The organism is Variovorax sp. 679, from assembly GCF_003952185.1.
Lineage (GTDB): Bacteria > Pseudomonadota > Gammaproteobacteria > Burkholderiales > Burkholderiaceae_C > Variovorax.
Genome location: NZ_RXFS01000006.1, coordinates 223368 through 278858, shown reverse-complemented (window position 1 = coordinate 278858; position 55491 = coordinate 223368). Strand labels below are relative to the sequence as shown.

The 55491-nt window shown below is 67.6% G+C and carries 57 protein-coding genes (2 of these 57 running past the window's edge); 33 read left to right on the top strand and 24 right to left on the bottom strand.

The features are described 5' to 3' along the window. The 8 genes from EJO71_RS17180 to EJO71_RS17145 form a co-directional block, all read left to right on the top strand. On the top strand, positions 1-235 hold the end of the coding sequence (locus tag EJO71_RS17180; protein WP_125949870.1) for an amidohydrolase family protein. The gene continues 794 nt to the left of window position 1, outside the view; 235 of the gene's 1029 nt are visible here — the last part of the coding sequence; the start codon falls outside the window, past its left edge; its stop codon occupies positions 233-235. 4 nt (positions 236-239) lie between these two features. Then, complete coding sequence (gene ligK, locus EJO71_RS17175; RefSeq protein ID WP_125949871.1) at positions 240-941, top strand: 4-carboxy-4-hydroxy-2-oxoadipate aldolase/oxaloacetate decarboxylase; 702 nt, start codon at positions 240-242, stop codon at positions 939-941. A 41-nt stretch (positions 942-982) separates the two neighbouring features. Next, the gene (locus EJO71_RS17170) at positions 983-2338 is read left to right on the top strand and encodes an MFS transporter (RefSeq protein WP_125949872.1); all 1356 of its coding nucleotides are present in this window, start codon (positions 983-985) and stop codon (positions 2336-2338) included. Positions 2339-2410: 72 nt separating this feature from the next. Further along, on the top strand, positions 2411-3715 hold the full coding sequence (locus tag EJO71_RS17165) for a gallate dioxygenase (protein WP_125949873.1): 1305 nt from the start codon (positions 2411-2413) through the stop codon (positions 3713-3715). 34 nt (positions 3716-3749) lie between these two features. Continuing rightward, entirely contained in the window at positions 3750-4730 is a 981-nt protein-coding gene (locus tag EJO71_RS17160; protein WP_125949874.1) for a tripartite tricarboxylate transporter substrate binding protein, read from the top strand. 5 nt (positions 4731-4735) lie between these two features. Continuing rightward, entirely contained in the window at positions 4736-5734 is a 999-nt protein-coding gene (locus EJO71_RS17155; RefSeq protein WP_125949875.1) for a tripartite tricarboxylate transporter substrate binding protein, read from the top strand. Positions 5735-5755: 21 nt separating this feature from the next. Then, the gene (locus tag EJO71_RS17150; protein WP_125949876.1) at positions 5756-6646 is read left to right on the top strand and encodes an NAD(P)-dependent oxidoreductase; all 891 of its coding nucleotides are present in this window, start codon (positions 5756-5758) and stop codon (positions 6644-6646) included. A 2-nt stretch (positions 6647-6648) separates the two neighbouring features. After that, positions 6649-7338, top strand: coding sequence for a substrate-binding domain-containing protein (locus tag EJO71_RS17145; protein ID WP_171022485.1), 690 nt, complete (start codon positions 6649-6651; stop codon positions 7336-7338). On the opposite strand, the gene EJO71_RS17140 is transcribed toward EJO71_RS17145, so the two are convergent. Further along, positions 7335-8240: a LysR substrate-binding domain-containing protein gene (locus EJO71_RS17140; protein ID WP_125949877.1), complete on the bottom strand. Its 906-nt coding sequence runs from the start codon at positions 8238-8240 to the stop codon at positions 7335-7337. The two genes, EJO71_RS17145 and EJO71_RS17140, sit on opposite strands and share 4 nt — an antisense overlap. Positions 8241-8317: 77 nt before the next feature. On the opposite strand from EJO71_RS17140, the gene EJO71_RS17135 reads away from it, so the two are divergent. From EJO71_RS17135 to EJO71_RS34365, 7 genes are all read left to right on the top strand, one after another. Further along, entirely contained in the window at positions 8318-9187 is an 870-nt protein-coding gene (locus EJO71_RS17135; protein WP_125949878.1) for a CoA ester lyase, read from the top strand. An 84-nt stretch (positions 9188-9271) separates the two neighbouring features. Next, entirely contained in the window at positions 9272-10252 is a 981-nt protein-coding gene (locus tag EJO71_RS17130; RefSeq protein WP_125949879.1) for a tripartite tricarboxylate transporter substrate binding protein, read from the top strand. Between the two features lie 18 nt (positions 10253-10270). Next, on the top strand, positions 10271-11455 hold the full coding sequence (locus EJO71_RS17125) for a CoA transferase (protein ID WP_125949880.1): 1185 nt from the start codon (positions 10271-10273) through the stop codon (positions 11453-11455). A 3-nt stretch (positions 11456-11458) separates the two neighbouring features. Beyond that, positions 11459-12334 (top strand): amidohydrolase family protein, encoded by an 876-nt coding sequence (locus tag EJO71_RS17120; protein ID WP_125949881.1) that lies wholly within the window; start codon positions 11459-11461, stop codon positions 12332-12334. Between the two features lie 23 nt (positions 12335-12357). Continuing rightward, complete coding sequence (locus tag EJO71_RS17115) at positions 12358-13320, top strand: tripartite tricarboxylate transporter substrate binding protein (protein WP_125949882.1); 963 nt, start codon at positions 12358-12360, stop codon at positions 13318-13320. A 160-nt stretch (positions 13321-13480) separates the two neighbouring features. After that, positions 13481-14050, top strand: coding sequence for a thioredoxin family protein (locus EJO71_RS17110; RefSeq protein WP_125949883.1), 570 nt, complete (start codon positions 13481-13483; stop codon positions 14048-14050). Between the two features lie 48 nt (positions 14051-14098). Then, positions 14099-14236 (top strand): hypothetical protein, encoded by a 138-nt coding sequence (locus EJO71_RS34365; protein ID WP_164546844.1) that lies wholly within the window; start codon positions 14099-14101, stop codon positions 14234-14236. 5 nt (positions 14237-14241) lie between these two features. Here the strand turns inward: EJO71_RS34365 and EJO71_RS17105 are convergent, their stop codons facing one another. Both EJO71_RS17105 and EJO71_RS17100 read right to left on the bottom strand, forming a co-directional pair. Continuing rightward, positions 14242-14475, bottom strand: coding sequence for a DUF333 domain-containing protein (locus tag EJO71_RS17105; protein WP_125949884.1), 234 nt, complete (start codon positions 14473-14475; stop codon positions 14242-14244). A 16-nt stretch (positions 14476-14491) separates the two neighbouring features. Then, positions 14492-15235 carry a response regulator gene (locus EJO71_RS17100; RefSeq protein WP_125949885.1) on the bottom strand — a complete coding sequence of 248 codons (744 nt, stop codon included), beginning with the start codon at positions 15233-15235 and terminating at the stop codon, positions 14492-14494. 266 nt (positions 15236-15501) lie between these two features. On the opposite strand from EJO71_RS17100, the gene EJO71_RS17095 reads away from it, so the two are divergent. Beyond that, positions 15502-16878: an ATP-binding protein gene (locus EJO71_RS17095; protein WP_125949886.1), complete on the top strand. Its 1377-nt coding sequence runs from the start codon at positions 15502-15504 to the stop codon at positions 16876-16878. A gap of 129 nt (positions 16879-17007) precedes the next feature. Next, positions 17008-18789 carry a cytochrome c biogenesis protein DipZ gene (locus EJO71_RS17090; RefSeq protein WP_125949887.1) on the top strand — a complete coding sequence of 594 codons (1782 nt, stop codon included), beginning with the start codon at positions 17008-17010 and terminating at the stop codon, positions 18787-18789. A 24-nt stretch (positions 18790-18813) separates the two neighbouring features. Here the strand turns inward: EJO71_RS17090 and EJO71_RS17085 are convergent, their stop codons facing one another. From EJO71_RS17085 to EJO71_RS17075, 3 genes are all read right to left on the bottom strand, one after another. Next, positions 18814-20265, bottom strand: coding sequence for an HD domain-containing phosphohydrolase (locus EJO71_RS17085; RefSeq protein ID WP_125949888.1), 1452 nt, complete (start codon positions 20263-20265; stop codon positions 18814-18816). Positions 20266-20339: 74 nt separating this feature from the next. Continuing rightward, positions 20340-21125, bottom strand: a complete 786-nt coding sequence (locus EJO71_RS17080; RefSeq protein ID WP_125949889.1) for an alpha/beta hydrolase — start codon at positions 21123-21125, stop codon at positions 20340-20342. Positions 21126-21447: 322 nt separating this feature from the next. After that, positions 21448-21696 (bottom strand): hypothetical protein, encoded by a 249-nt coding sequence (locus tag EJO71_RS17075; RefSeq protein ID WP_240651427.1) that lies wholly within the window; start codon positions 21694-21696, stop codon positions 21448-21450. 414 nt (positions 21697-22110) lie between these two features. Between EJO71_RS17075 and EJO71_RS17070 the strand changes: the two genes are divergently transcribed. From EJO71_RS17070 to EJO71_RS17060, 3 genes are all read left to right on the top strand, one after another. Then, the gene (locus EJO71_RS17070) at positions 22111-22533 is read left to right on the top strand and encodes a hypothetical protein (RefSeq protein WP_125949891.1); all 423 of its coding nucleotides are present in this window, start codon (positions 22111-22113) and stop codon (positions 22531-22533) included. Between the two features lie 188 nt (positions 22534-22721). After that, positions 22722-23738, top strand: coding sequence for a hypothetical protein (locus EJO71_RS17065; RefSeq protein WP_240651428.1), 1017 nt, complete (start codon positions 22722-22724; stop codon positions 23736-23738). A 44-nt stretch (positions 23739-23782) separates the two neighbouring features. Continuing rightward, entirely contained in the window at positions 23783-24778 is a 996-nt protein-coding gene (locus EJO71_RS17060) for a hypothetical protein (protein WP_240651429.1), read from the top strand. A gap of 350 nt (positions 24779-25128) precedes the next feature. Here the strand turns inward: EJO71_RS17060 and EJO71_RS17055 are convergent, their stop codons facing one another. Next, positions 25129-25941, bottom strand: a complete 813-nt coding sequence (locus tag EJO71_RS17055; protein ID WP_125949893.1) for a sulfite exporter TauE/SafE family protein — start codon at positions 25939-25941, stop codon at positions 25129-25131. A gap of 102 nt (positions 25942-26043) precedes the next feature. On the opposite strand from EJO71_RS17055, the gene EJO71_RS17050 reads away from it, so the two are divergent. Together EJO71_RS17050 and EJO71_RS34360 are read left to right on the top strand one after the other, a co-directional pair. After that, positions 26044-26817: a helix-turn-helix transcriptional regulator gene (locus EJO71_RS17050; protein ID WP_125949894.1), complete on the top strand. Its 774-nt coding sequence runs from the start codon at positions 26044-26046 to the stop codon at positions 26815-26817. Positions 26818-26820: 3 nt separating this feature from the next. Then, a complete protein-coding gene (locus EJO71_RS34360; RefSeq protein ID WP_164546845.1) occupies positions 26821-26991 on the top strand; it encodes a hypothetical protein in 171 nt (56 codons plus the stop codon). On the opposite strand, the gene EJO71_RS17045 is transcribed toward EJO71_RS34360, so the two are convergent. The 14 genes from EJO71_RS17045 to EJO71_RS16980 all read right to left on the bottom strand — a co-directional run bounded on the left by EJO71_RS17045 (position 26984) and on the right by EJO71_RS16980 (position 41764). Beyond that, positions 26984-27727 carry a GntR family transcriptional regulator gene (locus EJO71_RS17045; RefSeq protein WP_125949895.1) on the bottom strand — a complete coding sequence of 248 codons (744 nt, stop codon included), beginning with the start codon at positions 27725-27727 and terminating at the stop codon, positions 26984-26986. The two genes, EJO71_RS34360 and EJO71_RS17045, sit on opposite strands and share 8 nt — an antisense overlap. 58 nt (positions 27728-27785) lie before the next feature. Continuing rightward, positions 27786-28547, bottom strand: a complete 762-nt coding sequence (locus EJO71_RS17040) for an aspartate/glutamate racemase family protein (RefSeq protein ID WP_125949896.1) — start codon at positions 28545-28547, stop codon at positions 27786-27788. Between the two features lie 16 nt (positions 28548-28563). Then, positions 28564-29991 (bottom strand): dihydropyrimidinase, encoded by a 1428-nt coding sequence (gene hydA, locus EJO71_RS17035; protein WP_125949897.1) that lies wholly within the window; start codon positions 29989-29991, stop codon positions 28564-28566. Between the two features lie 44 nt (positions 29992-30035). After that, a complete protein-coding gene (locus EJO71_RS17030) occupies positions 30036-30764 on the bottom strand; it encodes an aspartate/glutamate racemase family protein (RefSeq protein ID WP_125949898.1) in 729 nt (242 codons plus the stop codon). A 5-nt stretch (positions 30765-30769) separates the two neighbouring features. Beyond that, positions 30770-31954 (bottom strand): serine hydrolase, encoded by a 1185-nt coding sequence (locus EJO71_RS17025; RefSeq protein ID WP_125949899.1) that lies wholly within the window; start codon positions 31952-31954, stop codon positions 30770-30772. A 31-nt stretch (positions 31955-31985) separates the two neighbouring features. Next, complete coding sequence (locus tag EJO71_RS17020) at positions 31986-33299, bottom strand: MFS transporter (RefSeq protein WP_095747614.1); 1314 nt, start codon at positions 33297-33299, stop codon at positions 31986-31988. Positions 33300-33529: 230 nt separating this feature from the next. Beyond that, a complete protein-coding gene (locus EJO71_RS17015) occupies positions 33530-34756 on the bottom strand; it encodes an aminotransferase class V-fold PLP-dependent enzyme (RefSeq protein ID WP_125949900.1) in 1227 nt (408 codons plus the stop codon). A gap of 38 nt (positions 34757-34794) precedes the next feature. After that, the gene (locus EJO71_RS17010; protein WP_125949901.1) at positions 34795-35565 is read right to left on the bottom strand and encodes a fumarylacetoacetate hydrolase family protein; all 771 of its coding nucleotides are present in this window, start codon (positions 35563-35565) and stop codon (positions 34795-34797) included. Positions 35566-35598: 33 nt separating this feature from the next. Further along, the gene (locus EJO71_RS17005; protein WP_240651430.1) at positions 35599-36393 is read right to left on the bottom strand and encodes a fumarylacetoacetate hydrolase family protein; all 795 of its coding nucleotides are present in this window, start codon (positions 36391-36393) and stop codon (positions 35599-35601) included. Continuing rightward, a complete protein-coding gene (locus tag EJO71_RS17000; protein WP_125949902.1) occupies positions 36369-37754 on the bottom strand; it encodes an amidase in 1386 nt (461 codons plus the stop codon). The genes EJO71_RS17005 and EJO71_RS17000 overlap by 25 nt, the downstream gene beginning before the upstream one ends. A gap of 11 nt (positions 37755-37765) precedes the next feature. Continuing rightward, positions 37766-39058 (bottom strand): TRAP transporter large permease, encoded by a 1293-nt coding sequence (locus tag EJO71_RS16995; protein ID WP_125949903.1) that lies wholly within the window; start codon positions 39056-39058, stop codon positions 37766-37768. Next, a complete protein-coding gene (locus EJO71_RS16990) occupies positions 39055-39696 on the bottom strand; it encodes a TRAP transporter small permease (RefSeq protein WP_125949904.1) in 642 nt (213 codons plus the stop codon). Before EJO71_RS16990 ends, EJO71_RS16995 begins: the two co-directional genes overlap by 4 nt. An 11-nt stretch (positions 39697-39707) precedes the next feature. Then, positions 39708-40763 carry a TRAP transporter substrate-binding protein gene (locus EJO71_RS16985; protein ID WP_125949905.1) on the bottom strand — a complete coding sequence of 352 codons (1056 nt, stop codon included), beginning with the start codon at positions 40761-40763 and terminating at the stop codon, positions 39708-39710. 179 nt (positions 40764-40942) lie between these two features. Beyond that, entirely contained in the window at positions 40943-41764 is an 822-nt protein-coding gene (locus EJO71_RS16980; RefSeq protein WP_125949906.1) for an IclR family transcriptional regulator, read from the bottom strand. A gap of 492 nt (positions 41765-42256) precedes the next feature. On the opposite strand from EJO71_RS16980, the gene EJO71_RS16975 reads away from it, so the two are divergent. The 8 genes from EJO71_RS16975 (at position 42257) to EJO71_RS16940 (ending at position 48706) form a co-directional block, all read left to right on the top strand. Continuing rightward, the gene (locus tag EJO71_RS16975; RefSeq protein ID WP_125949907.1) at positions 42257-42913 is read left to right on the top strand and encodes a glutathione S-transferase family protein; all 657 of its coding nucleotides are present in this window, start codon (positions 42257-42259) and stop codon (positions 42911-42913) included. Further along, positions 42913-43254, top strand: a complete 342-nt coding sequence (locus EJO71_RS16970) for a metalloregulator ArsR/SmtB family transcription factor (protein WP_125949908.1) — start codon at positions 42913-42915, stop codon at positions 43252-43254. The genes EJO71_RS16975 and EJO71_RS16970 overlap by 1 nt, the downstream gene beginning before the upstream one ends. Further along, positions 43251-43730 carry an SRPBCC family protein gene (locus EJO71_RS16965; protein ID WP_206169023.1) on the top strand — a complete coding sequence of 160 codons (480 nt, stop codon included), beginning with the start codon at positions 43251-43253 and terminating at the stop codon, positions 43728-43730. Before EJO71_RS16970 ends, EJO71_RS16965 begins: the two co-directional genes overlap by 4 nt. A gap of 249 nt (positions 43731-43979) precedes the next feature. Beyond that, positions 43980-44204 (top strand): hypothetical protein, encoded by a 225-nt coding sequence (locus tag EJO71_RS16960; RefSeq protein WP_240651431.1) that lies wholly within the window; start codon positions 43980-43982, stop codon positions 44202-44204. 21 nt (positions 44205-44225) lie between these two features. Further along, a complete protein-coding gene (locus EJO71_RS16955) occupies positions 44226-44684 on the top strand; it encodes a hypothetical protein (RefSeq protein ID WP_137860718.1) in 459 nt (152 codons plus the stop codon). A 1009-nt stretch (positions 44685-45693) separates the two neighbouring features. Then, entirely contained in the window at positions 45694-46173 is a 480-nt protein-coding gene (locus tag EJO71_RS16950; RefSeq protein WP_125949911.1) for a (2Fe-2S)-binding protein, read from the top strand. Beyond that, positions 46170-48353 carry a molybdopterin cofactor-binding domain-containing protein gene (locus tag EJO71_RS16945; RefSeq protein WP_125949912.1) on the top strand — a complete coding sequence of 728 codons (2184 nt, stop codon included), beginning with the start codon at positions 46170-46172 and terminating at the stop codon, positions 48351-48353. The genes EJO71_RS16950 and EJO71_RS16945 overlap by 4 nt, the downstream gene beginning before the upstream one ends. Before the next feature lie 38 nt (positions 48354-48391). After that, the gene (locus EJO71_RS16940) at positions 48392-48706 is read left to right on the top strand and encodes a c-type cytochrome (protein WP_240651432.1); all 315 of its coding nucleotides are present in this window, start codon (positions 48392-48394) and stop codon (positions 48704-48706) included. 9 nt (positions 48707-48715) lie between these two features. Here EJO71_RS16940 and EJO71_RS16935 read toward each other — a convergent pair whose 3' ends face one another. Then, complete coding sequence (locus EJO71_RS16935) at positions 48716-50395, bottom strand: phospholipase D family protein (RefSeq protein WP_125949913.1); 1680 nt, start codon at positions 50393-50395, stop codon at positions 48716-48718. Between the two features lie 98 nt (positions 50396-50493). Next, complete coding sequence (locus EJO71_RS16930) at positions 50494-51291, bottom strand: alpha/beta hydrolase (RefSeq protein WP_206169024.1); 798 nt, start codon at positions 51289-51291, stop codon at positions 50494-50496. A gap of 299 nt (positions 51292-51590) precedes the next feature. On the opposite strand from EJO71_RS16930, the gene EJO71_RS16925 reads away from it, so the two are divergent. Both EJO71_RS16925 and EJO71_RS16920 read left to right on the top strand, forming a co-directional pair. Further along, positions 51591-52634: a tripartite tricarboxylate transporter substrate binding protein gene (locus EJO71_RS16925; RefSeq protein WP_164546846.1), complete on the top strand. Its 1044-nt coding sequence runs from the start codon at positions 51591-51593 to the stop codon at positions 52632-52634. Between the two features lie 40 nt (positions 52635-52674). Continuing rightward, positions 52675-54525, top strand: coding sequence for a tannase/feruloyl esterase family alpha/beta hydrolase (locus EJO71_RS16920; RefSeq protein WP_125949915.1), 1851 nt, complete (start codon positions 52675-52677; stop codon positions 54523-54525). Positions 54526-54557: 32 nt separating this feature from the next. Here the strand turns inward: EJO71_RS16920 and EJO71_RS16915 are convergent, their stop codons facing one another. Next, positions 54558-55193: a TetR/AcrR family transcriptional regulator gene (locus tag EJO71_RS16915; protein ID WP_125949916.1), complete on the bottom strand. Its 636-nt coding sequence runs from the start codon at positions 55191-55193 to the stop codon at positions 54558-54560. A 204-nt stretch (positions 55194-55397) separates the two neighbouring features. Here EJO71_RS16915 and EJO71_RS16910 point away from each other — a divergent pair, with 204 nt between their 5' ends. Continuing rightward, a protein-coding gene (locus EJO71_RS16910; protein ID WP_125949917.1) for a tannase/feruloyl esterase family alpha/beta hydrolase crosses the window boundary here: on the top strand, positions 55398-55491 show its 5' portion. The gene runs 1547 nt beyond the window's last position; only the first 94 of its 1641 coding nucleotides appear in the window; it begins with the start codon at positions 55398-55400; its stop codon lies off the right edge, out of view.

Sequence of the window (55491 nt, the reverse complement as noted above, 5' to 3'; positions counted from 1 at the left end):
GGGCATCGACCTGCTCGCGCGCGTGATACCGGTCGACAACGTGCTCTTCGCGAGCGAAATGATCGGCGCGGTGCGCGGCATCGATCCCGAGACCGGCTTCAACTACGACGACACGCGCCGCTACATCGACGCCACGCCGATGCTCGACGACAAGGCGCGCCACCAGATCTACGAAGGCAATGCGCGCCGCGTGTATCCGCGGCTGGACCGCGCACTCAAGCAGAAAGGACTCTGACGACATGTCGACCGCTCCCCTTCTTCAGGAACTCGGCGTCGTGCACCGCAACGTCGCTCGCGCCGACGCGGCCGCCGTCGAGAAGCTCTCGCGCTTCGGCGTCTCCACCGTGCACGAGGCGCTGGGCCGCCTCGGCCTGATGGCTCCGCGCATCCGCCCGATTCACCCCGAGGCACGCATGTGCGGCACCGCCGTCACCGTGCTGCTGCAGCCCGGCGACAACTGGATGCTGCACGTGGCGGCCGAGCAGATACAGCCCGGCGACGTGGTGGTGGCCGCCTGCACCGCCGACAGCACCGACGGCTTCTTCGGCGACCTGCTCGCTACCTCGTTCAAGGCGCGCGGCTGCAAGGGCCTCGTGATCGACGGCGGCGTGCGCGACGTGCGCGACCTCATCGCCATGGACTTCCCGGTGTTCAGCCGCGCCATCCACTCCAAGGGGACGATCAAGGCCACGCTGGGCTCGGTCAACGTGCCAGTGGTGTGCGCCGGCGCGCTGGTGCAGCCGGGCGACGTGGTGGTGGCGGACATCGACGGCGTGGTGGTCGTGCCAGCGCAGCTTGTGGCACGCGTGGCCGACGCCGCCGAGGCGCGCGAAGCCAACGAGACCGGCAAGCGCGCGCGCTTCGCGGCCGGCGAACTCGGCCTGGACATGTACGGCATGCGCGAGCCGCTGGCCAAGGCCGGCCTGCGCTACCTGGACTAGGTCCGGATCGCCCCGCTCAGAACAACGAGAGACAACAACGAATGAACAACCCGGCCCGTATCGACGTCAAGGCGTTCATCGACGAACGTCCCATGAGTGCCATGCAGTGGCTGCTGCTGGTGCTGTGCTTCCTCGTGGTCGCGGCCGACGGCATGGACGTCGCGATCATGGGCTTCCTCGCGCCTTCCATCCTGCAGGAATGGGGCGTGTCGCGCGCCGCCTTCGGCCTCGTGATGAGCGCCGCGCCCATCGGGCTGGTTTTCGGCGCGCTCGTGGCCGGCCCCGCCTCGGACCGGCTGGGCCGCAAGACGGTGCTGACGGCGTCGGTGTTCCTGTTCGGCGTGTTCACGGTCGCCACCGCGTTCTCGCAGGACCTGACGCAGATGGCGGCACTGCGCTTCCTGACCGGCCTGGGTCTCGGCGCGGCGATGCCCAACACCACCACGCTGCTGTCGGAATACGTGCCGCAGCGTTCCCGCTCGCTGCTGATCGCGGCGATGTTCACCGGCTTCAACCTGGGTTCGGGCGTGGTGGGCTTCGCGGCGGCATGGCTCATCCCCCATTTCGGCTGGCGCTCCGTGCTGGTGTTGGGGGGCGCGCTTCCACTGGCGCTCGTGCCCCTGCTGCTCGCGCTGCTGCCCGAGTCGGCCCGCTTCATGGTCGTACGCCGGCAGCCGGCCGAACGCATCGCCGCGGTGCTGGGCCGCATCTGCCGCACGGTGTTCCCGGCCGGTACCACCTTTGTCGCGTCGGAGCCGCCGGTCTCCGCGAAGAAGCCCATCGGCGTGCTTTTCTCGCGCGGCTACGGGCTGATGACGCTGGCGCTGTGGGTCACCTACTTCATGGGCCTGCTCGTCATCTACCTGCTGACCGGCTGGCTGCCCACGCTCATCAAGGACGCGGGCCTCCCGATCGAGACCGCCGCGACCGTCACCGCGATGTTCCAGATCGGCGGCACGGCCGGCGCCATCCTCGTCGGCTGGACCATGGACCGCGTCGCGCCGACGCGCGTCATCGCCGCGGCCTATGCGGCCGGCGCGGTCTGCATCCTCTGCCTCGGCACGGCGGGCGCGTTGTCGGCATCGCTTGCGCTGCTGGTGGCGCTGGCCGGCTTCTTCATGAGCGGTGCGCAGACGGGCCTCAATGCCTTCGCTCCCGGCTGCTATCCCACCATGGCGCGCGCCACCGGCGTGAGCTGGATGCTGGGCATGGGCCGCTTCGGCAGCATCGTCGGCTCGATGTTCGGCGGCGTGCTGCTCACCATGGGCTGGGGCTTCGGCGCCATCGTCTCGCTGCTGGCCCTGCCCGCGCTGCTGGCGGCGGGCGCGGTGCTCGGCGCCCGGGCCGCCGAAGCCGACGACGACTCCGCCGACAGGCCCGAACTGGCGCGGGGCTGAAACCGCATGCCAGCTCCTTTCTTCTCACTTTCTCCCTTCATCGCGTCGCACCGGACGCAGGAGTAACCCAACATGGCCCAGATCATCGGCGCCGTCGCCTGCTCCCACACGCCCACCATCGGCTTCGCCTTCGACAAGAACAAGCAGAACGATCCGGTGTGGGCGCCCATCTTCGAAGCCTTCGCGCCGGTGCAGCAGTGGCTGGCCGAGAAGAAGCCCGACGCGCTCTTCTTCATCTACAACGACCACGTCAGCTCCTTCTTCTTCGACCACTACTCGGCCTTCTCGCTGGGCGTGGGCGAGCGGCACGAGGTGGCCGACGAAGGCGGCGGCGCGCGCGACCTGCCACCGCTGGCCGGCCACCCGGCACTGGCGCGGCACATCGGCCGCTCGCTGGTGGCCGACGAGTTCGACATGTCCTTCTTCCAGGACCGCGCGCTGGACCACGGCGTGTTCTCGCCGATGTCGCTGCTGTGCCCGCACAAGCCGGCGTGGCCGATCCCGGTGATTCCGCTGCAGGTCGGTGTGCTGCAGTCGCCCGTGCCCTCGGCGCGGCGCTGCTACCGGCTCGGACAGGCGCTGCGGCGCGCGATCGAGAGCTACCCGGACGACATCAAGGTGGCGATCGTTGCCACCGGCGGCCTCTCGCACCAGGTGCACGGCGAGCGCGCGGGCTTCAACAACACGGCGTGGGACGCGCAGTTTCTTGAACTCATCGAGAACGACCCCGTACGACTGACCGAGATGACGCAGGCCGAACTTGCAACGCTGGGCGGCATGGAAGGCGCAGAAGTCATCATGTGGCTGGTGATGCGCGGCGCGCTGTCGTCCAACGTGCGCAAGACGCACCAGAGCTACTACCTGCCTTCGATGACGGGCATCGCCACCGCCATCTACGAGAACCTCGCGAGCCCGCCAGTCGCCGGCGAAGTCGAGCGGCACCGCCGGCACATGGCGGAGGAACTGACGGGCGCGGAAGCGCTGCACGGCACCTATCCGTTCACGCTGGAGACCAGCGTGCGTGCCTACCGCCTCAACAAGTTCCTGCACGGCATGACGCGTCCTGCGCATCGCGCAGCCTTTCTCGCCGACGAGGAAGCCGCGTTCGCGGCCGCCGGGCTGACGGACACGGAGCGCGACCTCGTGCGACACCGCGACTGGCGTGGCCTCATCCACTACGGCGTGATCTTCTTCATGCTGGAGAAGCTGGGCGCGGTGGTGGGCGTGTCGAACCTGCACATCTACGCGGCCATGCGCGGCCAGTCGCTGGAGGAATTCCAGCTGACCCGCAATGCGCCCGGCGCGCTGTATTCGGTGGCCGGCAAGGATGCCGCGCCGCAGGCCTGGGACAACGGCACTACGCCAAAGCGCCACTGACCCCCGCCCGATTTCGATTCCGGAGACAACACACATGAGACCTCTTTCCCGACGCCTCGCCATCGGCGCGGCGGCATTGGCCGCATTCGGCCACTTCGGCATTGCCTGCGCGGCCGACGCCTTTCCGTCCAAGCCCCTGAAGATCCTCGTGGGCTACAGCGCCGGCGGCGCGGTCGATGCGATCGCTCGCTCGGTCGGCCTGCGCATGTCGGCCATCCTCGGCCAGCCGGTCGTCGTCGAGAACAAACCCGGCGCGGGCACGAACATCGCCGTGAAGTCCGTCATCGCCAGCCCGCCCGACGGCTACACCCTGCTGCTGGCCGCGAATGCGCTGGCGGTGAATCCGTCGCTGTTCCAGCCTGCCCCCTACGACCTCGAGCGTGAACTCACGCCGGTGGCCTCGGTCGGCCGGGTGCCGGTGGTGTTCACGGTGCGCGAAGGCTCGGCCATCAGGACGCTGCCCGAACTGGTCGCAGCGGCCAAGGCGAAGCCGGGCGGCGTGACGGTTGCCACGCCGGGCAACGGCTCGACGCCGCATCTGGCGATGGAGCTGTTCCAGCACACCGCCGGCCTGCAGCTTCGGCATGTGCCGTACAAGGGCGGCGCGCAGGCGCTCACCGACGTGCTCGGCGGCCATGTGGAGGTGGTAGCGGTCAACGCCCTCGAAGCGCTGCCGCTCGCCAAGGCCGGCAAGCTGCGCGTGCTGGCGGTGATGAGCGCCGAGCGCTCGGCCGTGCTGCCGGGCGTGCCGACCGTCGCGGAGTCGGGCTACCCGGGCTTCGAGGCCAGCGTCTGGTACGGCTTCGTCGGTCCGGCCGGGCTGCCGAAGCCTATCGTCGACAAGCTGCACGACGCGGTGCAGAAGGCCATCGACTCGCCCGAAGTGCGCGCCCAGCTCGCCGCGGCGGGCGGGGTTCCGCTGCCGGGGTCGACCGGGCAGTTCGACAGGCTGCTCAAGACCGACGTGGCGCGCTACGGCAAGCTGATCCGCGAAGCCGGCATCAAGCCCGATTGACGGCCATGACCGCAGGCATCACCCGTCGCCACGCCCTCCTTGCTGCAGCATCGGCCGTGCTCATGCCGGCGAGCCGCATGGCCAGGGCGCAGCAGGCGTATCCATCCAGGCCGATCCGGATGGTCATTCCCTTCACGCCCGGCGGCTCCACCGACGTGCTCGGGCGGGCCATCGGCATCGAGCTGGGCCGTGCGTGGCACCAGCCGGTGGTGGTCGACAACCTCCCCGGCGCAGGCGGCTCCATCGGTGTCGACAAGGTCGCGAAGTCGCCCGCCGACGGCTACACGCTGCTGATGGGGCATATCGGCACGCTGGCCATCAACCCCTCGCTGTATCCCAGGCTCGACTACGACCCGGTGCGCAGCTTCGCACCCGTGGCCTGGGTGGCGCGCGTGCCGAACGTGCTCGTCGTGCATGCATCCGTTGCGGCGCGCTCGCTCGCCGAGCTGGTTGCGCTAGCGAAGGCGCGTCCGGGCGAGCTGGCATTCGGCTCGGGGGGCAACGGGAGCGCCGCGCACATCGCCACCGAATATCTCAAGCTCCAGACGGGCGCCTCCTTCATGCACGTGCCCTACAGGGGCACGGCGCCGGCCGTCACCGACCTGCTGGCGGGGCAGCTGCAGCTGCTGTTCACCGGTGCGCCCGCGCTGCTGCCGCACATCAAGGCCGGCAAGCTGCGCGCGCTGGCGGTGTCGAGCCCGAAACGCATCGCTCTGCTGCCCGACGTGCCGACGGTGGCGGAAAGCGGCGTTCCCGGAACGAAAGACTTCGAGGCCGACCAGTGGTACGGCGTGGTCGCTCCGGCAGGCACTCCGGCGGACATCGTCGCCATGCTCAACAGGCAGATCAACCAGTCGCTCAACGCGACGGAAGTGCATGCGCGGCTGGCGGCCGAGGGCGCCGAACCCACGCCCACGACGCCGCAGGCCTTCGGCGAACTGATCGCCAGCGAGATGAAGCGCTGGGGTCGCGTGATCAAGAGCGCGCGCATCACTGTCGACTGAACTTCGGAGAGACACACGATCATGGGAATCACACTGGGCCTCATCGGCCATGGCGAGGTGGGCGGCATCTTCGGGCGCGGCCTGCGCCAAAGGGACGGCGTGGATGCCGTCTGGGCCTGGGACAAGCGCTTCGCCGACCCGGCAACCGGCGCAGCCGCACGCGCCGCGGCGGAGGCCGACGGGGTTCACGTGGCGGGCGGCATGCAGGAACTCTGCAACCATGCCGACCTGCTCGTCTCGGCCGTCACGGCCTCCAACACGCTGGCGGTGGCCGAGGAAGCAGCGCGCCATGCGCGCACCGGCAGCCGCTTTCTCGACCTCAATTCGGCGTCGCCCGGCACCAAGCAGCGCGCCGCGGCGGCGCTGGAACCGGCAGGCGTCGCCTACGTCGAGGCCGGCGTCATGACCTCGGTGCCGCCCTACGGCATCCGCGTGCCCATGCTGCTGGGCGGCGCGCAAGCCGGGGCGCTCGCAACCACGCTGGCGGGCTGGGGCATGGACGTTCGCGTCGTGAGCGACCGGCTCGGCATCGCCTCGGCGATCAAGATGAGTCGCAGCATCATGATCAAGGGGCTGGAGGCGCTGGTCATCGAGAGCTACGCCACCGCCAGGCGCTACGGCGTGGAAGCGCATGTGCTGCCGACGCTGAAGGAAACCTTTCCGCAGATCGACTGGGAAAAGCAAGGCGCCTATTTCTTCAGCCGCGTCGTGCAGCACGGCAAGCGCCGCGCCGAGGAAATGCGCGAGGCGGCCCAGACAGTGCGCGAAGCCGGCTTCGAGCCCCTGATGACGGCGGCCATCGCCGAGAAGCAGGACTGGGTGGCCACGCAGGCTCGCGATGGCCTGTTCGAGGGGCTGGACGCGGGAAGCGACTGGCAGGCCTATGCCGATCGCTTCATCGGACGCAAATGACCATGGCCGAACCGATCAGGGGCATCTGCTCCATGGCCACCAAGGGCCTGCTGCTGGAGCTGGCCGCGGCCTACACGCGCGCGAGCGGTGTGCCGGTCGCCTTCGAGGCGGTGGGCGGCGTGGATGCCGCGCGGCGCGTTTCGGCGGGAGAGCCCTTCGACGTGGTGGTTCTCGCCTCGGATGCCATCGACAGGCTGGCGGCCGCCGGCAAGGTGGACGCATCGGACAAGACCGATGTGGTGCGCTCCGGCGTGGCGGTGGCCGTTGCAGCGAACGCCGCGCGGGTCGACATCTCCACCGAAGAAGCAGTGAGGCGCGCCGTGCTGGATGCGTCCCGCATCGCGTACTCGACCGGTCCCAGCGGCGTCGCCCTGGTCGCGCTGTTCGAGCGTTGGGGCATCGCCGATGCGATCAAGAGCCGATTGGTGCAGGCACCGCCCGGCGTGCCGGTGGGTTCGCTGATCGCACGTGGAGAGGCTTCATTGGGTTTTCAGCAATTCAGTGAGCTGATCGGCGTCGAGGGCGTCACGTTGCTGGGGCCGTTGCCGCCGGAGATCCAGATCACCACGATCTTCAGTGCGGCGCCGGGCTCGCTCGCTTCGCAGCCGGAAGCCACGCGCGGGCTGCTCGCATACCTGGCCTCGGGCGACAGCGCAGAAGCGAAGCGCCGACATGGCATGGAGCCGGCCTAGCGGGCAGCCGCCTTGCGGGAGCCATTGCCCTTTCCGGCAACGACAAGCCCGGCGCTCTCGACGAATCCGTGGATCAGCCTGAGCCGTGGCGACGCCCTCGGCCACAGGATGCCGAAGCGCCGCTTCTCCGAAGGCAGCGGCAGCGCAATCTTGGCAACGCGCTGCCCGTCGAGCAGCGGCGATGCGATGTCGGGCATGACCGAGACGCCGAGGCCCCGGTCCACCATCATCGCGATGGCCAGCAGCGAGCTGAGCTCGAAGCGCTCCTGCGGCACGATGCCCGCCGCGCGCAGATAGCGGTCGGCCTGCTTGCCGCCTCCGAGATTGCGGTCGTAGCGGATGAGCGGCGAGGTGCGCAGCAGCTCGTGGGGATCGCGCCGCGCGAGACGGCTGGGCGCGAGCAGCACCAGCGGCTCCTCGCGCAGCAGGGCCCAGTCGAAGGTCTTGGCCAGGGCGAACGGCGGGTACTGGCACACGGCCGCATCGAGCTCGCCCTGCTGCATTGCCTTGTAGAGCGTGGCGGTGGTGCCCGACTTGAGGAACACCTTGACGTCGGGGTGCGCCTTCACGAAGCGCGCGAGGATGTCCGGCAGCAGGCTGTGCAACGCCGTGTTGATAGTGCCGATGACCAGCTCGCCACTGGCAGCCTCGCTGCCCACCAGCGCCTTGATGTCGCTCACTTCGCGCAGCAGCGTGCGGGCCCGCTGCACCAGCCGGTGCCCGGCCTCGGTCGGCTGCACCGTTCGGCCGGCACGCGCGAGCAGCGGCGCATTGAGTTCGCGCTCCAGCGCGCGGATCTGCTGCGCCACCGCGCCGGGCGTCAGGTCGAGCCGGCGCGCGGCCTCCGACATCGAGCCCGATTCCACAACCAGAAGAAAGCTTTGCAGGTATGCCGTTTCCATGAAGATAGATTTTCTGCGATCTGATCGCAGCGAAGAGCTGTTTTTCTCTTCTCATGAACTGCGGACACTGCCTTCCCATGAGAAGCAAACTCTTCGTTCCCGGCACCCGCCCCGAGCTGTTCGCCAAGGCGCTGGCCAGCGCGGCGGACGCCATCTGCCTCGATCTCGAAGATGCGGTGTCCGAACCGCGCAAGGACGAGGCGCGCGAAACCGTGCGCCGGCTGCTGGCCGATACCGACCTCGCCTCGTCGCGCAAGACCTTGATCGTTCGCGTCAACGCCATGGACACGCCGCACTTCGAGCGCGACGTGGCGGCGGTGGCGCAAGCCGGCGTGCACCTGATCAACCTGCCCAAGCCGCAGAGCCCGGCGCACGTGCGCACGGCCGCCGAGGCCATCGGGCAGGCGGAACGGGCCAACGGCGTGCAGGCGCCCATCGGGCTGCTGCTGAACATCGAGACGCCCAACGCGCTGCGCACGGCCGCCGAACTTGCACTGGCGCACCCACGCGTTGCGGGCCTGCAGCTGGGGCTGGGCGACCTGTTCGAGCCCCTGGGTATCGCCCGGCGCGAGCCTTCCGCCATCCGGCAGGCGATGTTCGCGGTGCGCATCGCGGCAGGCGAAGCGGGCCTGTACGCCTACGACAGCGCATTCGCCGACATCCGCGACGCCGAAGGCTTCCGCGCGGAAGCGATGCTGGCGCGCAACCTGGGCTTCCTGGGCAAGACCTGCATCCACCCGAGCCAGGTCGCCATCGCCAACGAGGTGTTCCGCCCCACCGACGAAGAGATCGCGCATGCCTGCAAGGTGGTCGAGGCGGCGCGCGAGGCCGATGCAAAGGGCATCGGGGCCTACGTGGTGGACGGAAAGATGATCGACATCCCCTTCGTGATCCGCGCGCGCGCCATCGTCGAAAGCGCACGCAGCCTAGGGCTGCTTATGAGTTGAGCCTGGGGCTGCTCATGAGTTGAGCCTGGGGCTGCTTCCGAGCTGAGCTGCCTTCCATCAATAAAAGAAATCGGAGACAAGAAAATGCATTTCCCATCCTTCCTTCGTCCGCGCGCGCTCGCCGTTGTCGCGATTGCCACGCTCGCCGGCGCGGCGCTCGCCCAGGGCGCCTTTCCCAACAAGACCATCACGATCGTCGTGCCCTACCCGGCCGGCGGCTCGAACGACACCTTCGCGCGCCAGGTGGCCAAGGAGCTTGGCGACCAGCTCAAGCAGCCCGTGATCATCGACAACCGCCCCGGCGCGAGCGGCAACACCGGCACGGCACAGGTGGCGCGCGCCGCACCCGACGGCTACACGCTGGTGGCCGTGTCGTCGAGCATGACGACCAACGCGGCGGTGCAGTCGAAGCTGCCCTTCGATCCGGTCAAGGGCCTCGCGCCGGTGGCGATGTTCGCCAAGGGACCGTTCATCGTCGCGGTCAACAACGAGTTTCCCGCGAAGACGCCGGCCGAGCTGATCGCCGCCATCAAGGCCAAGCCGGGCCAGTACAACTACGCGTCCTCCGGCTCCGGCAGCGTGAACCAGTTCGGCACCGAACTGCTCAAGGCCAAGGTAGGCGACCTGCAGATCGCGCATATCCCCTACAAGGGCATGGGCCCGGCCGTGACCGACCTGATCGGCAACCAGACGCAGCTGCTGATCTCGAGCGGCCCCTCGCTGCTGCCGATGGTGCGCGCCGGCAAGCTGCGCGCCGTCGGCATCACCAGCCTGAAGCCCAGCCCGATCGCGCCCGACCTCACGCCGCTCGCCACCGCCGTGCCCGGCTACGAGTTCGAACTCTGGTGGGGCCTGCTGGCCCCGGCGGGTACGCCTGCCGACGTGGTGGCGAAGCTCAACGGTGCCGTCAACCACATCCTGGCGAAGCCGGAGATCACGGCCAACTTCCTGCGCGAAGGCGCCATCGCCACGCCGCTCACGCCGGCGCAGTTCGGCACCGTCATCTCCGACGACGTGGAGCGCTGGAAGAAGCTGGCCAAACAGCAGAACATCACCGCCGACTGAGGCAAGAAAGAAGCATCCATGAGCGTTTCCGCCGCCCCCGACAACACCGGTCCGAGGGTCCGCCAGGGCCCCGCCGGGCCGCTGAGCGGCCTGCGCGTGCTCGACCTGAGCGCGTACATCGCGGGCCCCTACGGCTGCTCGCTGCTGGCCGACCAGGGCGCGGAAGTCATCAAGATCGAGCCGCCGGCCGGCGACAACCTGCGCAAGTACCCCTCGACGCTGGAGGCCGAGAGCCGTGCCTTCATCGGCGTGAACCGCAGCAAGCTGGGCGTGGTGCTCGACCTCAAGAATCCGCAGGACCTCGCAGCGCTGATGGAGTTGGTGCGCACGGCCGACGTGCTGGTGCACAACTTCCGCCCCAGCGTGCCGCCACGGCTGGGCATTGCCTACGAGCAGCTCAAGATGGTGAACCTGCGGCTCGTCTACTGCGCCGTCACCGGCTACGGCGAGACCGGGCCACTGCGCGAGAAGGCAGGCTACGACCAGGTGCTGCAGACCATGACCGGCATGTGCGCGCTGCAGGGCAAGCGCGGTGAGCCGCCCGAGATCATCTACGGCTCGGTGGTCGACTACTACGCGGCCGCGCTGGTGGCCGCCGGCGTCGCGTCGGCGCTGTACGAGCGGGAGAAGAGCGGCGAAGGCCAGTTCGTCGGCGTCTCGCTGCTGCGCTCCGCGCTCACGATGCAGTCGGCGCGCATGGTCTGGGCGGAGGGCGAGCCGAAAGACGTGGGGCGCGACATGCGCTCGGGTGGCATCACCGGCATCCACCCGACCCGCGAAGGCCACATCTACATCTCGGCCAATACGCCGCATTTCTGGCAGGCACTGTGCGCGAAGGTCGGCCTGCCCGAACTGGCGGCCGACGAGCGCTACGACTCGGTGCGCAAGCGCGCGCAGCATGCCGCCGAGATCGTTCCGAAACTGCGCGCCGCGCTGGCCGCGCGTACCGCGCTCGAGTGGGAAGAGCTCTTCGGCGAGGAAGTGCCCTGCTCCGCCGCCCGCACGGTGGAAGACATGTTCGACAACGAGCAGGTTCTGGCCGAGGACATGGTGGCGAACTTCGCGCATCCCACGCTGGGCTCGTACCGGGGCTTCACCCGGCCGGTGCGCTTCGGGCGCACGCCCGGCCCCGAGCCCTTCGCGGCGCCGACGCTGGGGCAGCACACGGCGGCCGTACTGGCCTCGCGGCGCGCGGACGACTGAGCCATGCGCGACGAACACGCCGTGCCTCACAGCAGCGGCACGCGCAAGCCGGCCGTCGCAGCGCCCGAAGGTGCATGCGACGCGCACATCCACGTGTACGACCGCCGCTTCCCGCTGCACGGCTCGCCCGATGCCATGCTGGACAACGCCACCGCCGACGACTACCGCCTGCTGCAGCAGCGCATCGGCACGCAGCGCACGGTGGTCGTGCAGCCGCGCGTGCATGGCACCGACAACAGCGTGACGCTCGCGGCCATCCAGGCGCTGGGCGCGGAGCGCACGCGCGGCGTGGCGGTGGTGCGGCCCGAGGTGAGCGATGCCGAGCTCGAGCGCCTGCACGCAGGTGGCATCCGCGGCATCCGCTTCACGCTGTACACGCCCGCCAATGCGGCAACGGACTTCGCCATGGTCGAGCCGCTGGCGCACCGCGTGCATGCGTTCGGCTGGCACGTACAGCTGCACTGGAGCGCAGCGCAGATCGTCGAGCACTCGGCGCTGCTCGCCCGCCTGCCTTGCACGATCGTGCTCGATCACCTTGCCCGCATGCCCCTGCCCGACGCACAGGCACATCCGGCCTTCGACGTGGTGAGCCGGCTGCTCGACAGCGGCTCCACCTGGATCAAGCTGTCGGGGGCCTACCTCGACTCGCAGGTGGGCGCGCAAGGAGGCTACGCCGACACGACCGGCATCGCGCAAGCGTGGGTACGGCAGGCGCCCGAACGCATGGTGTGGGGCAGCGATTGGCCGCACCCGACCGAGCGCGAAGCCAGGCCCGACGACGCACAGCTCTTCGACCTGCTGGGCCAGTGGGTTCCCGACGAGGCCGAACGCCACCGCGTGCTGGTCGACAACCCGGCGCGACTCTACGACTTTTCCTGAACTACAAGACCGGAGACATCGAAATGAACAAGCGACTCCTGAAGTCCGTCGCAGCCCTCGCCGCCTGCGCGGTTCCGCTGCTCGGCTGGGCCGCCTGGCCCGACAAGCCGATCCGCATGGTGGTGCCCTACGCGGCGGGCGGCGGCGCCGACAACACGGCGCGCATCGTCGCGCAGCAGATGAGCGCCGCGCTGGGCCAGCAGATCGTGATCGACAACAAGCCGGGCGCGGGCGGCGTGATCGGCGCCGACAACGTGGCGAAGGCGGCCGCCGATGGCTACACCGTGCTCTACGACGCCTCGGCGTTCTCGGTGAACCCGTCGCTGCGCAAGCTGCCCTTCGACGCGGCGAAGGACTTCATCCCGGTGTCGCTGGTGGCCACCGCGCCGCAGATCCTCGTGGTGCCTGCGACCGCGCCCTACAAGACGGTGGCGGAGTTCATCGACTTCGCGCGCAGGAACCCGGGCAAGCTGAGCTTCGCCTCTGCAGGCGGCGGCACCGGCTCGCACCTTGCGGGCGAAGCGCTGAACGAACAGGCGAAGATCAGCCTGATGCATGTGCCCTACAAGGGCGGCGCACCGGCGCTGACCGACGTGATGGGCGAGCAGGTGTCGGCCTACTTCGGCAACGTGGCTTCGACGCTGAGCTATGTGAAGAGCGGCAGGCTGCGCGCGCTGGGCGTGAGTTCCCTCAAGCGCGTGCCGGGGCTGCCCGACACGCCGACGCTCGCCGAATCGGGCCTGCCGGGCTACAACGTGGTCGAGTGGAACGGCGTGTTCCTGCCCAAGGGCACCCCGGCCGACATCGTGGAGAAGCTCGGCAAGGCGGTGCAGGCGGCGGTCAACGACCCGGCGGTGCGGCAGAAGCTGCTGCAGCTGGGCCTTGAGCCGGCCGGCACCACGCCGGAGGCGTTCGCGAAGTTCGTGCAAGACGAGACGGCAAGAGTGAGTGCCCTGGTGCGCTCGCGCAATATCAGGGTCGACTGAGCGCTCGCTCCGGCGAATGCCGCGGGCGAGTGAAACGTAGTGTGTGGGGTTCTCCCCGCGGATACAGAGGCATACGCGATCCGCTCCACAGGCGGGTGGCCCGGCGAAGAATCGGCTCCGTTCAAAGACGAACGCCCGTCACTCTTCCGAAGGAACCGCCATGCGCTTTCGCTCTCCCGCCCTCTTCTTCGCCGTCGCCGTTGCGGCCTCGGCTGCAGCCATCACCATGACTTTTGCCGCGCCGTCGCCGCTCGGCGGCGACATTCCCGCGGCGGAAGCCGCTCAGGCGCCCGAATTCCAGAACATCGACAACTGGCTCAACTCACAGCCGCTCAAGCTGAGCGAGCTGCGGGGCAAGGTCGTGCTGGTCGATTTCTGGACCTACACCTGCATCAACTGCCTCAATCACCTTCCCTACGTGAAGGACTGGAACCAGAAGTACAAGGACAAGGGCCTGGTGGTCGTCGGCGTTCACACGCCGGAGTTCGCGTACGAGAAGTCGACGAAGAACGTGAAGGACGCCATCGAGCGGCTGCAGATCAGGCATGCGGTAGCGCAGGACAACAGCTACGGCACCTGGAAGGCCTTCAGGAACCAGTACTGGCCCGCCGTGTACCTGATCGACAAGCAGGGAAAGATCGTCTACTCGCACTTCGGCGAGGGCAGCTACGGGACGACCGAGAAGAAGATCCAGGCGCTGCTGGCTGAGCCTGCGCCTGCGGGGACCTGAGCCCTGACAGGAACATGCACTTCACCAAGGCAAGGCAAGGCAATCGAAATGAAGAAACTCTGGCTGGCCCTGATCTTCTTCGCAGGCGGCATCGCGCACGAGATACAGAACCCGGTGAGCTGCCAGTGCATCTCGTCCAGAAAGGAAGACGGCTCCCGCACCCGCTCGCGGAAGCCGTCGAGCTGAAGCCCCTACTTCGCCGGATGATCCCGGCGATAGAGCTCCCACTCCTCGATCTGCTTGCCATCCGGAAGCTGGCAGATGCCGTACTGCCCCTTGTCGTTCGACCGGATGAGCGTCTTGCCCCCGAGGCTCTGGCAGTAAACCGATGCCGGGTTCGCCATGCCGACGCGTGGCGGTGGCTCGGGCTGGGCGCAGGCGGCGATGAAGAAAGCACTCAGCGGCAACAGCAGGACTTTGGTCATTCCGCGAGTGTAGACCTCAGTCCAGCGCCTCCACGGCCGAAGAAAAGACGTACCCCTCGCTGCGCACCGTCTTGAGATAGCGCGGCTCGCGCGCATCGTCGCGCAGGCGCTGGCGCAGGCGGCTCACGAGCAGGTCGATGGAGCGCTCGAAGAGCTCGGCCTCGCGGCCCTGCGTGAGGCTCAGCAGCTGGTCACGGCTCAGCACCTTCTGCGGATGGTCGAGAAACACCCGCAGCAGCCGGTACTCCGCGCCGCTGAGCGCCACCATCACGCCGCTGTCGTCTATCAGGTGGCGCGCTGTGGTGTCGACCTGCCACTCGCCGAACGCCAGCTTCGAGGCCGACTCGGTCGAGCGCATGTTCGGCGGCAGCATGCGCGTGCGGCGCAGCACCGAGCGGATGCGCGCCAGCAGTTCGCGGGCGGAGAAAGGCTTGGCCAGGTAGTCGTCGGCGCCCATCTCCAGCCCGAGGATGCGGTCGGCCTCCTCGCTGCGCGCGGTGAGCATCAGGATGGGCGTGGCCTTGTACTTGCCCGTGCGCAGGTCGCGGCACAGCGTGAGGCCGTCTTCGCCCGGCAGCATCAGGTCGAGGATGATGAGATCGAACGGCCCCGATTCCTCCAGCGCCGCGCGCATGTGCCGCCCGGTGGGCACCGCGACCACGCGCAGGCCGTTCTTGACCAGGTAGGTGGTGAGCAGTTCGCGGATTTCCCTGTCGTCGTCGACGATGAGGATATGGTCTGAAGTCTTCGGAATGTTCATGGCTATGCGGTGGTCCGCCGGAGGAACGCGGTGGGTGGGTAGCCGCAATGTAGCCCGGCCCGGGGCCGGATCGGGCGGCTTTGTATGTCCGTGTATCCGGTGGGCCGGGCGACCACACTATGTTTCCTGCGCGCACTCCGGCAAGACCTGACGAAGGAGCGCCGAGGCGCGCTGGCGGGTAATGTTGTATGTCGGGCCTCGTCGCCGAACACACTGCAATACAAAGAGGCGCGCCGCATGGTGGGCCTGGGTCTATAAACCAGCCCATGCCTACATCCGCAACCCTCCCCGCGAACCTTGCCCCGGCCTCCCCCGCAGCGACAGGCCTGCGCCGGCTGCTGCCGCGCTCGCTGTTCTCCCGGGTGACGCTGATCATCGTCGTCGGGCTGGCGATTGCGCAGCTGCTGACCTTCGCGGCGATCCGCTACGAGCGCGGCGTCGCGATGCGCGAGCTGATGATGATCGGCATCGAGCGCGACATCGCCAGCTCGGTCGCCATCCTCGACCGGCTGCCCGCCGCCGAGCGCGAAGGCTGGCTCGCGCGGCTGGAGCGGCGCAACTACCACTTCGCGCTGGGCGGCAGCGCGCAGGGTGTACCGCCCGACACGCCGTTGTCGCAGCAGTTCGCCACCGCCATCACCGATGCGATGCGCCCCTTCGGGATCGTCAAGGTCGGCCAGGTGAGCAACCCGCCGCAAGGCTTGCAGATACAGGTGCGGCTGTCGGACGGCTCCTCGGTGGTCGTGCATGCGCGGCGGGTGGACATGCCCGTATCGAGCTGGGTGATGTGGCTGCTGTGGGCCCAGCTGCTGGTGCTGGCCGCGTGCGCCTGGTATGCGGTGCGGCTGGTCACGCAGCCGCTGGCTCAGCTGGCCGACGCGGCCGACGAGCTCGGCCCCGACCTTAAGGGCCAGCAGCTGGCCGAGGAAGGCCCGACGGAAGTGAAGCACGCGGCACGCGCGTTCAACGCGATGCAGAAGCGCATTGCCGGCTACATGGCCGAGCGCGTGGAGATCCTCGCCGCGATTTCGCACGACCTGCAGACGCCCATCACCCGCATGCGCCTGCGCACCGACCTGATGGACGAAGGCCAGGACCGCGACAAGTTCCGCCAGGACCTCGACGCGATGCACGCCCTGGTGCGCGAAGGCGTGACCTATGCGCGCACCCTGCACGGCGCCACCGAACCGCCACGCCGCATCGATGCCGACGCGCTGTTCGAGAGCATGGTGGCCGACTACGAGGATTCGGGCGAGCAGGTGCTGCTCGAAGGGCGGGCGGACGGGCCCATCGTGACGCGGCCGAATGCGCTGCGGCGCATCCTGACGAACCTGATCGACAACGCACTGAAGTTCGGCACCGACGTGCGGCTGCAGGTGCACGCCGCGCCCGGCGACCGGCTGACGCTGGCCGTGGTCGACAACGGGCCGGGCATTCCGCCCGACCAGCTGGAGAACGTGCTCAAGCCCTTCTACCGCGTGGAGGGTTCGCGCAACCGCAACACCGGCGGCACCGGCCTCGGCCTGGCCATCGCCCACCAGCTGGCGACGGCGATGGGCGCCGAGCTCACGCTGCGCAACCGGGCCGAAGGCGGGCTGGAGGCCCGGCTGACCATGAACACCCGCGACGCACCGCCGGGCTGAGCCGCCGCACGGCGCCCATCGCAACCAACGCCAGGCAGGAAAGCGGCTCGCACTGCGAGACCGTGAAGGCGTCGCTCGCCCTTGCCTTCGCCTCGATTCACCCACAACATCCATCGACCGGACCCGACCATGCTTCTCCTCATCGTTGCCTACCTGGGTGGCGTGCTCACCATCCTGAGCCCGTGCATCCTGCCCGTGCTCCCGTTCGTGTTCGCGCGCGCCGACCGGCCCTTCCGCTCGCACGGACTGCCGATGCTGCTGGGCATGGCGCTGGCGTTCTCGGCCATCGCCACGCTGGCGGCCGTGGGCGGTGGCTGGGTCGTGGCGCTCAACGAATACGGGCGCGGCGCGGCGATCGCGTTGCTGGCGGTGTTCGGCGTGACGCTGCTGTTTCCGTCGCTGGCGGACCGGTTGAGCCGGCCACTGGTGGCGCTCGGGCTGCGGCTGTCGGAGCCTGCTTCAGGGAAGACTTCCGCGCTCTCGCCGCTGCTGCTGGGCGTCGGCACCGGACTGCTGTGGGCGCCGTGCGCGGGCCCGATCCTCGGGCTGATCCTGACGGGTGCGGCGCTCAACGGCGCGAGCGTCGGCACATCGCTGCTGCTGCTGGCCTATGCGGCCGGCGCGTGCACCTCGCTGGCGATGGCGCTGCTCTTCAGCGGCCGACTGTTCTCGGCGATGAAGAAGTCGCTGCACACCGGCGAATGGATGCGGCGCGTGGCCGGCATCGCGGTTCTGGCGGGAGTCGGCGCCATCGCCCTGGGGCTGGACACGGGGCTGCTGAGCCGCCTTTCGGTCGGCACCACGTCGGCGCTGGAGCAGGCGCTCGTGAACAGGCTCGACGTGCCGATGCCGTCGCCGCAGCCTCTGGCGCCGGCCGATCCGGGTGGGCTTGGGCTGGTGCCGACATCGACGCCACCTCAGCCGAAGACGCCCGCGCTGGCGCTGCCGGACGAAGGCGCCTTCCCTTCGCTGGCCGGCGCCACCGAATGGATCAACTCCGCCCCGCTCACGCCCGAGAGCCTTCGCGGAAAGGTGGTACTGGTCGATTTCTGGACCTACTCCTGCATCAACTGCCTGCGCACCCTGCCCTACGTTCGCGCGTGGGCCGAGAAGTACAGGGACGCCGGGCTCGTGGTGGTCGGCGTGCATACGCCGGAATTCGCGTTCGAGAAGCTTCCTGCCAACGTGCGCCGCGCGGTAAAGGACCTGGACATCGGCTATCCCGTGGCGGTGGACAGCAACCATTCGATCTGGCGCGCCTTCGGCAACCAGTACTGGCCGGCCTTCTATGTCGTCGATGCGCAGGGACGCATCCGGCATCACCAGTTCGGCGAGGGCAAGTATGCGAAGTCGGAGCAGGTCATCCAGCAACTGCTGGCGGAAGCCGGCCGGCCAGTTGCATCGGCGGATCTGGTCGCGCCCCAGGGCCAGGGTACGCAAGCTGCAACGGCCGGGTCGCCGCCCCTGTCGGGCGAGACCTACCTGGGCTACGAGCAGGCGCACAACTTCGCCTCGCCCGGCGGCATCGCGAACGACCGTGCACGCGTCTATTCAGGAGTGTCCATGCTGCGCACCAACCAGTGGACGCTGGCCGGCGAATGGAAGGTGGAGGGCGAGCGCGCGATGCTGGTGCGCACCGGCGGGCGCATCGCCTACCGCTTCCACGCGCGTGACCTGCACCTGGTGCTCGGCCCGTCGGCCGACGGCACGCCGGTGCGCTTCAGGGTGCGGATCGACGGTGCACCGCCGCTCGCGGACCATGGCTCCGACACCGATGCGCAGGGCAACGGCACCATCGACGGACAGAGGCTCTACCAGCTCGTGCGCCAGACGGCGAGCGAGAAAGACCGGCTGTTCGAAATCGAGTTTCTCGACGCAGGCGCCCAGGCCTATGCATTCACCTTCGGCTGATTGCCGCCCCGCACGCCTCGCGGCTCAGAGCAGGCCCAGCGTCAGTGCCTTGAGCGTGGCCGCGGCGCGCGTGGTGCAGCCGAGCTTGCGGAAGATGTTCTCGAGGTGGGCGCGCACCGTGCTCGGGCTGATGCCCAGCGAGCGCGCAGCCTCCTTGTTGCTTTCGCCGAGGCTGATGCGGCCGAGCACTTCCACCTCGCGGCTGGAAAGAAGCGCGGCAGCTTCGCCGGACGGTTGTTGCGACGTCACGCCGGCCTGCGGTTGGCCGGTGAGCGCCGCGACGGCCTGCGGATCCAGCCGGCCGGCATCGCCTTCGGCGCGCAACGCTGCCAATGCCTCGGCCTGCGCCAGCGCTGGCCTGCCGGGCCGGCTCGTGCACAGGGCCACCCAGTGCGCGGCCACCGCAAGCACGCGCGCTTCAGTGTCAATGGCCGGGCCCTTCGCTCCGCGAAAGAAACCCGAACCGTCCAGGCGCTCGTCGACGAAAGAGGCAATCTCCGCTTCCGCACGCAGCGGCTCGATTCGCCGCGCCGCGCGCTCGGTCCAGTAGGGCACGAGGCGCAGTCGTTCGGCGTCGGCTTCGCTGCGCACCTGAGGCGAATCCCAGACCGCATTTGGCACCGACGCGCGGCCGATGCCGTGGATCAGCCCCGCACGGTAGATGCGCTGCTGCTGGTCGTCGCTCAGGCCCATGCCGGCGGCGCAACGCAAGGCCGCCTCGGCGACCTTGCGCGAATAGCCGGTCATCCACGGCAGCTTGAGGTCGATCACGTCGGCGATGAGTTCGAGCGGCGCGGTCGCATCCTGGAGCGCGGCGGACGGCGGCTGCGGCTCGGCGGCGGCGCCCTGCTCCAGCATGTGGAGCCAGTCCACCGCGTGTTGACGCACCGCATCGACCAGGAAGGCCGGGTAGCGCGCATCCGCACGCTCGGCGATGTAGCGCAGCGCATTGCTCAGGCCGTGCACGCGCGAGAAGATTTCCAGATCGCCCGCGATGGAGACGAGGAACACCTCGAGGGGAATGCGCGAGGCATCGAGGCCGTCCGGCTTGCCGGTCCCGTCGAAGGTTTCGAAGATGTGGCGCAGCGGCAGCTCCACGGCCGCAGGCATGCCCAGCGTGCGGGCGATGTCGCCCGAGACTTCGCAGTGGATTTCGGCGAGCGGACTGACGGAGCTGGCGAAGTCCGCGGCGGCGCGCGCCGAGGCGGTCGAGAGCATCGTGCGGCGCCCGCCCACGTCGTCGCCCAGCAGATCGGAAAACTCCGGCGCATTGGCCGTGCAGCCCGACCAGCGCAGCAACGCCACGCACACAACGTGGCTTTGCGTCGCTGCATCGCAACCGGTGACCGATGCAAGCCGCGACGCGAGCCAGCCGGTGCGCACCGAATGGTCGATGGGCTGGCCCATGCTGAGATCGCCGACGAAGGCAAGGGCACGGATGGCGTCGAAGACCCGGATGGGAGAGGAAGGCTGCACTGGAATCGATGTACGCGGAAAAACAGACGAGCCGCCCGCGGCGCGCGATGCACCGTGGTGCGGCTCGCGGCACCTTACTTGGATTGGCGCACTGCGTCCAGGATCACCTCGGCCACCTTGGCCGGCTGCGACTGCTGCGGCACGTGGCTGGCGTTCAGCCGCGTGAGATGCGCGCCGATCTTCTTCGCCATGTCGAGCTGCAGCGCCGGCTGGATCATGTGGTCGGCGCTGGTGGCCAGATACCACGAGGGCTTGGTCTTCCAGGCTGCCACCGTCAGCTTCTGCTCGAAGGACTTGCCGAGGATCGGGCCCTGCGTCGCGGTCATCACCGCGGTGGCGGAGGTCGGCAGGTCTTGCGCGAAGTGCTTCGTCATGCCCTCTTTCGTGAGCGAGAGATAGCCGGAAGCATCGGGCACGATGTGCGCGAAGCCGGGCGCGGGCGGGTAATCCTTGCCGAGCTCGGCGGTGTTCTGTCCGGCATCGGGCGCGAAGGCCGCTATGTAGACCAGCGACGCGACCTTGTCGTTGTTGCCCGCCTCGGTGATGACCGAGCCGCCCCACGAGTGGCCGACCAGCACGACCTTGCCCGGCTGCGCGTCGATGGCGCGCTTGGCGGCGGCCACGTCGTCCTCGAGCGAACTCAGCGGGTTCTGCACGGCCACCACATGCAGGCCCTTGGCCTGGAGCAGCGGAATCACCTTGGCCCAGTCGGAGCCATCGGCAAAGGCGCCGTGGACGATCACGACGCTGGGTCTGGAAGCAGAGTTCGACGCGGCGGGCGTTGCCGCGACAGCGGAGAACGAGAAGCCGATGGCGACGGCAGCAGCGGCGGCGAGCTTGAAGCGTTGGATGGTTTTCATGAGGCAGGATCTCTTACGGGAGTGGAGTGATTGGGAAGCCCGTACTGTCCGCTCCGGAGCCCGGAGCCGCCATTGGATGAATGTCCGATGGCCGCCCGGTGGCCGCGTCGACGGCGAGATCGACCGTCTTTTTCTAGAAGTGCTGGGTTGCGAGCAGCACGGCTCCGGCGATGGAAATGGCGCCGCCCACGAGTCTTCTGAATACCTTCATGGCGTTCCCCTTTTATGGTGGTGGTAACGCTTCATGGTGCCGCAGGGCGGCGTTTGCGTGGTTTGGGAATCCTCATCCGCGAGATAGAAAACCCCAACCCGGGCAGCGCGGCTAGCTGCGCTGCGGCTGCTTCTTCGACAACACGTCCTGCGAGGAAAGCCTCTCCCTCGCGAACTGGCTGGCCCGCAGCCGCACGCGTTGCAGCGCGGCTTCCAGCGTGGGCTGCTGCATGAAGACGAGCACTCCCCGCTTCAGCCCGCACAGGTTCAGCTCGGCGACGCCCGCATAGCGGCCGCTGCTGGTCTGCTTGATGTCGATGCGGCTGGACCAGCCATCAGGCAGGTCGACGAGAAGTTGCATTTGTTGTGCGGCGCTCATGATGGGCACCGAGGATAGGACCGGGGCCACAGCAACCAAAGGAATTAATTCCCAAGTATTCAGAATTCTTCGGATTGGTCATCAAAAAGCCTTCGACGCGAGCTTCATCCTCAATGTCTCCCAGATTGGTCGCGATCATCGGCTTGCCCGCCTCCCTCCGGCGGGCTCCTCCCTCCGACCCCATGCGAGAACGGGGTCCTTCAGCTCGCCTTAGTGCGAGCTTTTTTTTGGGCGGCACCAGCCGGGCGGATGCCGGGGCGATCGATGAAAGTGCCCTTCCCTCTTCACCGCGTTGCGCGCAGATCGTGGCTGCGGGGCTGTCGTTCCTGGACCGGCTACAAACGATGCTCCCGTGAGCGCACGCCACGCCCTTCTCTTCTACAGCGAAGATCGACCATGAGAACCCGCCCCAAGAAAAGAGACAGCGACTCTTTTTTCCTCCGCCTGCTTTTCGGCAGCTCCGCGGAAGTCACGAATGACGACGTGGCCTACTTCCGCAGGTATCCCGATCAGATCGACGAGATCACCGCGCCGATCGCCATCCACAGGGTCTTCCTCTGGGCCTGCGCTGCCCTGGGCAGCGTGCTGGTCGCCGTATCCAAGGTGTTGAAGTACTCTGCCCTGTCGTCCTTCCTCTCGGACGGTGTCAAGGAGTTCACGGTCGACATCGTCTACGAGAGCGGCGTGGCCCTGATCGGCGCCGCCCTGACGGCCTACATCCTGGGGATCGTTCTCAACAAGCAGCAGGAGAATGCGGCAGCCTGGCGCACGGAACTCCGTCGAAGGATCGGTTTGCCCGTGCCACCCGAGGATCGATGAACGAAAGAGATCCTGTCGCTCGCGCGCCGCTGCCGCGAAGACTCCGCGTACCCCGACAACAACGCACATGCCATGCTGCGGCAGAATCCGGCCGGGACCGGACCGCCATCGATCGCCACGCCGGCAGTTGGTCGCAGTGATTCAAACTCAAAGGCACGCGCAGGCGGGCGCTTTCACAGGGAGCACACATGACGAGTACTTCGGGCTTTCACAGAGCCTTGGTTGGCGGATGCCTCTTGCTGGCGGCTTTGGCTGCTTTCGCGCAGCCAAGGCCGCAACCGCAGCAGAGCGTTCTGGATCTGAGCTACAGGATTGGAAGGCCTACTTTCCCGGCGGCTGCCTATCGCAACATAGGCGTTTCGGAATTCAGGTCGATGGTGAGCAGCGCCTTCCAGAAGTCAGGCTTCTCTTTCGTCGCCGTGAACGCGCAGAAAGACAAGTCGACGGTCTTCGAGTTCAGGTTCGATGCCGATCCGAAGACTCGACCGGCTCCGATGGTTCTTGTGTCTGCCGACGAGTTGCTTGATGGCAGGAAGAAGTGCAATCCATGTTTCCTGAGGTTTGCCGAAATCAGGAATGCGCAAGATATCAAGGCGCTGCCGTGGATGGCCCAGTACGACCTGAGCGCGCGACTCGTCCCGGCGATCGACAACGCATACGCGACGATCGAGTCCGTGGGGCGCGAGCATCTCGACCCCTCGTTCGGATTCAACTACAGGCGGCAATGGGCAGGCGAGCAGGATCTGTTCGGCAATTCCTTTGTCGGCATCGGTCTGCCCGTCCTCAAGGAAGGCATCGTCCGCGCCTATCGGAATGCCGGCTTCGTACCCATTGAAGGCGATGTCCCGGCGCAGGCCCCCGAGCTGGTCCTGGCCTTCAGCTTTCCCCTGGATCCAGCCAAGGAAGGTGGCGTGGTCTACAAGGTGAAGATCCGCAGCCAGTACGACGCGAACGGGCACTGCCACCCATGCGAGACCACCGAAGAGTACAACCCGTACCAGCCGCTTCCCCCTGCAGGCTTGTCCGGCGTGCTGAGCCGAGCGACCCTCGAGTCAAGGTTTACGGCCGCCCGGAGTGCGGCGTACGACAACATGCGGACCGAGCTCGAGCGCCATCTGCGGCCTCGGTCCGTGTTCTCGGTTCCACCCAAACCAGCCCCTCTCGGATCTCCGCCGCCCCCGCCTACTCCGCCCGTCGTGACATGACGGCGCACGCGCAGACTGCGTCGGGGAGCGCCACGAATCCTGCGATGCGCCAGGAGCAATGGTTCATCTTCGGCAACCTGTTCGCGGCGCTCTCGGCCGGAGCGCTCGCATCGTGGTCCACGCCCATGATGCTGGCCGTCCTCTATGTCGACATATGGCTGCTGGCCAATCCGCACATCGTGGCGACCTACACGCGCATCGGCGCGATGCCGTCGCGCAAACGCCTGCGCTGGGTTCTGATCGTTGTCGCCCCCATCCTGGTGCTGGCGGGCCTGGCGGTCGTTGCGCTCGCATATGAAGCGGCCGGACTGTTCGCCCTGTATTTCGTGCTTCAGACCTTCCATGTGGCTCGCCAAAGCTACGGTATTGCCAGACGCCACGACCGTCGGCTTCAGGTGCCCTGCCGCGGCCTGCCCTATCTGCTGATCTATCTGCTCCCTGCATGGGGATACCTGCACCGCAGTGCGCAGGCACCCGACAGCTTCCTGGGCTATCCCATCTGGCTGCCTCCCGTTCCTCAGGAACTGGCCTTCGCGGCAGGCATCGCGGCCGTCGCCGGCTCACTGTGCTGGTTTGCATGCCTGGGGTACGCCAGGGGCGCGCAGCAGGCGGATGGGCCCTTCAACAGCTTCGTGCTGTCCCACTTGATCGTTTCACTGGTTGGCTATGTCTGGATCAGCGACATCACCGTGGGCTGGCTCGTGGTCAATGTCTGGCACAACATCCAGTACCTGGTGTTCGTCTATCGCCAACGGCAGCCCGGAACCGCGACGGGCAGGGACTGCGAAGAGCCGGACAGTCCTTCGACGCACCGCAAGTCGCTGGTCGAGATGCTGAGGCCACCGGCGACCTTCTTCCTCACATGTGCCATCTGCGGAGCCCTTATCTACGCGGCCGCCAGCCGCGTCGGGGAAAGCCTTCTCTGGCTCGGGCTCCCGACGATTCTCATTGCGCACTTCACCCTGAACTTTCATCACTATCTGGCGGACGGCCTGATCTGGAAGCGCCGTCGCACCGGCAGGCCCGACGGCATCTCGTAGCGCTGATGCAGGCGAAGGCAAAGCCTCGGACGGGCCGGGAACGCTGGCGGACGAAAGGGGAGTGACCACGGGAGTTCCTCAAGCCGCTCACAGGCGTGTGAAACCGATCTAAAGATGGGCTGGACCCCACATGGATATTCGCCGTTTGACATCGCGGCATAAGGCCGTACCCCCTTTTGTACCAGAGTAGGCCATTTTTCGATCCTTCGCCTTGAGTGGCTGCTTTGGAGAATGACCAGCAACGGCGATGGGGGCAGGCCAATCAGAGTGCTCGCACGGGAGCGGCTGCGTTCGATCTGAACACCGAAGATTCGATCCTCCAGACGAATGGCAATGCCTGGCGCCCTCGCCTAGCCGAACAACATGGACACCACGACGGCGAACAGCAGCCCAACGTACACCCTGGCGTGCACATGGTCGGGAATCCGTCCGATGAATGGTGACGCCACACGTATCCCGACATACGAGCCGACGACCAGGGCAAGGAACGCGCGCAGGTCCACATAGCCCATATACCCGCTGCCCTGGGACGCCATCCCACCCCAGGAAAGCACCGCGTAGGTCGCAGTCCCCGCCAGGGCGACGGGAAGCGACAGCGGACTGGCCATGGCCGTCGCGCCGGTCATGCTCACTCCTCTGCGGCGGAGCAAGGGCACCGTCATCACGCTGCCGCCCACGCCGAGCAAGGCCGCGACCCAGCCGATGACAACCCCCATCAATGCCGTCTGCGTCCGGGCAGGCTGGGGCCCTTGAGTCGGCCGCGAGAGAAAGCCGGGGCGAAGCCAGCAATCCATGATCGTCAGGGTGACGTAGACGATGAAGGCCCAGCGCAGCCAACTTCCCTGCACTGCCGCGGCAGTCGCCGCACCGAGCGCGCTTCCGATAGCGATGGAGATGACCAGCGGCTTGATGACCGTCCAGTCCAGCGAGCCCGCGCGCTGGTGTTTCGCCGTTGCCATCGCCGACCCGAAGATCATCACGCACGTCGAGGTCGCGACCGCGATCTGCATCGCATGGGATGCGACCGGTGTTCCTGTTCCGCGCATATGCGTCAGCGCCTGGTAGAGCAACGGAACGATGACGAAGCCGCCGCCGAAACCGAAGAGCACCGTGGTCACGCCCGCAAGCGCGCCGCAGGCGGCGAGCCAGAAATAAAGTTCCATCGCAATCCGTCCTTCAAGACCAGGGAGGTTACGGCGCCACCTCCTGACCCGCTTTCGGAACCTGGACAAGAATGTTCGCGTTTCAGCCAACCATGGATCCCGATGAGAAACGTACCCCTAGGCAGCGTCGATGCGATCGGGCGCGATGCGCTGGCCATCGGCACCGACTATGCGCACGGCACGCTCCTGGAGATGCACCAGCATCGGCGGGCACAGTTCCTCTATGGCGCCACGGGCCTCATGGAGGTGGGCACGGACGACGGCGCATGGGTCGTGCCGCCGCACTGCGGAGTCTGGATACCGGCGGGCAAGCCGCACCGCGTGCGCATGGTGGGCGTCAGCACGCGCAGCCTCTACATCGAACCCGATGCGGCGCCTCGCGGTGGATCGCGTTGCGAAGTGCTGCTCGTCCCCCCACTGCTGCGGCAGCTGCTGCTCGAGGCGACGGACGTGCCGGCGCTCTATGACGAAAACGGCAGGGACGGACTGCTCGTGCGCCTCGCGCTCGCGGAGATCGCGCGTGCCGCCACGCTGCCGATCTTCGCGCCGCTGCCCGACGACAGCGCGCTTCATGCGCTGTGCGTGGAGTTCCTCTACGCGCCCGACATCCGCGCGACCGCTGGCGACTGGGCGACGACGCTGCACCGCAGCGAACGCACATTCACGCGGTTCTTCCGCGCCGAGACGGGCATGGCCTTCGGCGAATGGCGCCAGCATGCCTGCCTGATATCGGCGCTTTCCAGGCTGGCCGAAGGACAGGCGGTCACCGCCGTGGCACTCGGGCTCGGCTATGACAGCCCCGGCGCGTTCTCGACGATGTTTCGCCGCCGCCTGGGCTTCAGTCCGTCCGAGATCGCACGTCCAGTGTCCGGCTAGCGTATGAGGCCTTCGGCGTGCGACGAGCGTGTGCTCGGCGTGACGGAGGAGTTGGTCGACTTCGCGCTGCTCACGCACGACTGCACGAATCACCTAGACGACAACGAGCGCCCGTCGGGGTGCATTCAGGATGCCGTCGATTTCTGGCTCGACCACACAACAGCTTTCAGCTGAACACGCTTTCGAGATCCACCTCTTCGGCACTGTCGTCCAGCTTCAGGCTCTGCTCGATGTGATCGAGGTGATGCAGCATCAGCTTCTCGGCGCGCTGGGCGTCGCCGCGGTTCACGGCGGCGACGATTTCCTCGTGCTCGTCGGCGCGACAGCTGGTGGCCGTGGGCGCGTCATAGAGCGAGATGATCAGACAAGTCAGCACCGACAGCTCGCGCATCGAGCGCGCCAGCGCCGAGTTGCCGGCCAGCTCGGCCAGCAGCACATGGAACTCGCCCGACAACCGCACGATGGCGCGCTTGTCTTCGCGGCGGCGTGCGTCGGCCTCGAGCTCGATGTGGCGTTGCAGGCGCTGCTTCTTGGTGTCGTCGAGCGTGCGTATCAGCCGGCGCAGCACGCCAGGTTCGATCAGGCGGCGCGCCTCGAACACGTCTTGCGCCTGCTCGATGGTCGGCTTGGCCACGAAGGCGCCGCGCTGCGGCACCAGCTCCACGATCTGCTCGTGCGCCAGCCGGGCCAGCACTTCACGCACCTTGGCGCGGCTGGTCGCGAAGATCGTGGCCAGCCGGTCTTCGCCCAGCTTCGTGCCCGGCGCGAGACGGTGTTCCAGGATGGCGGCCGATATCTTCTCGGCGATCTCGTCGACGCTGTGTTCGCGGGCAGGGGTGGCACCGGTCGTGCCGGTGGCGCCAGTCGCGCCGTTCGCGCTGGTCTTGCGGGCTGGGGCTTTGGTGGGCATCGGCGCTGATTCTATCGGCGCCCCCTCCAGGCTGCAGAGCGTCACGGGGCCCGCGACCTCAGCCTGGCGCGCGGGCGCCGTCGCGTGCAAGCAGCCGCGCCAGGGCCTCGGGCAGCCCGTGGTTCGGCTTGATCGGCGGCGGCGCAAAACTGCCCAGACGCGCCGGTGCAGGTGCCAGCGACACGAGCGTCTGCGCATGGCACACGGCGCTCGACACGCCGTCGACCACGGGCACCGGAATGCGGTCCTTGATGGAGCGCGCCAGGCCTGCCAGCGGCGCGCCGGCAATGATGATCACGTCCGCGCCGTCGTCCTCGATGGCCGACATGCACAGGGCCTCCAGGCGCTGGCCGTGGTCGTCCTGCACGTGGCCGATGTCCTTGAGCGGACCGTCCAGGCTGCGGATGCTCGCCAGCCGGTCGCTGAGGCCGTTGGCCTGCACGCACTCGCGGTACCACGCCGTGATGCGCCGCGAGATCGCGACGATCGAGAAGCGCTTGCCCAGCAAGCACGCGCTCATGAGCGCGGCTTCGGTGAGGCCGACCACGGGAATATCGAGCGCCTCGCGCAGGCCGTCGATGCCGGGGTCACCGAAGGCCGCGACCACGATGGCGTCGTGCCGCGTGTGGTGCTCGGCCGCAAGCGTGGCGGCGGCGTACGCGCCGATCAGCGATTCGAAGCGGGTCTCGATGTAGGCCACGCCGAAGGGCGCCGTGAGCACCTCGATGTGCGTGTCGCTCGCGGCCGCGCGCCGGGCCTCGGCCGCGATCAGGTCGGAGACGCTTTGCGAGGTGTTGGGGTTGATGAGCAGCAGGTTCATGGCGATGGCTCCGGGTTCAGGACGGTCGGCGGCTGGGCAGCAAGGTGGGCTCGCCCCGGCGCAGGAATTCTCCGCGTCCGGCGCGCGGATGGAAACGTTCGCCGTCCCACACGACCTCGCCGCGCGCCAGCGTCAGCGCCGGCCAGGCCTTCACCTCGATGCCCTCGTAGGGCGTGTAGTCGACGTCGTGGTGCAGGTCGGCGTTGCGGATGGCGCGCGGCGTGGTGCCCCAGATCACGAGGTCGGCATCGGCGCCCACGGCAATCGTGCCCTTGCGCGGGTGCAGCCCGTAGGCCTTGGCGGGGTTGGTGGAAGTCAGCTCGACGAACTTGTTGATGGTGATGCGCCCGTCAAGCACGCCGTGCGAAAACAAGAGCGGCAGCCGCGTCTCGATACCGGGAATGCCGTTCGGGATGTGGCGGAACGCCACCTCTTCGCCGCCGGGCTTCTTGCCCTCGGGCGCGTCGTAGCGGAACGGCGCATGGTCCGACGAGAAGATCGTGAACAGCCCGTCGGACAGTCCGTTCCAGATCACCTGCTGGTTCTCGCGGTTGCGCGGCGGCGGGCTGCAGACGCAGCGCGCGCCCTGATAGCTGTCGTCGATGCCCAAGTCCTCGGCGGTCAGGAACAGGTACTGCGGACAGGTTTCCGCGAACACGCTCAGGCCGTGCGCGCGTGCCCAACGGATCTGCTCGACGGCTTCGCGCCCGGAGACGTGCACGATCATGATCGGCACGTCGACCAGCTCCGACAGCGCGATGGCGCGGTGCGTCGCCTCGCGCTCGACCAGCATCGGCCGCGAGTGCGCATGAAAGCGCGGCGCGGTACGCCCGCTGGCTTCGAGCCGCTTGGTCAGCCACTCGATGCAGTCGGCGTTCTCGGCGTGGATCATGGCCATCGCGCCCTGTTCCCTCGCCACCGCCAGCACGTCGAGGATCTGGCCGTCGTCGAGCTTCAGATCGTCGTAGGTCATGTAGATCTTGAAGGAGGTGTAGCCCTCGGCGATCAGCTGCGGCAACTCGTGCTTCAGCACCTCCTCGGTCGGATCGCTCACGATCAGGTGGAAGGCGTGGTCGACGTGGGCGCGGCCCTCGGCGCGCTGGTGGTAGTCCTGCACGGCGGCGCGCAACGACTGGCCCTTCTGCTGCGCCGCGAACGGGATCACGGTGGTGGTGCCACCGCAGGCCGCGGCGCGTGTGCCCGTGTCGAAGTCGTCGGCCATGCGCACGGGCGGCTCCATCGGCTGGTCGAGGTGGCAGTGGGCGTCGACGCCGCCCGGCGTCACATAGCGGCCGGCGGCGTCGATCTCCTGCCGACCGGGCGGCAGGCCGAGGCCGAGCTGCACGATGCGGCCGTCGCGGATGCCGATGTCCGAATCGAAGGTGTCGCTGGCGGTGGCAACGCGGGCGTTACGCACCACGAGATCGAGGTCGCGGAAGGTCATGGTCTTTCTTTGCTTTTCTGTCTGTGTCGGGGGGTTGCGAACGTTCAGGCGGTCCCGTCGAACAGCCGGCCCCAACCCTTCACGGCGCCCGGCGCGACGCCGACGGTCTTCAGCGCGCGCCAGACCACGGTGGCCACCGAGTCGTAGATCGGGATGCCGAGCTCGCGCTCCATCTCCTCGACCAGCTGCGCGCCGCTCAGATTCGTGCACATGATCGTGATGGCATCCGGGCGCTGCTGCGCCACCTCGCGCAGCATGCGGCGCAGCGTGTCGGGCTCGACCTCGCTGAACGAGAAGTTCACCGTCAGGTCCAGATGGCGCTCGGCCACGCAGTCGATGCCGATGCCCGCGTAGTTGGCGACGATGCGCCGCTGCACGTCCTCGACGTAGGGCGACACCAGCCCCAGCGTGCGCGCGCCCTGCGTGGCCAGCAGTTCGTTGAGCGCCAGCACCGAGGTGGTCGCCGGGATGCCGGTGGCCTCGGTGATGCGCGCGCACAGCGCCTGGTCTTTCTCGAAGCCGAGCCAGCTGGCCGAGGTGCCGCTCCAGCAGATGGTGTCGACGCGCGCGTCGGCCAGCATCCGCGCGGCCTCGAGGATCTTGCTGTCGTCGAACTGGTTCAGCGAGGCGTCTCGCATCGAGATCTCAGTGACGGTGAAGCGCGAGAAATGCGCCGAGACGCCGGGCACGGCCGCGACCATCGCGCTGGTCAGCGGTTCGAGCGCGGTGTTGGAGGAAGGCGTCAGCACGCCGATGAGTTTTCGTTGCGTCATGGTCATCAGAGTCGGGGGGTGTCGGTCGGATCGGCCGGCGCGCCCGGCTTGCCCTGATGGTGTGCGGCCAGGTCGAGCTCGCGCGCCAGGGCCTTGCGGCGCGCGGGCGTCGGGCTCGCATGCGAGGCGTTGTCGAGCGCGGGCAGCACGAAGTCGTTGACCATGCGCCGGATCGCCAGCACGTTCTTCGACTCGCGCAGGCCGCCCTCGATGGGCAGCATGCTGGTCATGACGACCACCGCGTTGCGCTGTGGCAGCGCCACGATGAACTGGCCTTTGAAGCCCATGGCATGCACCTCGGGCTCGGTGGCGACGATGTCGTTGATCCACCAGTACTGCCCGTACCACGGCGCGGACGACGGCGCGGTCATGGTCCGCATCCAGGCCTGCGACGTGATCTGCCGGTCGTTCCAACGCCCGCCGGAGAGCACCAGCATGCCGAGCTTGGCCATGTCGACGGCGCGCAGCCGCAGGCCCCAGCCGGAGGACACGAGCCCCTGGGCGTCGGCGCGCTCCCAGGCGTAGTGCGTCATGCCCATCGGCTTGAAGATCTTCTGCTCGGCGAAGGCCTGCAGCGGCATGCCGGCGTCGGCGCCGAGCGTGGCGCTGGCCAGGATCGGGTTGACGTCGGTGTAGTCGAAGGCCTCGCCCGGCGGGCGCCGGGGCGTGGTCTGGGCGGCGAGCTTCAGGCGGTCGGGCGCGCCGTAGTAGATCGGGTCGTCGGTCGGCTTGAAGTCGTAGAACAGGCCGGTCGACATCGACATCACGTGCTTCAGCTCGATGGCCTGCTTGTCGGCCAGCGCGTCCTTCAGGTCGGGGCGCGCCTTCGCGAGGATGGGCGCCACCTTCTCGTCCAGCCGCGTGCGGCCTTCGTCGATGAGCACGCCGGCCGCCAGCGCGGTGACGTTCTTGGTGATCGAGTACAGCTCGTAGTTGTGGTCGCGCGTGAGCCCCTGGCTGTAGCGCTCGAACACCAGCTTGCCGTCCTTGACCACGAGGAAGCTGCGCACGTCGAGGTTGTCCTTGCGGATCCACTGCGACAGCCGCACCAGCGGCTGCGAGTCGACGCCCACGGCCTCGGGCAGCGCGACGGGAAGGCCGGGCTCGGCAGGCTGGGCCTGGGCCGCACCGGCGAAGGCCAGGTGCAGCGCGAGCGCACCGGACGCCAGACGAAGGCGGGAAACAGACATGGGAAGGTCTCCTTCGGTTCGCTGGCGTGGGTCAGACCGGCAGCTTCTTGCTGTAGTCGATCAGCATCGTCGAGCAGACGAACAGGCCTGCACCGGCGGCCGTGAACAGCATCAGCGCCATGAAGTACGAGCCGGTCGCCTGCACGATGAGGCCGACCACGATCGGCACGCCGATGCCCGCCACGTTGCCCCCCAGATTCATGGTGCCGCCCAGGAAGCCGACCCGGGCGCGCGTGCCGAGGATCGACGGCACACACCAGAACAATCCACACCAGCGCAGGAAGAACAGCGTGACCGACAGCAGCACCACCACCGCGACCGGGTCCGTGATCCGCGTCACCATGAAGATGGCGATGGTCGCGATGATCGACGAGATGCCGAACAGCGTGCGCAGCACCTTGCTCTGCGACGCGCCGGCCGCCATCCACTTGTCGGCCAGCCAGCCGCCGAACATTTCGCCGACGAAGCCCGAGAAGAACATGATGAACACCGCGCCGCCCATCTGCTTGATGTCGAAGCCGTGCACCTTCGACAGGTAGTTGGGCATCCAGGTGAGCAGGCCGTAGAACAGCGCGTTGAAGCACATCCAGCCGAAGAACATGCCCCACACCGAGCGGTAGCGGAAGAAGTCGAGCACGCGGCCGCTGGCATTGGCCGATTCCTTGGCGGCGTCGGCGGCATGGCTGGCCTCGATGTAGCGCGCCTCGGCCTCGTTCACGTCGGGATGCTGGCGCGGATGGTTGCGGATGTAGCGCCAGGCGAAGTAGCCGGCGATGACGGTGCCAACGCCGGCGATCACGAAGGCCAGGCGCCACGAGCCGAGCACGGCGATCAGCGCCGAGATCAGGATCGCGCCCAGCGCCGCGCCCAGGGGCGCGCCGCCGTCGAGCAGGGTGGCGCCGCGCCCGCGTTCGGTCTGCGTCATCCAGATGCCGTTGAGCTTGCCGCCCGCCGGGTAGATCGGCGCCTCGGCCGCGCCCAGGCCCAGCCGCGTCAGCAGCAGCGGCACCCAGCCGGTGCAGGCCGCGGCGATGGCTTGAAAGAAGCCCCAGCCCACAGTGGCGCCGGCGATGACGACGCGCGGGCCGAAGCGGTCGGCCAGCATGCCGCCCGGGATCTGCATCAGCGCATAGGTCCAGAAGAACGAGCTCAGCAGCAAGCCCTGCACGGCCGGGCCGATGTCGAATTCCTTGGCGATCAGCGGCATGGCCACCGAGAGCGAAGCCCGGTCGATGTAGTTGATCGAGATCAGGAACAACATCATCAGGAAGATCTTCCAGCGCACCTTGGTGGGCTGGAGGGCGGCGTCGGGCGCTGCGGCGGTCGCCTTGGCGCCGTCCGTCATGGTGTTTTGCATCGGTTTGTCTCCTTGCAGTGGCACGGATGCCAGCTTGCAAGGAAACGACCCGGCACGCTGGCGAACTTTGCAGTCGCGGGTCGGGCTGGTCCGGTCCAGTGCACCACCGAGGCTGTGGGGCGGAATTTAGGCTTTGTCGAAATCAACGTCAACAACAATGTTGACAATCTTGTCGACGATAATGGAAAGCACCTAGGCCGCCGCCCCTTCCGGGGGGATCACGAGGCGTCGGCGGCAGGTGTTTGCGCAAAGTACGCCATCGCCGCCAGCACCCCGCTGCCGGCCACCGGTACGCCCGCCAGCTTGAAACCCATCTCGATGCCGGTCAATGCGGCCATCAGCGTCAGGTCGTTGCAGTCGCCCAGGTGGCCGATGCGGAACATGCGGCCCCGCAGCTTGCCCAGCCCCGCGCCCAGCGAGAGGTCGAAGCGCTGGTGGATGAGGCGGCGCAGCGCGTCGGCATCGACGCCCTGCGGCGTGATGACGCCGGTCAGCACGGGCGAGTGCACGCGCTCGTCGGCGCACTGAGTCGGCAGGCCCCAGGCCTGCACGGCGGCGCGCACACCCCGGCCCCAGCGCTGGTGGCGCGCGAAGATCACGGGCAGGCCCTGTTCGAGCACCATGTCCAGCGCCTCGCTGAGGCCGTACAGCAGGTTCGTGCTCGGCGTGTAGGGCCAGTAGCCGCCCTGGTTCATCTCGATGATCTCGTCCCAGGCCCAGAAGGCCTTGGGCAGGCGCGCCGTCTTCGCCACCTCGAGCGCCTTGGGCGACACGGCGTTGAAGCTGATGCCCGGCGGCAGCATGAGGCCCTTCTGCGAGCCGCTGACGGTGACGTCCACGCCCCATTCGTCGTGCCGGTAGTCGGCGCTCGCCAGGCCCGAGATGGTGTCGACCATCAGCAGCGCCGGGTGGCCCGCCGCATCGATCGCGCGGCGCACCGCGGCGATGTCGGAGGTGACGCCGGTCGAGGTCTCGTTGTGCACCACGCACACGGCCTTGATGTGGTGCGTGGTGTCCTGGCGCAGGCGCTGCTCGATGAGGTCGGCCTGCACGCCATGGCGCCAGCTGCGCGGCAGGCCGGTCTCGTCGGTGCCTTCGAGCGCGAGGAACTCGGGCTCCAGGCCGAGCCGGCGCGCCATCTTCTGCCACAGCGTCGCGAAGTGGCCGGTCTCGAACATCAGCACGTGGTCGCCCGGGCTCATCACGTTGACCAGCGCCGCCTCCCACGCGCCGGTGCCCGACGCGGGATAGACGACGACCGGGTGCCGGGTCTGGAACACCTGCTGCAGCCCGCCGATGACCTTCTTGCCCAGCGTGGCGAACTCGGGCCCGCGGTGGTCGATGGTCGGCAGGCTGATGGCCCGCAGGATGCGGTCGGGCACGGGGCTGGGGCCCGGAATCTGCAGGAAGTGGCGGCCGCTGGGGTGGTTGTCGAGCGCGATCATGGGGGGTTGTCTCCGTTCTGGATGGGTGGTGGAAAGTGCTAGAGCTGCACCGACGCGTGGCCGATGCCCGGGAATTCGGTGGTGACGAGCTCGCCCTCGCCCGCTTCGAGAATGCCGACCCAGGTGCCGGTCGTGACCACGGTGCCGGCCGCGACGGTCTCGCCGTGGCGCGTGGCATGGCGCAGCCACGCGGGCAGCAGCCATGCGGGGTCGCCGAGCGAATGCGTGCCGCGGCGCACCACGCTCGCCCGCGCGCCGATGCGCACCTCGCAGGCCTGCGCGGCCCAGTCGCGGGCGACGAACGGCACCCACGCGCCCAGCACCAGCGCGCCGTGCGATTGCAGGTCGGCCAGCTTGCACAGCGCGGGCGCGTCGAGGGCCTCCTGCCAGCGGGAATCGACGATCTCGATCGAGACCGTCATCGCATCGACAAGCGCGCGTGCGCTGTCGACGTCGAGCGTCGCCGCCGACGCCGCATCGACGTCGCGCCCGATGCGCAGCGCGATCTCGGCCTCGATGCCGCGAATGTGGAACGGCCAGTCGCCGGCCGTGGCTGGGCTGGTCCAGACGCCGCGCGGCGGCAGCGGCGCATGTGTCAGCACGGCATCGCGCGACGGGCCGCCGGCCTTCCAGTACCGGGGCGGCGCCGCACCGAACCAGCCGAGCGCCTGCGCCACCTGCTGCTGCACGGCATAGGCCTCGTCGGCCCGCGCGAGCCCTCCGGCCACGCCGGCCGCCGGGCACGCGACATGCGCGCCGCGCGCACGCACCAGCGCCTGCGCGACCGCGTCGATCGTTGAATGGGACATATCGGGTTCCTCCAGTGATCCCAGGAAAGACATTCAGAAGCGCGCGTGCAACGGCGCGAGCCCCTTCACTTCCGCCCGCACGGCCGTGCCCTGCGAGGCGAACAACATGCCGGTGCATGAACCGGTCGTCACGACCTGGCCGGCCCGCAGGCCGGCGCCCCGGGCCGCGGCTTCGTTGGCCAGCCACACGAGCAGCGCACCGACATCGGGGTGCGTGTGCTCCCCGACCGTGTGGGCGACGACCTGCGCGTCGAAATGCATCACGACCTCGGTGTGCGCGAGGTCGAGCCACGCACGCTCGAAAGGCGCGGGCTCGCCGAGCACCAGGCCGCCGTGGCACAGCAGGTCGGCCAGCAGCGCCGAGGGGCTGGCGTCGAGCCAGTCGACCAGCCGGGTCTCCGCCACCTCGATCACGGGCAGCACCGCGTCGATGGCATCGGCCACCTCGTCGCGCGTGTAGGGCAACCCACGCGGCGGCAAGTCGGTGCCGAGGCGGAACGCGAGTTCGGCCTCGACGCCGCGCAGATGCCATGCAGCGCCGACCAGCGACGCGCCGCCGGGCACCAGCCCCTCGGCCGGCAGCGGCGCGCACACGGGCTCGCGGCCCGGCGCACTCGCGCCGACCTTCCAGCCACCGATCGGGCCGAGCGCCGCCAGCGTCGCATCCTGGATGGCGTAGGCGGCGCGCCGGTCGTGCGACGGCAGCAGCGAGGACATCACGCGCCGCCCGTCGCGCCGCGCGCGGCACAGCGCCTGCGCGGCCTCGGCCGGCGCGAGCTGCGCCACCACGGCCTCGGCCAGCGTCACAACGCGGGGAAGCGCCGCCACGGATGGGCCTGTTCGAACGAGCGCGCGAGCGCGAGCAAGGCGTCGTCCGCGCCTTCGCGTGCCACGAGTTGCACGCCGACCGGCAGCGGCCCCGCAAAGCCGCACGGCAGCGCGATGGCGGGCAGGCCCACGGCGTTCGCAAAGCCGGCGAACACCGCATGGCCGCGCGGGCCGACCTCGCGCCCGTCGATGCGTGTGGGATGCGTCTCGCTGGCGGGCCAGGGCAACGCGGCGGCGGCGGGCGTGAGCAGGAAGTCGTAGCGGTCGAACAGCTGCGCCAGCGTGTTGCGCAGCCGCTCGGCTTCGTACAGCAACTCGAACAGCTCGCTCGCGCTGGCCTTGCGGCCGTTCTCGGCGTTCGCCTGCATCGCGGGGCCGAACAGCGATGCGTCGAAGGGCCGGCTCGACAGCTCCTGCGGATGCGCCACCAGCCAGGCCAGGCCGACCTGCGCCAGCAGCGGCCAGCGCTGGTTGACCGCTTCGGCCATGCCGAAGTCCTGCGCTGTCGTCACCTCGTGGCCGAGTTCGGCCATGTGGCGCGCAGCCGCTTCAGTGAGCGCCGCGATCTGCGGATCGACCGGGTGATCGCCGAAGCGCGGAATGAAGAGGATGCGCGCGCGCTGCGGGCCCGCGCCCTCCTCCACCGGCCGGTCGCCGATCACCTGCATCACCGCCGCCACGTCGGCCACGCTGCGCGCGATCGGGCCCGCGACCTCGAAGCCCAGGAAGATCGGCGGCAGCCCGTCGCCGCGCGGTACGCGGGCGCGCGAGGGCTTGAAGCCCACGAGGTTGGTGTGCGAGGCCGGCCGGCGGATGGAGCCGCCGCCGTCGGTACCCAGCGCGATGGGGCAGCCGCCCGCGGCCACCAGCGCCACCGCGCCGCCCGACGAGCCGCCGGGCGTGAGCCTCGGGTCCCATGGGTTGCCGGTGGGGCCGAACACCAGGTTGTCGGTGTAGCCCTGCATCGTGAACTCGGGCACGTTGGTCTTGCCGAAGATCACCGCCCCCGCCGCGCGCAGCTTCGCTACCGGCAACTCATCGCGCCCGGCCACCGCGCCGGCCAGCGCGCGGCTGCCCCAGTGTGTCGGCAGGCCCCGGACCTGCAGGTTGTCCTTGATGGTGACGGGCACGCCGTCGAGCGCGCCCAGCGCCCGGCCGCTGCGCCAGCGCGCGGTGCTCTGTTCGGCCGCGTGCGCAGCGCCTTCGCTGTCGAGCGTGATGAGCGCGTTCAGGCGCGGGTTCACCTCGGCGCTGCGCTGCAGGCACGCATACAGCGCGTCGGTCGGCGTGAAGGCTCCCTCGCGAAAACCGGCCGCAAGCTGCGCTGCATCGCGTTGCCAGAGCGGTGTCTTGCTGTTCATTTAGGTGGACCTCACATGTGCGCCGGCAGCCAGGTCACCAGCTGCGGCACGGCCATCAGCAGCAGCGTGAACAGGATCATGATCAGCGCGTAAGGCAAGGCACCCCAGATCGCGTCCTGGATGCCGCCCTTGTCGGGACGGATGCCGTGCACCACGAACAGATTCATGCCCACGGGCGGCGTGATCAGGCCCAGCTCGCACATGAGCACGATGAAGATGCCGAACCAGATCGGATCGACGCCCACCGCAACCGCGATCGGGTAGGTGATCGGGATCGTCGCGACCTGCATAGAGAGCACGTCCATGAACATGCCCAAAATCAAGTAGAACACGATGAGCGCCAGGATCAGGCCGGTGGCCGACAGCCCCTGGCTCGCGACCCATTTCGTCATCGACTCGGCCACGCCCGTGAGGCTCACCGTCAGGTTGAGGATGAAAGCCGCCACAACGATCAACAGGATCATGCCGCTCACACGCGCCGTCGATATGAAGCAGTTGCGCAGCAACTCCCAGTTGAGCTTGCCCGCGTGCCAGACGAAACCCAACGCCGCGATCACGCCGAGCGCCGCGCTCTCGGCCGCCGTGGCGATGCCGAAGTACAGGCTGCCCATCACGATGCCGAACACCACCGCCGGAGGCACCAGGTGCACCAGCACGCGCAGCCGTTCGGCCACCGGCACCTTGGGCTCGCGCATCGCATTGCCGCTCGCCAGGCTCGAAATGGCGATCCAGACCATGAAGCACAGCGTGAGCAGCAGGCCCGGGATGATGCCGGCGACGAAGAGCTTGCCGATCGAATTGTTGGTGAGCGAGCCGTACACGATCATGTTCACACTCGGCGGGATCAGGATGCCCAGCGTGCCGCCGGCGGCCAGGCTGCCCAGCGACGCGCGCATCGGATAGCCGCGCCGCTGCAGCGAAGGCAGCGCTACCGTGCCGACCGTGGCGGCGGTGGCCACCGACGAGCCGGAGGTGGCCGCGAACAGCGCGCAGCTGCCGATGTTCGTGTGCAGCAGTCCGCCCGGCAGGCGGCCCAGCCAGGCCGACAGCGCGATGTACATGCGATCGGCAATGCCCGAGCGCAGCAGCAGCTCGCCGAGCAGCACGAACAGCGGCACCGAGGTCAGCAGGCTCTCGTTCTGCACGCCCCACACGACCGGCGCGATGGAGTCCATGAACGGCGCGCCGTAGGCGGCGATGCCGCCGATGATGCCGATGGCAGCCATCGACACCGCGATCGGCATGCCGGCCAGCATCAGTGCAAGCATCGCGAGGAATGCGAATCCGATCAGGGCGATGTTCATCGTGCAGCTCCTTCGGCGTGCTGCCGTGCCTTGAGGTCGTCGAGTTCTTCCTTCAGCTCTTCTTTCGCACTCTTCGGCTGGAAGTCGCTGTTGAGCCTGGGGGTGTCGCCGTTCAGCAGCAGCCGCGTTGCACGCCATGCCAGCGCGCAGGCCACCAACGCGAAGATCACCAGGCCTGCGTACCACACGCCTTGCGGAATGATGAGCGGCGTGGCCCATGGCGTTTGCGCGGTGCTGCGGTAGGCCGTCGTGTCCTGGATCACCTTGAACGCCACCCATACGATGAACAGGGCGAACACGGCCAGCGAGACGATCGAGATCCAGTTCAGCAGGGCTCGCACGCGCGGCGGAAACTTCTCATGGAACACGTCCACGCGGATGTGGTTGCGCCCCAGCAGCGCCAGGCTAAAGGCCAGCGTCGAGCCGACCGCGAGCGCGTAACCGCCCAGTTCGTCGGCGCCTTGCAGCGAGACATTGAACAGCTTGCGCGAGATCGTCTCGATGGCGACGACAAAGGCGAGCCCCAGGAAGATCGCACCGAAGGCCGTGGCCAGCACGGTCTCCATGCGTGCCCTGAAGCCAGCGCGCGTGGCGTGCCCGGCGGAGGCCGCCGCGGCAGGTTGCCGTTCGCGGGTCATGGTTCCGCTGTTCATTGCAGGCCCAGCACCGGTGCCACCGTCGCCTGCCAGGTCTTCAGGCAGTTCGGGTTGGACTTGTTGCACACCTCCGCCCACACCGGCAGAGACACCTTGCCGACGGCGCCACGCAGCAGCTCGGTGTCGGCGGGCGTCACGGGCACATCGACGAGGTTGAACTTCTTTCCGGTCGTGCACGGATCTTTCCCGGCGTTGCAGTTCAGCGCGTCCTTGAAGATCTCCTCGGAGTATTTCCACATGTCGTCGCTCAGCGTGTCGAAGGCCTGCTTCAGCTTGACCTTGGCCTCGGGTGCCAGCGCGTTCCACGACTTCATCGTCATGCCGTAGCCGTTCAGGGCCATCTGGAAGCCGATCGGCATCTGGTGCGTCGTCACTTCCGGCCAGCCCGCAGAGTTGGCCGAACTGGGCCCCGTGATCGCGCAATCGACCACGCCCAGCGACAACGACTGGTGAGTGTCCGCGAACGACACCGGCACCGGCGTGCCGCCCACCAGCTCGATGAACTTGGCCAGGTTCTGGTCGTACACGCGGACCTTCAGTCCCTTGATGTCGGCCAGTTTGGCGATCGGCTTCTTGCAGAAGAGGATCTGCGGCCCGAAGGGCCACACGGCCAGGAGCTTCACGCCGAACTGCGTCTGCAGCCGCGCATCCGCCGTGTCGAAGTAGGCCTTGGCCACCTTGCGGCCGGTGGCGTAATCGGGCGCCGCGCCCACCAGGTCGAGGCCCAGGATCGTGGGCTCGTCGCGTGAGTTCTGCGACACGCGCAACGAGACGATGTCGAACAACCCCGCCTTCATGACGCGCAGTTGCTCGGTGTCCTTGATGCCCAGCGTATCGATGGGCTTGTAGTCGACATCGATCGGCAGCCCGGTACGGGCTGCGAAGTTCTCGAAGAACGGTTGCTCCTTGTTCTTCTGGATCAGCCCGGTAGCCAGCGGCTGGCCGATGGCCTTCATCTTGATTCGATCTTGCGCGTGGGCCGCGGGCAACGCGAGCACCACGGCCAGGGCAACTGTGGCAAAGGACTTGAGGCGAAGGTGAAACGGCATGAAAACTCCGGCAGAGGTGAGTGGGGAACAGGGCGACATCGAAAGAAGGACGCGCCATTGAATCCCGCAGCGACGCAGCGCAGCGGACTATTCCGCTGCGCGGGACGGCCGAAAAAACTGTTTTGGAATCAACTACTTGGCGCGTGACGCCAGTGGAAGACGCGCCGAAGGCGCAGGCTTCAGCGACCGCCGTAGGCGGCGGTGATCTCGTCGGCGGCGGCGCGCACGGTGGCGCCAAGGTGCGGGAAGTCGGTGCTCTTGATGCGCTGCGTCGGGCCGACCAGCGAGATGGCCCCGAAGGGCTGACCGTGCTCGTCGCGGATGGCGGCGGCAATGCAGCGCAGGCCGATGGCGTTCTGCTCGTCGTCGATCGCGTGGCCTGCGCGGCGCACTTCGCCCAACGTTTCGTGGAGCCGCGAGGCACGTGCGATCGTGTTGTTCGTGAGCTTCGGCAGGCCGTAGGTGCGCAGGTACTGCAACACGTCGTCTTCCGACATCGCAGCGAGGATCGCCTGCCCCATCGCGGTGCCATGCAGCGGTGCGCGGAAGCCCGGCTTGCCGATGGCCCGCATGAGCTCGCGGCTCTCGACCTGCGTGACGAACACGATGTCGCCCAGGTCGGCAATGCCCAGATTGATGCTCTCGCCGGTGCTGTCGCGCAGCCGGCGCATCACCGGCAGTGCCAGGTGCGCGATGCGCCGGCGGCGCCCGAAGGCGGCACCGACCGAGAAGCAGCGCACGCCCACATACCAGAGGTTCGTCTCGCGATCGAACTGCACGAAGCGCCGCTGCTCGAGCGTGGTGAGCAGCCGATGCGCAGTGGACGAAGACAGCCCCGTGTGCGCCGCAATGTCGACCAGTCGGAAGCCTTCGTCGTCCTCCGCAAGAAGCTCAAGCAACTGCATGGCGCGCGTGAGCGACTGCACCGTACTGTCGTTGTCGCGATCGATGCGAGTGACCTTGGGGGTCTTGGTGGAGGTGCGAGGCGAGCTGGCTGTCATGGCGGGCCTTGTGCAAATTGCGTGCCATCCGGCCTGCCCGTCAGGCGCGCAATCTGGCCGCAGATGGTCTGCGACAACGCGCCCGTCAATCACAGTGTTTACACTTATGTCGACATTTCTAGGATGTTGGATCAATCCGTAGTCGCTCGCGACGAAGACGACCGCCCTGAATGAGTCTCCCGGCATCGGCAGTGCAGCTATTGCTGGCATTCGCATGAGCTCTGCGAGCGAATACTCTCGACCAAGAGCGGGTCTTCCGACCTGCGTCGAAAACTCGGCCACTCAAATGGCCCTCGGCGACCTAACCGGGTCAGGGCTCCATGGAAATCAACACTTGTTAGTCCAGCTGACGAAATCCAATCGAGCCTCCACGCACTCACCGCCCCTTTCGCAAGCGCGGCGCCATTCGGCGATCCTGGCCATCTTCAAACCGCTTGACGCTTCGCCGGCCACCCCAGATACTTAAGCATCCTCTTAAGTTTTATGCCGGCGATGTCCTTTACCCTCTACTACCACCCGCTGTCTTCTTTCTGCTGGAAAGCACTGATCGCGCTCTATGAAGCCGACATCGCCTTCGAACCGCGGCTGGTAAATCTCGGCGATCCAGCCGACCGTGCCGCCTTCCAGGCGGTCTGGCCCCTCGCGAAGTTCCCCGTGCTGCGCGACAACGCGCGGGGCAAGACGATTCCGGAGTCGAGCATCGTCATCGACTACCTGGCGCGCACCGAGCCCTCCGCGGCGTCCCTGGTCCCGGGCGACCCCGAGTTGGCGATGCAGACCCGCCTGATCGATCGACTCATCGACAACTACATCCACGCTCCATTTCAACAGGTCGTTGCCGACCGGTTGCGCCCCGATGGGCAGCATGATCCTTTCGGCACCGAGCAGGCGCTTCGCCAGATCCGAGCGGGCTATGGCCTCATCGCCCCCACGATCAGCGGCAGCGGGCCCTGGGCCACGGGCGAATCCTTCACCATGGCCGATTGCGCGGCCCTGCCGGCGCTGTTCTATGCCGACCACGGCGTTCGTCTGACCGAATGGCCCGAACTCGCGGCCTACCTCGGTCGCCTGAAGGCACGACCCAGCGTGGCCCGCGTGCTGGCCGAGGCCGAGCCCTACTTCCAGTACTTCCCCCTGAGAAACGGCTGATGCCAAACGCAACCGCCAATCTCGACCTGACATTCCAGGCGCTCGCGGACCCGACGCGGCGCGACATTGTGGAGCGCTTGTCGCGCGGCCAGGCCACTGTCAGCGAGATCGCCGAACCTTACGCGATGTCGCTGCCGGCCGTCGTCCAGCACCTGGCGATGCTGGAGGCCAGCGGCCTGGTGCGCTCCGAGAAGATCGGACGGGTGCGCACCTGCCGCATAGATACCGCCACGCTCAGCCTTGCCGAGATGTGGTTCAACCGGCGTCGGGCGGAGTGGGACCAGCGTCTCGACCGCCTCGGCGAACACCTCAAGCACTTCCCAGACGGAGAATCAAATTGATCAATCAGACTGAACAAAACCGCAGCGTGTCCCACGGGGTCTTCACCATCGAACGCACCTATGCGGACGTGAGGCCGCAGCGGGTGTTCGACGCATTCGCAAGCATCGAAGGCAAGAACGGCTGGTTCACCGCACCCAATGACAACTGGGACATCGTCGAGCGGACCATGGATTTCAAGGTCGGCGGCCGCGAGCGGCTGAAGGGCAAATGGAAAACCGGCATGGTGACCGAGTTCGACGCGACCTACTTCGACATCATTCCCGGCGAGCGGATCGTCTACGCCTACGAGATGAATCTGGACGGACGCAAGATCTCGATCTCACTGGCCACCCTCGAGTTCAAGGCATCGGGTACGGGGACCCAACTGATCATGACGGAACAGGGCGCATTCCTCGATGGCTTCGATGACAACGGCAGCCGTGAGCGCGGCAGCCGCGAGATCATCGACAAGCTCAGCGCTTATCTACAGCGCTGACGAAAGGCGATGCTCGGGGTCACTTTGACGCTCAGTTGAAAGTCGAAGTTTGCGCAGCACTTCGCAGTCGACGTGCCTTCCGATACGGCAACTGCGTGTTGCACGAGCCGGCGCCAGTGCAATCCTGGGTGCCCCTGCAGGAGCGACTCGCACGACAACGCGGTGCCGACATGCCGAGGCGGCCCGCAACGGCCTGCCTACCCTCCTGCCCCTTCCTCTGTCTGGCTTCGCGACCAGCCGGCCCGCCTGATGCAGAGACACCTGCAGTTCGGTGGGCACTATCGGTTCGATGCCGACGCGCTGCTGCTGCGAATGGCTCGTGCCGCCAGAGCGACGAGAGCTGCCGCAATCCCGGTCGCGAAGAAGATTTCAGCGGAGGACCGCATTCACCGGGCGACGATCGAATCCGTCGAGCACTGCGCGCGCCTGCAAGATCACCTCTCGCGGACTGTCGCACTCGCCGTCGTGCATTAAGCAAGACGCACGAGGTTCCCGTTGGCCTCGGATCCGCACGATGAGGCGATGCTCGCCATCCCGGGCGATTTCCTCCCCGTCCGTCGGCTCGCCACACCTCCCCAGGAGGAGTGGATGGCAATGCTTGCGGACAGCACGGAGATCATCGTCGCCGACGAAAAAGGACGTCCGAGCGCCATCGGGATCGAGAAAGCGATCTCGATCGTTCGAAATCGCGCTCATCTGGAGGCGCGGGCTCGTCAGCTCCTGCTGCCCCTCGACGTGCCGGAAGGCGAGTGGCGGCTCGTCGGGATCGACTTCGGCATCGAAGCGCAATGCCACAACTGCGAGTTCCTGATGTGCTTTGCCTTGCAGGCCACGACAGCGGAGCTGTGCGCCACGAATCCGTATGTCGAGATCGGCTTCGCCTTGCCCTGGCGATCAGGCGCCAACCCGATGTTCGTCCTGACGATCCAGACTGCGATAGCACTCACCGGATGATCAGGCAACAGCACGAAAAGTGGTTCCTGGCGCTTTGCAAGTGCATCGAGTACTACAGCGCCACGCACTACTACGGGTCTGACCTGGAGCGGACGGCGCAGCAGCCAGGTCCGGTCCCCATTCTTCCCAAACGTCATCCAGTCCGAACCATGAATGACGAAAGGCCTGACCTCACGGAAGAGGACTACCAGAAGGCGTGCAACAGTTCCCCGTAACGTCCCTCGCGGTCATCGACCAGGGTGGCATTTGCCACATCGATTGCACATATCCCGGCGGAGACCACCGAACTGAAGTGCTGCCGGCATATGTCGCCATGCATCTCTGCGCAGCGCTCAAGGCGAGTGTCGAAGCTTCCGGCCTGTGGGCACTGAAGGCTGGCGGCACCGCATAGATAGACACGCCCCAAGGATTGATCGGGCACCGCTGGAAGGCTGGAAGTTCAGGAAATCCAAGACCTGCTGCAGATCCTTCCTGAGAGAGGCTGCATCTTCGCGACGGAGATGGCGGGGAAAGGCCGAAGCCAGCATGTGCACCAGTTGCCGAGGACTCGCATCGGTGATGACTGCGCAGACCCCGCTTTCGCTACGCGCCACCAGGAGGTGAATACCGAAGGTCTCCGTCGTGGCAAAGAGAATCTCCTCGGTCAGCGGGATCTCTGCCTCGCCACGGGTCTGCACGGACAACATGTTCATGGAGCGCGGGGGTGAGGTCGACATCTTGTGCCATCTGGTTCGCAAGAGGATTGAGACGCAGATTAGTCAGGAATCCATCAACCGACTCTCCGATCCTTGCGACCAATTTTTGTGCGTTTGACGAGGCCTGTCAGGTGCTCCTGCTTGACCGTAGTGAGCTCGACAGTGCATCGGAACTCGCGTTTCAACCGGCGACAGGACTGGATGCCCCACTCCGCTTCGCCTTAACGTTCGCCTAAATCAGGCCTAAAACTTCGATAACGGAGGGCTCCTAGAGTGCGCACCAGGCGCCGGCATTGGCGCTGGAGGACACCACGATGATCGAACTCTCCGTCAACGGAACCCCGCATCGCTTCGAGGGCGACCCGGCCACGCCGTTGCTCTGGTTCCTGCGCGACGAACTCGGCCTGACCGGCACCCGCTTCGGCTGCGGTGCCGGTCTGTGCGGCTGCTGTACCGTGCATGTGGGCAAGGACGCGATGCGCGCCTGCATCACGCCGCTCTCGGCCGTCGGTGGCGCTTCCGTCACCACCATCGAGGGGCTCGGCCGCCAGGGCTTGCATCCGCTGCAGCGGGCCTGGGTGGCACATGCGGTGCCACAGTGCGGCTACTGCCAGTCCGGACAGATCATGCAGGCCGCCGCCCTGCTGGAGGCGAACCCGCATCCGAGCAGCACGGACATCGATTCGGCGATGGCGGGAAACCTGTGCCGCTGCGGCACCTACACGCGCATCCGCGCAGCCATCGAGCAGGTGGCATCGGGTCGCTCTGGTGCGGCCGGCGGGAGCCCGAAATGAGCGAGTCGCCCGTCATCGAACAGCAATCAGGCGTCACCCGGCGCGGCTTCGTCTTCGGGATCAGTGCTGCTGCAGGCGGACTGTTCATCGGCGCGCTGCCGGGTCGTTCCGATGCGCAGGCTCCAGCGGCGCGCGAGTTGACGGCCTGGGTCGTCATCGAGCCCGACGATGCGGTCGTGATCCGCGTCGCACGCTCAGACATGGGGCAAGGCATCTTCACCGCGCTGCCGATGCTGGTGGCCGAGGAGCTCGAATGCGACTGGTCGCGCGTGCGACCCGAGTACGCGTCACCGGCCGAGCATGTGGCGCGCAATCGCGTGTGGGGCAACATGGTCACTACCGACAGCGTATCCGTCCGCACCTCGCAGGACTACCTGCGCAAGGCCGGTGCGCAGGCCCGCGCGATGCTGGTGGCGGAAGCGGCCGCGCGCTGGAACTGCCCGACGGAGGAATGCAACACCAGGAACAGCGTGGTCAGTCATCGGCCCAGCGGGCGAAGCCTGCGCTACGGCGAGCTCGCGGAGGCGGCGGCGCGGCGCCCGGTGCCCGCCGAGGTGCGTCTGAAGCCGCCGCAGGAATGGCAGCTGATAGGCACTTCGGTGCCGCAGTTCGACACGCTCGCCAAGGTCAGCGGGCAGCCGATCTACGCGATCGACGTGCGCCTGCCGGGCATGCTTTACGCGGCCATCAGCGCCTGCCCTGCCCTCAACGGCAAGCTCGTGAGCTTCGATGCGCAGCGCGTCATGCGCCTGCCCGGCGTGCGGCAGGTCGTGCCGGTGGGCGACAACGCCGTGGCAGTGGTCGCAGCCAGTTGGTGGCAGGCCAAGACCGCACTTGATGCGCTGCCCCTCGTCTGGGACGAGAGCGCCGGTGCCGGCCTGTCTAGCGACGCTATCCGCGCGACCTTGCTGCAGGGTCTGGACGCCGCCGACGCGGTGATCGGGCGACGCATTGGGGAGGCGGATGCGGCGCTGGCTTCGGCCGCGCGGGTGCTCAAGGTCGACTACGAGGTTCCTTACCTGGCGCACGCGACGATGGAGCCACAGACCTGCACCGCGCATGTGGTCGACGGACGCGCGGAGGTCTGGGCTCCGACGCAGAACGGCGAAGGCACCCTGGCCATGGTCGCCCGGACGTTGGGAATCGAGCCGTCCAAGGTCATCGTCCACAAGTGCCACCTGGGCGGCGGCTTCGGCCGCCGCGGCCTGTCGCAGGACTGGGCACGCCAGGCCGTGCTGATCGCCAAAGCAGTCGGAAAGCCGGTGAAGATGATCTGGACACGCCAGGAAGACTTCACGCACGACCACTACAGGCCGATGGTGCTCGCGCGCCAGACCGCGGGCTTCGACGCAAAAGGCAATCTGCTCGCATGGAAGCTGCGCCTGTGCGGCTCGTCCATCGCGGCCCACCTCGCGCCCCAGTGGATGCGCAACGGCCAGGACCTCGGGATGATGAACGGGCTGCTGGAGTCGCACATGTTCTACGACCTGCCCGGCTTCGAGGTCAGTTCGGTGATGCGCAACAACGCGGTGCCGGTGGGGTTCTGGCGTGGCGTGAACTATTCGCAGAACAGCTTCTTTCGCGAGGCCTTCATCGACGAGATCGCCCATGCGGGCGGGCACGACCCGTACCAGTTCCGCCGCCGCCTGCTGGCAGGCGCGCCGCGGTCGCTGGCGGTGCTGGACGAAGCCGCCAGGCGCGCCGGTTGGGGCCGCGCGCCGGCAGGCGTCCATCAGGGCATCGCAGTGGTCGAGTTCGACGATGCCGTCTGCGCGCAGGTGGTGGAACTCAGCGTGAGTGCCGAAGGCGCGGTCACGGTGCATCGCGTGGTGTGCGCGATCGATGCGGTGCACGTGGTGCATCCGGACACGGTGGCCGCGCAGATGGAGGGCTGCATCCTCCAGGGCATCGGCGCAGTGCTGAACGACGAGATCACGCTGAAGGACGGCAAGGTGCAGCAGAGCAACTTCCACGACTACCCGCTGCTGCGCATCCACGAGACACCGCGCATCGAGACCTGGATCGTGAAGCCCCCCGCCGCGCCGAACCAGCGTTGGGGCGCGGTGGGCGAGACCGGCCTGCCGCCCCTGGCGCCCGCGATGGTCAACGCGCTCTTCGCCGCCACGGGCCAGCGCATTCGCAGCCTGCCCTTGAAGAACCTCAAGCTTCGTCGCGCATGAGCCATGCGCCTCACCGAACCTCGCCCATGCCCATGTCCATGAAAAAACTTTCCGCTGCCCTGTTACTCGAGATTGCCGTGCTCGCACCGATGTCCTGCCTGGCGAGCGAGGCACTAACGGCCAAATACGCCTGCCTCGCCTGCCATCAGCCGGCTCAGAAATCCGTCGGCCCCAGCTGGCAGCAGATTGCAGAGAAGAGCCGCGCCGACGGAAAAACCGCGGCACAGCTGGCGGCGAGCATCCGAAGCGGCGGCTCGGGACGATGGGGTTCCATGCCCATGCCGCCGCAGCCGCAGGTGCCCGACACGGATCTGCAGGCCCTGGCAGCCTGGATCCTGGCCTACGACAGGTAGAACGCCCGCTCAGAGCATGGATTCCGGGACGACCAGCGACTGAAAGTACAGCTTCGTGCGCATCCAGAGGTCGGCACCGGGCTCCCGGTCGGTGACCATCACGGGTACGGCATCGTCCACGCTCCACCATTCGAGGTCCTGCTCGCTGCCCGGCTTCAGCCGCACCTGATACGCGGCGTGCGCTATCAGTTCGGAAAAGAAGGCACGCGCCTCCTCGGCCAGCGCCGGGCTGTCGATGCGCAGGCCGAACTCGGTGTTCAGCCCCTCGGAGCGGAGATCCATGTTCACCGAGCCCAGCAGCAGCGTCTGCCGGTCGACCACCATGGCCTTGGTGTGCAGGCGCACCCTGGCGCCTTCGCCGATCCGCCCGGAGAAGAGCGCGCGGTCGGCATCCGGCCGGATTTCGTAGATCTGCATGCCGCCGCGCAGCAGGTTGTCGCGGTAGCGCCGGTAGCCGGTATGCACGATCGGTTCGTCCGTCGCGGCCAGAGAGTTGGTGATGAGTATCTGCCGGATGCCGCGCGCCGCATTGCGCCGCATCCCCTGCAGCGCTAGCGGGCCCGGAACGAAGTAAGGCGTGGCCGTGACGATCTCGCTGCTGGCCTGCTGCGCCGCTTCGCCGAGCAGCCGGCGGCTGGTGTCGATCTGCGCGCCACTGGGCAAGCGCCGCGTCTCCATCTGCCCCCACGCCTTGGCGGGTGAGTCGGCGAAGGCCTGTGCCTTGCCGAAGTCCATCCGCACCCGTCCAGCCTGGAGTTCGTCGCCCAGCGTCAACCCGCCCTGCGGATCAACGGAGCGGAAAGGCAGCGGTTCCGGCGTGTCGGGCCCGTTCACGCTGCGATCGAAATCGTCGCGCAGCGCTTGCGGATCCTGCTGCCGGCGCAGCACGGAGTCCGCGGTGCGCACTTGCGGAGCGTTCCAGTACTCGTCGAAGATCTCGCTCATCTGCGACACCACCGGTCCCGCGGCCAGCACGTCGTAGTCGAAGAAGTTCGCGTCCGCGTCGCGCATGAAGTAGATGTCGCCCAGGTTGCGCCCGCCGGCCACCGCCAGGACGCCATCGCCCACGAACAGCTTGTTGTGCATGCGCCGATTGAGGCGGGCGAAGTCGAACAGGGCCAGGCCGAAGCGCGTGGCAATCCCGCCGCGCGTGGGGAACGGGTTGAACAGGCGCACCTCCACGTTCGGGTAGGCATCCAGGCCCCTCAGCAGGGCGTCGATCTCCTCGGTGTAGAGATCGTCGACCAGCAGCCGCACGCGCACGCCGCGCTGCGCGGCGTTGCGCAGCTCGCGCAGGATCAGCCGGCCGGTGGCGTCGTTGTGCAGGTGGTAGTACTGCAGGTCGAGCGAACGGCGGGCGCCGCGCAGCAGTGCCAGGCGCGTGTCCATGCTGGCCAGGCCCAGCATGAGGCGGAAACCGCTGATGTCCGCTGGCGCCGCCTCCATGGATGCCGTGGCGATCCGGTCCAGCGGCGTGGCCGGCCCCTGCACCGGCAGCGAGGTCGTGGCGACGCGCGGCCCTTCATCGGGAAGCGAAGCGCATCCCACGAGGCAGAGCACGATGCAAACCGCCAGAATGGCCGACCCCAGGCTGTCTCGCACCCGGTCCACGGACCGGCCTGAGCGTGCCAATCCGCGGACCAGTCTGGTTCCGATCGTTTCGTCATCCTCGACGAACAAGGTGCGCATGTCATCCCTCCAAACCGGTGCGTCCGGAAAGGTAGCGCGGAACAATTAGAAAAGCTTTAACTGACCGCGCGATTCGACACGGGTGGCGCCCGGCTTCATCACTGCCTGGCAGTGGCGGAAACCTTGTCCGCGGCCCGCTTGATCACCGCTGCGACTGCCTTCGGGTCGGAGACGTAGACGGCATGGCTGCCTGGCACTTCAGTGACAGCGGCGCCAGCGCGTTTGGACATCTCGCGCTGCGCGGGCGGCGGGATCATCTTGTCGTCCTTGGCCACGAGATACCAGCTCGGCTTCGATTTCCACGCCGGCTCGCTGACGGCTCCGCCCAGCGCGGCGACACCCCACGGCACTTGCGAGTTCGCCATGAAGGCGGCGGTCTCCTTCTTCACGTCCGCCGCGAAGGAAGCGGCGAACTTCGCCTTGTCGAGCATCAGGAAGCCGTCCTGCGGCGGGAGGATCGGGGGCACCGGTGCGCCGGGAGGCGGGTTCTTGATCAGCGAGTCGACCGACTCGCCCTTGTCCGGAGCGAACGCAGCGATGTAGACGAGGCTCGCCACCTTCTCGTCGTTGCCTGCCTCGGTGATGACGACACCGCCGTACGAGTGGCCGACCAGGACGACTGGCCCCTTGTGGGCAGCGATCGCGCGCCTGGTGACCGCAACGTCATCGGCCAGGGAGATGGTCGGGTTCTGAACGATGGTCACGTCGTACCCGTCCTTCGACAGGATCTTGTAGACGCCCTCCCAGCCGGAGCCGTCAACGAAGCCTCCGTGCACGAGAACGATGCCCGGCTTGGCCTGGGTAGCGGCCGTTGCCGTCGCGGCGCCGCCAGCCGCAACGACTGCGGCACCGAAGACGGCGGTGGTGAAGAACTTGGCGATCTTGGACATGGACATTTGCGACTCCTGAATGCGCACGTTGGCGCGGATTGAACGAGTGCGTGAAGAGTGATGCCACCGAGGACCGCACACGAAGCCCTCGCTGTGACTTAAATTTATTCCTAAATAATTTAGACGTCAACTATTTAGAAGAAACCATTTTTCGCGAAGGTGTTCGCGATGGCGCGATCAGGCTTGCCGGGACAGCCAGCGACACCGCTCCACTCGGCACTGCTACCCACTCATATCCACGGCATATGGAAAATCGATGGAAAACGGTATTTCAGAATATCGATCTACCTGCCTACGATGGCCGCATGACAAGCAGAGACAAGCTGCTGGAGCTCCTTGCAACGAAGCTCTTCCGCAGCCACCGGCAGGTTCAGTCGTCGCCGCGAAGACGCCGTGCCGCCCTGCTCCTCACAGCAGGATTGCTGGCTGGCACTACCTGCGTCGCCTCGCCGCAGGTCTTCACGATCGTCGTGCCGGCGCCGCCGGGCGGTCCCATCGATCGCGTCGCGCGGTTGGTGGCGCCCGAGCTGGCGAGCGCACTCGGTCATCCCGTGGTGGTCGACAACCGCCTGGGCGCCGCGGGCAAGATCGGCGTGCAGGCCGCCCTGCGCGCGCCGCGCGACGGCCACACGCTGATCGCGGTCTCGCCTTCCATCGCCTCGGTGAACCCGGTGGTCGACAAGGCCCCCGGCTACGCCCCTTTGAGCGACTTCGATCCGCTGGGCATCGTCGCAGCCAATGCCGGCGTGGTCGCAGTGCGCGCCGACCTGCCAGTGGCCGGCATGGCCGATCTGGTCCGCTACGCAAAGGCGCATCCGGGAGAGCTCACCTACGGCTCGTTCGGCATCGGCACCAGCCTGCACCTGCAGAGCGAGGAACTGCTGCACACGCTCGACATCGACGCCCGGCACATCCCGTACAAGGGTGAAGCGCAGGTCATGGGCGCGCTGGCAGGTGGCGAAGTGGATCTGATGGTCTACGCCACCACGCCCGTCGTTGCGCTCGTGCAGAACGGACGGGTGAAGGCCCTTGCGGCCACGTCCTCGCAGCGTTGGGCAATGCTGCCGCAGGTTCCGAGCTACGCCGAGACCGGCCTGCCTGCGCTGCGCAACTACCAGTACCACTCGTGGGTGGGCCTGGTGCTGCCCACGGGCACACCGCAAGCCAGGAAGCAGGAAATCGTGCAGGCCTGGCAACGGGTGCTGCGCAGTCCGAGGCTTCGCCAGTCACTGGTGGCGCAGGGCTTCGAACCGGCGTCGGGCGACCCCGCGGAAATGCGGCGCACCGTCGCGACGGAGATCGAACGCCATCGCGCGCTGCTTGCGAACGGCCGCATCAAGCTCGATTGAGAGCCCCATTTTTCCCTTCTCGCAGCTTTCGGGGGAGTCCATGGAAACGACATCCGGCATCAAGGTCGTCCTGCGTGCGGTTGCACGATTCGCATGTTGCGGACTGTGCGCCGCGCTCGTCGCCTGCGGAGGCGGAAACGACAACACGGGCAGCTTCCTCGGCTTTCTTCCGCAGTCGTCGCCTCCTTCGCCATCTCCTGCACCGGCACCGGCACCGGCGCCACTCTCGTGCGACGAGTCGATGAAGACCGCGTTCCGGCCCGACGCCAACACCCGGGTGCTGCTGGTCAGGGCCTTCAAGTCCGGAGAGGCGCTGCTGCTGTCGGGCACGGCCACGGGCAGCACGCCGGTGGCCGCGTCCGACATGTGCCTGGTCAAGCTCCTGGTCGGCCCCGGCCACGCGGGCCCCGCCGACGCGCCTTCGACCACGCAGGGCATCGGCATCGAAGTCTGGCTGCCGTCGCCCTCGAAGTGGAACCGCCGCATCCACCTGCTCGGCGGCGCCGCGATGGCCGGCGGCCCGCAGACCTCGCTCGCGAGCTTCGCCGACGCGCCCACGGCCTCTCCGTGGCGGGTGGCCGGCGAGGAAGGCGCGGTGGCGGCGACCACCGACACCGGGCATCCCGCCGGCAACTCAAGCTTCCTGATGAACCCGGACGGCACGATCAACACCGTCGGATGGAACGAGTTCGCCGAGCGCGGCATCCACGAGATGACGGTGAAGGCGAAGGCCCTGGCCGCCGCCTACTTCGGCTCCGCCGCGCGCTACACCTACTGGCATGGCGGCTCGACCGGTGGGCGCCAGGGCCTGAAGCAGGCGCAGAAGTACCCCGAGGACTTCGACGGCATCATCGCCACCTCGCCGGCCATCAACTGGTCGCGCTTCACGATCGGCGTGCTGTATCCGCAGCTCGTGGTCCAGCGCGACCTCGGCGGCGTGCCGCTCACGTCCGGGCAATCGACCGCGGTCTCGATGGCGGCCCTCGACGCCTGCGACCTCGTGGGCGGACGGCATCTGGGCTACCTGCTCGATCCTTCGCAATGCCGCTACGACCCCGCCAAGGACAAGGCCCTGCTGTGCACCAGCGACGGCGGCAGCAATGCCACCGCGGATTGCCTGACGACGGTGCAGGCAACGGCGGTGAACAAGATGTGGTACGGCCCGACAGCGGATGGCTCGGTGCCCGACCCGGCCATCGACAACGGCCTGGGCACGACGCTGTCGCCGAACCAGCTCTGGTGGGGACTGCCGCGCGGCGCCAGCCTGAGCCTCGTGGCGGGACAGGCGCCTTTCTTCATCGCCTCGGACATGACCGCCCTCTTCCTGCAGGACCCCAGCCGGGCCGGCCCCACCTTCACGAACGCGACCGGCAACGGCGCGAGCCGCTGGAAGGACCTGAGCTATGCGCAGCTCCCGGATGTCATGGCGAGCGGCCGCGCACTGCAACCGCAGTTCTCCGACATCGACACGGACAACCCCGACCTGAGCCGCTTCCGCGCACGCGGCGGCAAGCTGATCACCGTCGTCGGCTCCTCCGACCAGTTGATCCCGCATGCGGGCGTGGTCGACTACTACCGGCGCGTGGCGGCGCAGATGGGCGGGCTCGACGCGGTGCAGGCGTTCTACAAGCTCTACCTGATCCCGGGCATGGGGCACTTCCCGACGAACGGCACGGGCAACGCCCAGGCCAATCCACCGCTGTACCCGGAGGCTCTCAACTACCAGGCACTCACCGATTGGGTCGAGAAGGGCGTCGCGCCGCCCGATCAGGTGGTGCTGAACACGCCGGCCACGGCGCCCGCGGCCAGCGGCCTGATGTGCGCTTATCCGCGCATGCCGGCCTACGGCAGCGGCAGCATCACCGACGCCGCCAGCTACTCATGCCGCTAACCGCGCCACTACGGCAATGCCCGCGGGCCGCCCTATGACTTGCGCGCTTTGCGCACCCGCTTCTTCGGCGCCACCTCCAGCCCCGAGATACCGTTCAGGAACAGCTGGGTTGCGATCGGCGACATCTGCTCGTAGGAGAACCGCCCCCCGGCCTTGAACCAGGTGAACATCCAGTTGAGCATGCCGAAGAGGAACATCGTCAGCAGCTTGTGGAGCTGCGCGTCGTGCAGGTCGGGGCGCGCCGCGGCGATGGCGTCGGCAAACACGCGCACCACCGTGCGCTCCTTGTCGAGAACGCGTGCCTGCGCATCCGGCGCGAGAAAGCGCACGTCCTCGGTGAGCACGCGGTGTTCGTGCTGCGCCTGCGCGTACTCGGCCATGAACGCCTCGATCAGCTCGGGCAGCCGCTCATCGGGCGCCAGCTGCAGCGCTTCCACACCCGTCACGATGTCGACCAGGCGCGAGACATGGCCGTCGGCGATGTGAAGCAGTACCTCCGCCTTGTCCTTGAAGTGGTGGTAGAGGCCGGGCTTGGACAGATGACTGGCCTCGGCGATCTCGTTCATCGACGTCGCCGCATAGCCCTTGCGCGCGAACAGCTCGGCTGCGCTCTTGGCAATCAGGCTGCGCTGGTCGCTTGGGCGAGAAGAAAAAGGATCAACGGTCATGGATCGGAATGGGTCCTGCGTGAAGCGGCGCGTCCGGTGATCTTAGGGGTTAGTCCCGAGCCTGCGCCGCTTGCCTGATTTCGCGCACCTGCGTTAGCCTCGCTGCGCCTCCCGACCGAACGGTCGGTTGTCATCTTGAAAAGCTCACCGGATCGTCCGGACCGATCGGACACCCGGCGCACAAATCAAACATCGGAGACAACCATGCGCGACGAAAAACATGTACACCGTGCCCTGCTGTCAGCGGGGCTGCTGATGGCCGCCGGCCTTGCCCTGCACGGCTGTGGGGGAGGTGGTG

Excerpts from the sequence above, each read along its gene's own strand:
- EJO71_RS17080 (WP_125949889.1), bottom strand. The coding sequence starts at position 21,125 with ATGAAAACCATCCAACGCTTCAAGCTCGCCGCCGCTGCTGCCGTCGCC.
- EJO71_RS17070 (WP_125949891.1), top strand. The coding sequence starts at position 22,111 with ATGAGAACCCGCCCCAAGAAAAGAGACAGCGACTCTTTTTTCCTCCGC.
- EJO71_RS16945 (WP_125949912.1), top strand. The coding sequence starts at position 46,170 with ATGAGCGAGTCGCCCGTCATCGAACAGCAATCAGGCGTCACCCGGCGC.
- EJO71_RS17145 (WP_171022485.1), top strand. The coding sequence starts at position 6,649 with ATGGCCGAACCGATCAGGGGCATCTGCTCCATGGCCACCAAGGGCCTG.
- EJO71_RS17065 (WP_240651428.1), top strand. The coding sequence starts at position 22,722 with ATGACGAGTACTTCGGGCTTTCACAGAGCCTTGGTTGGCGGATGCCTC.
- EJO71_RS17120 (WP_125949881.1), top strand. The coding sequence starts at position 11,459 with ATGCGCGACGAACACGCCGTGCCTCACAGCAGCGGCACGCGCAAGCCG.
- EJO71_RS17040 (WP_125949896.1), bottom strand. The coding sequence starts at position 28,547 with ATGAACCTGCTGCTCATCAACCCCAACACCTCGCAAAGCGTCTCCGAC.
- EJO71_RS17110 (WP_125949883.1), top strand. The coding sequence starts at position 13,481 with ATGCGCTTTCGCTCTCCCGCCCTCTTCTTCGCCGTCGCCGTTGCGGCC.
- EJO71_RS34365 (WP_164546844.1), top strand. The coding sequence starts at position 14,099 with ATGAAGAAACTCTGGCTGGCCCTGATCTTCTTCGCAGGCGGCATCGCG.
- EJO71_RS17140 (WP_125949877.1), bottom strand. The coding sequence starts at position 8,240 with ATGGAAACGGCATACCTGCAAAGCTTTCTTCTGGTTGTGGAATCGGGC.
- EJO71_RS17160 (WP_125949874.1), top strand. The coding sequence starts at position 3,750 with ATGAGACCTCTTTCCCGACGCCTCGCCATCGGCGCGGCGGCATTGGCC.
- EJO71_RS17130 (WP_125949879.1), top strand. The coding sequence starts at position 9,272 with ATGCATTTCCCATCCTTCCTTCGTCCGCGCGCGCTCGCCGTTGTCGCG.
- EJO71_RS17045 (WP_125949895.1), bottom strand. The coding sequence starts at position 27,727 with ATGCCCACCAAAGCCCCAGCCCGCAAGACCAGCGCGAACGGCGCGACT.
- EJO71_RS34360 (WP_164546845.1), top strand. The coding sequence starts at position 26,821 with ATGAGGCCTTCGGCGTGCGACGAGCGTGTGCTCGGCGTGACGGAGGAG.
- EJO71_RS17125 (WP_125949880.1), top strand. The coding sequence starts at position 10,271 with ATGAGCGTTTCCGCCGCCCCCGACAACACCGGTCCGAGGGTCCGCCAG.
- EJO71_RS17170 (WP_125949872.1), top strand. The coding sequence starts at position 983 with ATGAACAACCCGGCCCGTATCGACGTCAAGGCGTTCATCGACGAACGT.
- EJO71_RS17105 (WP_125949884.1), bottom strand. The coding sequence starts at position 14,475 with ATGACCAAAGTCCTGCTGTTGCCGCTGAGTGCTTTCTTCATCGCCGCC.
- ligK (WP_125949871.1), top strand. The coding sequence starts at position 240 with ATGTCGACCGCTCCCCTTCTTCAGGAACTCGGCGTCGTGCACCGCAAC.
- EJO71_RS17090 (WP_125949887.1), top strand. The coding sequence starts at position 17,008 with ATGCTTCTCCTCATCGTTGCCTACCTGGGTGGCGTGCTCACCATCCTG.
- EJO71_RS17010 (WP_125949901.1), bottom strand. The coding sequence starts at position 35,565 with ATGTCCCATTCAACGATCGACGCGGTCGCGCAGGCGCTGGTGCGTGCG.
- EJO71_RS17115 (WP_125949882.1), top strand. The coding sequence starts at position 12,358 with ATGAACAAGCGACTCCTGAAGTCCGTCGCAGCCCTCGCCGCCTGCGCG.
- EJO71_RS17165 (WP_125949873.1), top strand. The coding sequence starts at position 2,411 with ATGGCCCAGATCATCGGCGCCGTCGCCTGCTCCCACACGCCCACCATC.
- EJO71_RS17095 (WP_125949886.1), top strand. The coding sequence starts at position 15,502 with ATGCCTACATCCGCAACCCTCCCCGCGAACCTTGCCCCGGCCTCCCCC.
- EJO71_RS16950 (WP_125949911.1), top strand. The coding sequence starts at position 45,694 with ATGATCGAACTCTCCGTCAACGGAACCCCGCATCGCTTCGAGGGCGAC.
- EJO71_RS16940 (WP_240651432.1), top strand. The coding sequence starts at position 48,392 with ATGAAAAAACTTTCCGCTGCCCTGTTACTCGAGATTGCCGTGCTCGCA.
- EJO71_RS17075 (WP_240651427.1), bottom strand. The coding sequence starts at position 21,696 with ATGCAACTTCTCGTCGACCTGCCTGATGGCTGGTCCAGCCGCATCGAC.
- EJO71_RS16975 (WP_125949907.1), top strand. The coding sequence starts at position 42,257 with ATGTCCTTTACCCTCTACTACCACCCGCTGTCTTCTTTCTGCTGGAAA.
- EJO71_RS16925 (WP_164546846.1), top strand. The coding sequence starts at position 51,591 with ATGACAAGCAGAGACAAGCTGCTGGAGCTCCTTGCAACGAAGCTCTTC.
- EJO71_RS16930 (WP_206169024.1), bottom strand. The coding sequence starts at position 51,291 with ATGTCCATGTCCAAGATCGCCAAGTTCTTCACCACCGCCGTCTTCGGT.
- EJO71_RS16915 (WP_125949916.1), bottom strand. The coding sequence starts at position 55,193 with ATGACCGTTGATCCTTTTTCTTCTCGCCCAAGCGACCAGCGCAGCCTG.
- EJO71_RS17100 (WP_125949885.1), bottom strand. The coding sequence starts at position 15,235 with ATGAACATTCCGAAGACTTCAGACCATATCCTCATCGTCGACGACGAC.
- EJO71_RS17155 (WP_125949875.1), top strand. The coding sequence starts at position 4,736 with ATGACCGCAGGCATCACCCGTCGCCACGCCCTCCTTGCTGCAGCATCG.
- EJO71_RS16990 (WP_125949904.1), bottom strand. The coding sequence starts at position 39,696 with ATGACCCGCGAACGGCAACCTGCCGCGGCGGCCTCCGCCGGGCACGCC.
- EJO71_RS17020 (WP_095747614.1), bottom strand. The coding sequence starts at position 33,299 with ATGACGGACGGCGCCAAGGCGACCGCCGCAGCGCCCGACGCCGCCCTC.
- EJO71_RS17025 (WP_125949899.1), bottom strand. The coding sequence starts at position 31,954 with ATGTCTGTTTCCCGCCTTCGTCTGGCGTCCGGTGCGCTCGCGCTGCAC.
- EJO71_RS17060 (WP_240651429.1), top strand. The coding sequence starts at position 23,783 with ATGCGCCAGGAGCAATGGTTCATCTTCGGCAACCTGTTCGCGGCGCTC.
- EJO71_RS17055 (WP_125949893.1), bottom strand. The coding sequence starts at position 25,941 with ATGGAACTTTATTTCTGGCTCGCCGCCTGCGGCGCGCTTGCGGGCGTG.
- EJO71_RS16985 (WP_125949905.1), bottom strand. The coding sequence starts at position 40,763 with ATGCCGTTTCACCTTCGCCTCAAGTCCTTTGCCACAGTTGCCCTGGCC.
- EJO71_RS16960 (WP_240651431.1), top strand. The coding sequence starts at position 43,980 with ATGCAGAGACACCTGCAGTTCGGTGGGCACTATCGGTTCGATGCCGAC.
- EJO71_RS16970 (WP_125949908.1), top strand. The coding sequence starts at position 42,913 with ATGCCAAACGCAACCGCCAATCTCGACCTGACATTCCAGGCGCTCGCG.
- EJO71_RS17015 (WP_125949900.1), bottom strand. The coding sequence starts at position 34,756 with ATGATCGCGCTCGACAACCACCCCAGCGGCCGCCACTTCCTGCAGATT.
- EJO71_RS17030 (WP_125949898.1), bottom strand. The coding sequence starts at position 30,764 with ATGACGCAACGAAAACTCATCGGCGTGCTGACGCCTTCCTCCAACACC.
- EJO71_RS17000 (WP_125949902.1), bottom strand. The coding sequence starts at position 37,754 with ATGAACAGCAAGACACCGCTCTGGCAACGCGATGCAGCGCAGCTTGCG.
- EJO71_RS16980 (WP_125949906.1), bottom strand. The coding sequence starts at position 41,764 with ATGACAGCCAGCTCGCCTCGCACCTCCACCAAGACCCCCAAGGTCACT.
- hydA (WP_125949897.1), bottom strand. The coding sequence starts at position 29,991 with ATGACCTTCCGCGACCTCGATCTCGTGGTGCGTAACGCCCGCGTTGCC.
- EJO71_RS16920 (WP_125949915.1), top strand. The coding sequence starts at position 52,675 with ATGGAAACGACATCCGGCATCAAGGTCGTCCTGCGTGCGGTTGCACGA.
- EJO71_RS17150 (WP_125949876.1), top strand. The coding sequence starts at position 5,756 with ATGGGAATCACACTGGGCCTCATCGGCCATGGCGAGGTGGGCGGCATC.
- EJO71_RS17135 (WP_125949878.1), top strand. The coding sequence starts at position 8,318 with ATGAGAAGCAAACTCTTCGTTCCCGGCACCCGCCCCGAGCTGTTCGCC.
- EJO71_RS16995 (WP_125949903.1), bottom strand. The coding sequence starts at position 39,058 with ATGAACATCGCCCTGATCGGATTCGCATTCCTCGCGATGCTTGCACTG.
- EJO71_RS16935 (WP_125949913.1), bottom strand. The coding sequence starts at position 50,395 with ATGCGCACCTTGTTCGTCGAGGATGACGAAACGATCGGAACCAGACTG.
- EJO71_RS17050 (WP_125949894.1), top strand. The coding sequence starts at position 26,044 with ATGAGAAACGTACCCCTAGGCAGCGTCGATGCGATCGGGCGCGATGCG.